General features: G+C 67.2%; 61 protein-coding genes (1 of these 61 only partly in view). 28 read left to right on the top strand and 33 right to left on the bottom strand.

All coding sequences use genetic code 11. The annotated features are described in order from the left end of the window. On the bottom strand, positions 1 to 239 hold the 5' portion of the coding sequence (locus tag ACIA49_RS38795) for a hypothetical protein (protein WP_396383287.1). The gene continues 67 nt to the left of window position 1, outside the view; 239 of the gene's 306 nt are visible here — the first part of the coding sequence; its start codon is at positions 237 to 239; the stop codon falls past the left edge of the window. A 158-nt stretch (positions 240 to 397) separates the two neighbouring features. Here ACIA49_RS38795 and ACIA49_RS38790 point away from each other — a divergent pair, with 158 nt between their 5' ends. From ACIA49_RS38790 to ACIA49_RS38775, 4 genes are all read left to right on the top strand, one after another. Next, entirely contained in the window at positions 398 to 928 is a 531-nt protein-coding gene (locus ACIA49_RS38790; protein WP_396383286.1) for a hypothetical protein, read from the top strand. Positions 929 to 1,050: 122 nt separating this feature from the next. Continuing rightward, entirely contained in the window at positions 1,051 to 2,790 is a 1,740-nt protein-coding gene (locus tag ACIA49_RS38785) for an integrase (protein WP_396383285.1), read from the top strand. 403 nt (positions 2,791 to 3,193) lie between these two features. After that, positions 3,194 to 3,571, top strand: coding sequence for a peptidase inhibitor family I36 protein (locus tag ACIA49_RS38780; RefSeq protein WP_396383284.1), 378 nt, complete (start codon positions 3,194 to 3,196; stop codon positions 3,569 to 3,571). Positions 3,572 to 4,216: 645 nt separating this feature from the next. After that, on the top strand, positions 4,217 to 4,861 hold the full coding sequence (locus ACIA49_RS38775; RefSeq protein WP_396383283.1) for a hypothetical protein: 645 nt from the start codon (positions 4,217 to 4,219) through the stop codon (positions 4,859 to 4,861). Between the two features lie 129 nt (positions 4,862 to 4,990). Here ACIA49_RS38775 and ACIA49_RS38770 read toward each other — a convergent pair whose 3' ends face one another. Next, positions 4,991 to 5,770: a hypothetical protein gene (locus tag ACIA49_RS38770; protein ID WP_396383282.1), complete on the bottom strand. Its 780-nt coding sequence runs from the start codon at positions 5,768 to 5,770 to the stop codon at positions 4,991 to 4,993. Between the two features lie 125 nt (positions 5,771 to 5,895). Between ACIA49_RS38770 and ACIA49_RS38765 the strand changes: the two genes are divergently transcribed. Together ACIA49_RS38765 and ACIA49_RS38760 are read left to right on the top strand one after the other, a co-directional pair. Beyond that, positions 5,896 to 6,399 (top strand): hypothetical protein, encoded by a 504-nt coding sequence (locus tag ACIA49_RS38765; RefSeq protein ID WP_396383281.1) that lies wholly within the window; start codon positions 5,896 to 5,898, stop codon positions 6,397 to 6,399. Beyond that, on the top strand, positions 6,396 to 6,626 hold the full coding sequence (locus ACIA49_RS38760; RefSeq protein ID WP_396383280.1) for a hypothetical protein: 231 nt from the start codon (positions 6,396 to 6,398) through the stop codon (positions 6,624 to 6,626). Before ACIA49_RS38765 ends, ACIA49_RS38760 begins: the two co-directional genes overlap by 4 nt. A 61-nt stretch (positions 6,627 to 6,687) precedes the next feature. Here ACIA49_RS38760 and ACIA49_RS38755 read toward each other — a convergent pair whose 3' ends face one another. Then, entirely contained in the window at positions 6,688 to 7,167 is a 480-nt protein-coding gene (locus ACIA49_RS38755) for a hypothetical protein (RefSeq protein WP_396383279.1), read from the bottom strand. 91 nt (positions 7,168 to 7,258) lie between these two features. On the opposite strand from ACIA49_RS38755, the gene ACIA49_RS38750 reads away from it, so the two are divergent. The 4 genes from ACIA49_RS38750 to ACIA49_RS38735 all read left to right on the top strand — a co-directional run bounded on the left by ACIA49_RS38750 (position 7,259) and on the right by ACIA49_RS38735 (position 9,433). After that, a complete protein-coding gene (locus ACIA49_RS38750) occupies positions 7,259 to 8,026 on the top strand; it encodes a hypothetical protein (protein WP_396383278.1) in 768 nt (255 codons plus the stop codon). Between the two features lie 61 nt (positions 8,027 to 8,087). Further along, complete coding sequence (locus ACIA49_RS38745) at positions 8,088 to 8,516, top strand: hypothetical protein (protein ID WP_396383277.1); 429 nt, start codon at positions 8,088 to 8,090, stop codon at positions 8,514 to 8,516. Then, positions 8,513 to 8,674: a hypothetical protein gene (locus ACIA49_RS38740; RefSeq protein ID WP_396383276.1), complete on the top strand. Its 162-nt coding sequence runs from the start codon at positions 8,513 to 8,515 to the stop codon at positions 8,672 to 8,674. Before ACIA49_RS38745 ends, ACIA49_RS38740 begins: the two co-directional genes overlap by 4 nt. 105 nt (positions 8,675 to 8,779) lie before the next feature. Next, positions 8,780 to 9,433: a DUF4326 domain-containing protein gene (locus ACIA49_RS38735; protein ID WP_396383275.1), complete on the top strand. Its 654-nt coding sequence runs from the start codon at positions 8,780 to 8,782 to the stop codon at positions 9,431 to 9,433. Between the two features lie 3 nt (positions 9,434 to 9,436). Here ACIA49_RS38735 and ACIA49_RS38730 read toward each other — a convergent pair whose 3' ends face one another. Genes ACIA49_RS38730 through ACIA49_RS38720 form a run of 3 tightly spaced genes read right to left on the bottom strand, consistent with a single transcriptional unit; the run spans position 9,437 to position 11,471 of the window. Continuing rightward, positions 9,437 to 9,868, bottom strand: coding sequence for an NUDIX hydrolase (locus ACIA49_RS38730; protein ID WP_396383274.1), 432 nt, complete (start codon positions 9,866 to 9,868; stop codon positions 9,437 to 9,439). After that, positions 9,865 to 10,701, bottom strand: coding sequence for a hypothetical protein (locus tag ACIA49_RS38725; RefSeq protein ID WP_396383273.1), 837 nt, complete (start codon positions 10,699 to 10,701; stop codon positions 9,865 to 9,867). The genes ACIA49_RS38730 and ACIA49_RS38725 overlap by 4 nt, the downstream gene beginning before the upstream one ends. Next, positions 10,698 to 11,471 carry a GntR family transcriptional regulator gene (locus ACIA49_RS38720; protein ID WP_396383272.1) on the bottom strand — a complete coding sequence of 258 codons (774 nt, stop codon included), beginning with the start codon at positions 11,469 to 11,471 and terminating at the stop codon, positions 10,698 to 10,700. Before ACIA49_RS38720 ends, ACIA49_RS38725 begins: the two co-directional genes overlap by 4 nt. 587 nt (positions 11,472 to 12,058) lie before the next feature. Between ACIA49_RS38720 and ACIA49_RS38715 the strand changes: the two genes are divergently transcribed. The 6 genes from ACIA49_RS38715 to ACIA49_RS38690 all read left to right on the top strand — a co-directional run bounded on the left by ACIA49_RS38715 (position 12,059) and on the right by ACIA49_RS38690 (position 16,619). Next, positions 12,059 to 12,877, top strand: a complete 819-nt coding sequence (locus ACIA49_RS38715; protein WP_396383271.1) for a hypothetical protein — start codon at positions 12,059 to 12,061, stop codon at positions 12,875 to 12,877. After that, a complete protein-coding gene (locus tag ACIA49_RS38710; protein WP_396383270.1) occupies positions 12,846 to 14,330 on the top strand; it encodes a B12-binding domain-containing radical SAM protein in 1,485 nt (494 codons plus the stop codon). The genes ACIA49_RS38715 and ACIA49_RS38710 overlap by 32 nt, the downstream gene beginning before the upstream one ends. Further along, a complete protein-coding gene (locus tag ACIA49_RS38705) occupies positions 14,327 to 14,992 on the top strand; it encodes a dTMP kinase (RefSeq protein WP_396383269.1) in 666 nt (221 codons plus the stop codon). Before ACIA49_RS38710 ends, ACIA49_RS38705 begins: the two co-directional genes overlap by 4 nt. Then, positions 14,989 to 15,429, top strand: coding sequence for an NUDIX domain-containing protein (locus tag ACIA49_RS38700; RefSeq protein ID WP_396383268.1), 441 nt, complete (start codon positions 14,989 to 14,991; stop codon positions 15,427 to 15,429). The genes ACIA49_RS38705 and ACIA49_RS38700 overlap by 4 nt, the downstream gene beginning before the upstream one ends. A gap of 75 nt (positions 15,430 to 15,504) precedes the next feature. Next, positions 15,505 to 15,972: a MarR family winged helix-turn-helix transcriptional regulator gene (locus ACIA49_RS38695; protein WP_396383267.1), complete on the top strand. Its 468-nt coding sequence runs from the start codon at positions 15,505 to 15,507 to the stop codon at positions 15,970 to 15,972. Between the two features lie 290 nt (positions 15,973 to 16,262). After that, entirely contained in the window at positions 16,263 to 16,619 is a 357-nt protein-coding gene (locus tag ACIA49_RS38690) for a hypothetical protein (RefSeq protein ID WP_396383266.1), read from the top strand. 161 nt (positions 16,620 to 16,780) lie between these two features. Here ACIA49_RS38690 and fxlM read toward each other — a convergent pair whose 3' ends face one another. The 6 genes from fxlM to ACIA49_RS38660 all read right to left on the bottom strand — a co-directional run bounded on the left by fxlM (position 16,781) and on the right by ACIA49_RS38660 (position 21,987). Then, positions 16,781 to 18,019: a methyltransferase, FxLD system gene (gene fxlM / locus ACIA49_RS38685; protein ID WP_396383265.1), complete on the bottom strand. Its 1,239-nt coding sequence runs from the start codon at positions 18,017 to 18,019 to the stop codon at positions 16,781 to 16,783. 68 nt (positions 18,020 to 18,087) lie between these two features. Next, positions 18,088 to 18,702 carry a hypothetical protein gene (locus tag ACIA49_RS38680; protein ID WP_396383264.1) on the bottom strand — a complete coding sequence of 205 codons (615 nt, stop codon included), beginning with the start codon at positions 18,700 to 18,702 and terminating at the stop codon, positions 18,088 to 18,090. 35 nt (positions 18,703 to 18,737) lie between these two features. Then, positions 18,738 to 19,073, bottom strand: coding sequence for a hypothetical protein (locus ACIA49_RS38675; RefSeq protein WP_396383263.1), 336 nt, complete (start codon positions 19,071 to 19,073; stop codon positions 18,738 to 18,740). Positions 19,074 to 19,131: 58 nt separating this feature from the next. After that, entirely contained in the window at positions 19,132 to 20,466 is a 1,335-nt protein-coding gene (locus tag ACIA49_RS38670) for a hypothetical protein (RefSeq protein WP_396383262.1), read from the bottom strand. 4 nt (positions 20,467 to 20,470) lie between these two features. Next, positions 20,471 to 20,866: a hypothetical protein gene (locus ACIA49_RS38665; RefSeq protein WP_396383261.1), complete on the bottom strand. Its 396-nt coding sequence runs from the start codon at positions 20,864 to 20,866 to the stop codon at positions 20,471 to 20,473. Continuing rightward, entirely contained in the window at positions 20,863 to 21,987 is a 1,125-nt protein-coding gene (locus tag ACIA49_RS38660; protein WP_396383260.1) for a hypothetical protein, read from the bottom strand. Before ACIA49_RS38660 ends, ACIA49_RS38665 begins: the two co-directional genes overlap by 4 nt. A gap of 127 nt (positions 21,988 to 22,114) precedes the next feature. Here ACIA49_RS38660 and ACIA49_RS38655 point away from each other — a divergent pair, with 127 nt between their 5' ends. The 5 genes from ACIA49_RS38655 (at position 22,115) to ACIA49_RS38635 (ending at position 26,331) form a co-directional block, all read left to right on the top strand. After that, a complete protein-coding gene (locus tag ACIA49_RS38655; RefSeq protein ID WP_396383259.1) occupies positions 22,115 to 22,552 on the top strand; it encodes a hypothetical protein in 438 nt (145 codons plus the stop codon). After that, positions 22,543 to 23,709: a tyrosine-type recombinase/integrase gene (locus ACIA49_RS38650; protein ID WP_396383258.1), complete on the top strand. Its 1,167-nt coding sequence runs from the start codon at positions 22,543 to 22,545 to the stop codon at positions 23,707 to 23,709. The genes ACIA49_RS38655 and ACIA49_RS38650 overlap by 10 nt, the downstream gene beginning before the upstream one ends. Positions 23,710 to 23,731: 22 nt before the next feature. Then, a complete protein-coding gene (locus ACIA49_RS38645) occupies positions 23,732 to 23,989 on the top strand; it encodes a hypothetical protein (protein ID WP_396383257.1) in 258 nt (85 codons plus the stop codon). 711 nt (positions 23,990 to 24,700) lie between these two features. Then, positions 24,701 to 25,468 carry an ATP-binding cassette domain-containing protein gene (locus tag ACIA49_RS38640; RefSeq protein ID WP_396383256.1) on the top strand — a complete coding sequence of 256 codons (768 nt, stop codon included), beginning with the start codon at positions 24,701 to 24,703 and terminating at the stop codon, positions 25,466 to 25,468. After that, on the top strand, positions 25,465 to 26,331 hold the full coding sequence (locus ACIA49_RS38635) for a hypothetical protein (RefSeq protein ID WP_396383255.1): 867 nt from the start codon (positions 25,465 to 25,467) through the stop codon (positions 26,329 to 26,331). Before ACIA49_RS38640 ends, ACIA49_RS38635 begins: the two co-directional genes overlap by 4 nt. On the opposite strand, the gene ACIA49_RS38630 is transcribed toward ACIA49_RS38635, so the two are convergent. From ACIA49_RS38630 to ACIA49_RS38595, 8 genes are all read right to left on the bottom strand, one after another. Continuing rightward, positions 26,322 to 27,233: a radical SAM protein gene (locus ACIA49_RS38630; RefSeq protein WP_396383254.1), complete on the bottom strand. Its 912-nt coding sequence runs from the start codon at positions 27,231 to 27,233 to the stop codon at positions 26,322 to 26,324. The two genes, ACIA49_RS38635 and ACIA49_RS38630, sit on opposite strands and share 10 nt — an antisense overlap. Before the next feature lie 113 nt (positions 27,234 to 27,346). Then, positions 27,347 to 28,432, bottom strand: a complete 1,086-nt coding sequence (locus ACIA49_RS38625) for a hypothetical protein (RefSeq protein ID WP_396383253.1) — start codon at positions 28,430 to 28,432, stop codon at positions 27,347 to 27,349. 171 nt (positions 28,433 to 28,603) lie between these two features. Beyond that, positions 28,604 to 29,329, bottom strand: coding sequence for a hypothetical protein (locus ACIA49_RS38620; protein ID WP_396383252.1), 726 nt, complete (start codon positions 29,327 to 29,329; stop codon positions 28,604 to 28,606). Between the two features lie 10 nt (positions 29,330 to 29,339). Beyond that, positions 29,340 to 29,990: a 2'-5' RNA ligase family protein gene (locus ACIA49_RS38615; protein WP_396383251.1), complete on the bottom strand. Its 651-nt coding sequence runs from the start codon at positions 29,988 to 29,990 to the stop codon at positions 29,340 to 29,342. A 64-nt stretch (positions 29,991 to 30,054) separates the two neighbouring features. Then, positions 30,055 to 30,609 carry a hypothetical protein gene (locus tag ACIA49_RS38610; RefSeq protein WP_396383250.1) on the bottom strand — a complete coding sequence of 185 codons (555 nt, stop codon included), beginning with the start codon at positions 30,607 to 30,609 and terminating at the stop codon, positions 30,055 to 30,057. Between the two features lie 486 nt (positions 30,610 to 31,095). Continuing rightward, complete coding sequence (locus tag ACIA49_RS38605; protein ID WP_396383249.1) at positions 31,096 to 32,880, bottom strand: hypothetical protein; 1,785 nt, start codon at positions 32,878 to 32,880, stop codon at positions 31,096 to 31,098. A gap of 220 nt (positions 32,881 to 33,100) precedes the next feature. Beyond that, positions 33,101 to 33,541 (bottom strand): hypothetical protein, encoded by a 441-nt coding sequence (locus ACIA49_RS38600; RefSeq protein WP_396383248.1) that lies wholly within the window; start codon positions 33,539 to 33,541, stop codon positions 33,101 to 33,103. Between the two features lie 100 nt (positions 33,542 to 33,641). Further along, positions 33,642 to 33,938 carry a hypothetical protein gene (locus ACIA49_RS38595; RefSeq protein WP_396383247.1) on the bottom strand — a complete coding sequence of 99 codons (297 nt, stop codon included), beginning with the start codon at positions 33,936 to 33,938 and terminating at the stop codon, positions 33,642 to 33,644. A gap of 680 nt (positions 33,939 to 34,618) precedes the next feature. Between ACIA49_RS38595 and ACIA49_RS38590 the strand changes: the two genes are divergently transcribed. The 4 genes from ACIA49_RS38590 to ACIA49_RS38575 all read left to right on the top strand — a co-directional run bounded on the left by ACIA49_RS38590 (position 34,619) and on the right by ACIA49_RS38575 (position 38,182). Next, complete coding sequence (locus ACIA49_RS38590) at positions 34,619 to 34,876, top strand: hypothetical protein (protein ID WP_396383246.1); 258 nt, start codon at positions 34,619 to 34,621, stop codon at positions 34,874 to 34,876. A 454-nt stretch (positions 34,877 to 35,330) separates the two neighbouring features. Then, positions 35,331 to 36,125, top strand: coding sequence for a hypothetical protein (locus ACIA49_RS38585; protein WP_396383245.1), 795 nt, complete (start codon positions 35,331 to 35,333; stop codon positions 36,123 to 36,125). Between the two features lie 16 nt (positions 36,126 to 36,141). Then, positions 36,142 to 37,338: a hypothetical protein gene (locus tag ACIA49_RS38580; protein ID WP_396383244.1), complete on the top strand. Its 1,197-nt coding sequence runs from the start codon at positions 36,142 to 36,144 to the stop codon at positions 37,336 to 37,338. Positions 37,339 to 37,945: 607 nt separating this feature from the next. After that, a complete protein-coding gene (locus ACIA49_RS38575) occupies positions 37,946 to 38,182 on the top strand; it encodes a hypothetical protein (protein WP_396383243.1) in 237 nt (78 codons plus the stop codon). 65 nt (positions 38,183 to 38,247) lie between these two features. Here ACIA49_RS38575 and ACIA49_RS38570 read toward each other — a convergent pair whose 3' ends face one another. From ACIA49_RS38570 to ACIA49_RS38535, 8 genes are all read right to left on the bottom strand, one after another. After that, complete coding sequence (locus tag ACIA49_RS38570; protein ID WP_396383242.1) at positions 38,248 to 39,465, bottom strand: hypothetical protein; 1,218 nt, start codon at positions 39,463 to 39,465, stop codon at positions 38,248 to 38,250. Positions 39,466 to 39,544: 79 nt separating this feature from the next. After that, positions 39,545 to 39,937 carry a hypothetical protein gene (locus tag ACIA49_RS38565; RefSeq protein WP_396383241.1) on the bottom strand — a complete coding sequence of 131 codons (393 nt, stop codon included), beginning with the start codon at positions 39,935 to 39,937 and terminating at the stop codon, positions 39,545 to 39,547. A 110-nt stretch (positions 39,938 to 40,047) separates the two neighbouring features. Continuing rightward, positions 40,048 to 40,698, bottom strand: coding sequence for a hypothetical protein (locus ACIA49_RS38560; RefSeq protein ID WP_396383240.1), 651 nt, complete (start codon positions 40,696 to 40,698; stop codon positions 40,048 to 40,050). 88 nt (positions 40,699 to 40,786) lie between these two features. Then, positions 40,787 to 41,413 (bottom strand): hypothetical protein, encoded by a 627-nt coding sequence (locus tag ACIA49_RS38555; protein ID WP_396383239.1) that lies wholly within the window; start codon positions 41,411 to 41,413, stop codon positions 40,787 to 40,789. A 51-nt stretch (positions 41,414 to 41,464) separates the two neighbouring features. Further along, positions 41,465 to 41,701: a hypothetical protein gene (locus tag ACIA49_RS38550; protein WP_396383238.1), complete on the bottom strand. Its 237-nt coding sequence runs from the start codon at positions 41,699 to 41,701 to the stop codon at positions 41,465 to 41,467. Between the two features lie 99 nt (positions 41,702 to 41,800). After that, on the bottom strand, positions 41,801 to 42,433 hold the full coding sequence (locus ACIA49_RS38545; protein WP_396383237.1) for a hypothetical protein: 633 nt from the start codon (positions 42,431 to 42,433) through the stop codon (positions 41,801 to 41,803). Beyond that, positions 42,405 to 42,965: a hypothetical protein gene (locus ACIA49_RS38540; protein WP_396383236.1), complete on the bottom strand. Its 561-nt coding sequence runs from the start codon at positions 42,963 to 42,965 to the stop codon at positions 42,405 to 42,407. The genes ACIA49_RS38545 and ACIA49_RS38540 overlap by 29 nt, the downstream gene beginning before the upstream one ends. Before the next feature lie 10 nt (positions 42,966 to 42,975). Next, positions 42,976 to 43,746, bottom strand: coding sequence for a TIGR02391 family protein (locus ACIA49_RS38535; protein ID WP_396383235.1), 771 nt, complete (start codon positions 43,744 to 43,746; stop codon positions 42,976 to 42,978). Between the two features lie 161 nt (positions 43,747 to 43,907). On the opposite strand from ACIA49_RS38535, the gene ACIA49_RS38530 reads away from it, so the two are divergent. The 3 genes from ACIA49_RS38530 to ACIA49_RS38520 all read left to right on the top strand — a co-directional run bounded on the left by ACIA49_RS38530 (position 43,908) and on the right by ACIA49_RS38520 (position 46,774). Beyond that, complete coding sequence (locus ACIA49_RS38530; RefSeq protein WP_396383234.1) at positions 43,908 to 45,173, top strand: hypothetical protein; 1,266 nt, start codon at positions 43,908 to 43,910, stop codon at positions 45,171 to 45,173. A 94-nt stretch (positions 45,174 to 45,267) separates the two neighbouring features. Then, positions 45,268 to 45,642, top strand: a complete 375-nt coding sequence (locus ACIA49_RS38525; protein ID WP_396383233.1) for a hypothetical protein — start codon at positions 45,268 to 45,270, stop codon at positions 45,640 to 45,642. A gap of 220 nt (positions 45,643 to 45,862) precedes the next feature. Continuing rightward, positions 45,863 to 46,774, top strand: coding sequence for a hypothetical protein (locus tag ACIA49_RS38520; protein ID WP_396383232.1), 912 nt, complete (start codon positions 45,863 to 45,865; stop codon positions 46,772 to 46,774). A 30-nt stretch (positions 46,775 to 46,804) separates the two neighbouring features. Here ACIA49_RS38520 and ACIA49_RS38515 read toward each other — a convergent pair whose 3' ends face one another. The 5 genes from ACIA49_RS38515 to ACIA49_RS38495 all read right to left on the bottom strand — a co-directional run bounded on the left by ACIA49_RS38515 (position 46,805) and on the right by ACIA49_RS38495 (position 55,081). Then, positions 46,805 to 47,788 carry a hypothetical protein gene (locus ACIA49_RS38515; protein ID WP_396383231.1) on the bottom strand — a complete coding sequence of 328 codons (984 nt, stop codon included), beginning with the start codon at positions 47,786 to 47,788 and terminating at the stop codon, positions 46,805 to 46,807. Position 47,789: 1 nt separating this feature from the next. Continuing rightward, positions 47,790 to 48,839, bottom strand: a complete 1,050-nt coding sequence (locus tag ACIA49_RS38510) for a hypothetical protein (protein ID WP_396383230.1) — start codon at positions 48,837 to 48,839, stop codon at positions 47,790 to 47,792. A gap of 272 nt (positions 48,840 to 49,111) precedes the next feature. Continuing rightward, entirely contained in the window at positions 49,112 to 53,932 is a 4,821-nt protein-coding gene (locus tag ACIA49_RS38505; protein WP_396383229.1) for a helicase-related protein, read from the bottom strand. A gap of 164 nt (positions 53,933 to 54,096) precedes the next feature. Further along, positions 54,097 to 54,513 (bottom strand): hypothetical protein, encoded by a 417-nt coding sequence (locus ACIA49_RS38500; protein ID WP_396383228.1) that lies wholly within the window; start codon positions 54,511 to 54,513, stop codon positions 54,097 to 54,099. 166 nt (positions 54,514 to 54,679) lie between these two features. Next, on the bottom strand, positions 54,680 to 55,081 hold the full coding sequence (locus tag ACIA49_RS38495) for a hypothetical protein (protein WP_396383227.1): 402 nt from the start codon (positions 55,079 to 55,081) through the stop codon (positions 54,680 to 54,682). Between the last annotated feature and the right edge of the window lie 101 nt (positions 55,082 to 55,182).

The following is a 55,182-nucleotide window of genomic DNA, read 5'->3' as shown; positions in this document are numbered from 1 at the left end:
ATGTCCGGGTCGCCGGCCTGCATATGCAAGGCCCTGTCGGCGAGAAGTTCGAGTTCATCGAGCTGGGCGGCGAGCTCGAGGAGCTGAGGATGCTCGGGGTGGTGGCGGGCCAAGCCCGGCAGGACCGTCCCGGTCCTGAGCCGGGCAAGCTGAGTACAGAGGCCCTTCAGTCCGCGGCGCTGCTCCACGGTCCATGGCGTGCCGGAGACCGGGCTGTCGGGATCCTCACGGCCGGTCATGATCTCTGGTCTACGTCGAGCGCCCACCTGGGAGCAACCTCCCGATCCGCGGCCTGACGCACCTGCTGCACATTTCTCCACCACGCGCAGGAGCCTGCCCAACATGTCGGGGACAATGTCGGGGAACATTCTCCCCGACATCTGATAGTGTCCCGCTCATGCTCACACCTATCGATCTGGGCGGGACCTTCATGTTCGCCGACTCGGGCACCGTCATCCCGGTGACTGAGGCACGCGACAAACTGACCGAGCTGATCGCTACGACGAAGCAGGGGCGCTTTCCGGTGATCGGCCGCTATCGCGAGCCGGGTGCGGTCCTGGTCGCGCCGGATCTTGTCCGGCTGCTGCCGCAGCTGCTCAGCACCATGGCAGGGGAGACTGGCAAGTTCGTTGCTGAGGGCCGACGCAAGGACTCGGACCGGACGGTCTACCAGCTTGGCGACCCGTGGCCGTTCGTGGCTATCGCGCTGTGGATGAACGGGCATCAGGCACTGTTCGCCCAGTTCGCCTCCGACACTCTGGCCACCATCCAGAGCAAGGACGTCGCCAACGGCATCCCACGGATGACGATCGCCGAGTTCCTTGACGCGTTGCCGATGACCTTGGGTGGCGACATGCCAGAGGCCGAACGGCTGGCTGCGATCGAGCTGCTCAGACAGTGCCTGCCGTCAATGAACGCGGCGCGCTGACACCCAGATCAGCTGCCCCGCTGGGGCCGATCTCGGGCATGAAAAAAGGAGAGATGCTGGCCCTCAAAGGGCGGGCATCTCTCCCAAGCTCAAGATCACGATACCACGGGTAGGCTATCGCGATGCAGCCTGCGGATTCCGCCTTCGCACAGCACGTTCTGGCGCGGATGACTGACTATTTTCTCTCCGAGGGGGTTCCCTGGACCCGGCGCTTGTGGGATATCGGGTCGATCCTCGGGCTCGAGGAGTTGGCAGAGGCCTGCGAGTGGCAGTCGCGCAAGGTGCTCTCGTCAACCGCGGTGGCGTGGCAGCGTGCTCAGCTCCAGGGGCTGGTCGGACCGGACAAAGGGATCGGTGATCGTGAGCTGCGGCGAGAGCTCATGGCTCTTCTGCAGAACGGCCTGGTCGCGCCAAGTCCGCAGCACCGGCGTCTGAGGCAACTAATCGACCACGCAAAAGCCGGCTACCTGGACCGTTGGGTGGCCGCGTTGTCGGCGGAACCGAGCGTGAAACCGGAACGGTTGGCACGCACTTTGTCAGCCCACCTGCTCGATCTGGGTTTCAGCGCGCCCTACCTGGCCCAGCACTGGGTCACGGATCTGCGCCGGGCGCACGCGGATACGCACAGCATTGTCGAGAGTGCTGCTGCGCTCGCCGCTCAGCACGAGCAGACCTACGACGTGCTGATCGCGTTTGCTCGTGTACCGAAGGGTGGTGCCGTCGCGAGCCATCCGCAGTGGATGCCCAGCGCCCAGGTTGTCCAGTGGCTGCACGACCACGGACTCCCCGTCGCCGGCGTACGAGCTGCCGGTGGCGTCACTCGCCAGATCTCTGCACGCGACCCGCTGGCCGCCGCGGCCAAAGCCCGCGAGGTACTTGAGCGCATGGTCGCCCGGGCATGGTTCGTACGACGAGGGCGCGGCGACCTCGAGCCACTCGATGTGCTCTGGGTTTCCGGCTATCCCAGCGCAATCGCCAGCGAGACGCCGTCGCGCAGCGCCGATGTGTTGTCGCTGGTCCACAAGGGGCAATTGTTCGATGTCAGCGCCGAACGGACGATCGTTGATGATGCCCTTGAACTTGCGGCGCCGATCAATCGCGGCGGACTGCCAGGTCCCGCTGTCGCGGGCGGATGGGCCGCGGTGGAATCACTGCTAACCCACCCAGGTGATCCCGTGGACGACAACGAGCGCGGCGGGAAGGCTGTTGCGGCGGACAGGCTCGCCGCGATCGTCGCCTGCTCCTGGCCCCGTGCCGAGTTGACCACACTGGTTCATCGCCATACGGGCAAAGACGACCTGGCCGACCTGCGCGACGCCTGCGAGACCAACCACGCACGCTCGGCTGTTCTGCTGGCCGAGCTGCAGACCCATGGCACCACCCGGCTCACCTTCAGAGGCAAACCCACCTGGCGCAGCGACATGGCCGCTGCCGACCGAATGCAGCACATGATCGAAAACCCTCTGCGCGTCCTTGGCGAGGTACAGCTGGCCGCCCAGATTGCCTTCCGGCGGCTGTACCGGGCTCGAAACGTCGTCTTGCACGGCGGATCGACCTCCAGCATCGCGCTCGACGCGACACTGCGCACCGCAGCACCTCTGCTGGGTGCGGGACTGGATCGCATCACGCACCACTATCTGGAAGATCAACTGGCACCGCTCGACACAGCAGCACGCGCTGAAATGGGCCTGCGCCTGGTCGGCGGAGAGACCGGGCTGTCCGCCATCGACTTGCTGCAGAAGCCAGGGTCTCGTGTCAATCACCCGCCCAGTCCCGGGCCAGCGGTCTCGGCCACGGCACTGGCTGAAGATCCGCCGGCAGTACCCGGTATGTCGGCCCCGACCACCGACACGGCAGGCTGATCCCAGCAGCACGCAGTCGACGATCTCATCGGCGGTACGCGGCCCCGGCCACCCGTAACCGGATTTTCCGGTTCCGGGCGGACCGATGGGGACGGCCGAACTTCGCTCACCGCCGACGGAATTCCCGTTCTCGGGGTCCTCCGGGGGCCGGACGGCAGGTGCTGCCGTCCGGCTACTCACTTCCTTGTCGCGAGGGACTGGCAGTCGGATGTTAAAGGTGCAGCTTGTCGCCGCCCCTGTCTGGGGGGATCGCTGCTCGCCGGGGCCACCTCCGCGCTGGCGATAGGTGCCTTTAGCAACCGGATCGATGTCAAAAGCTGCAGAGTAGAACGGATTCGTAGATTGGTGGACTCAGCTTCGGTACGGTCGAAACTCAGCCATCGACTGAACTGGAGTTCCTGAGTTGAAGTTCGCCAGAGCCCTCGCCGTCACAGCCGCCATCGGCTCCGTCGCCGCCATGAGCACGATCCCTGCACACGCCGCAACTGGCTACAACCGCTGCCCTGCCGGCCGCTTCTGCGCCTTCACCGGACCGAACGGCACGGGCGTCATCGCGATCTACACCAAGAGCGATCGGAACCTGGCCGACCGCGTCGGACCGCGCGGGATGAACAACAACATCGAGAGCGCCTGGAACCGCTACAAGTGGGAGTTCGGATTGATGAACGACGCGAACTTCGCCGGCAAGGGCGTGATCTACAAGTCAGGCGCCAAGGGCAACGTCCCCAAGAACCTTGTGAACAAGGCCTCCTCGGTCTGGTTCGTCCGCGCCGACCAATAGCTATTGGCTGCTCCGAAGCCCAAATTGCCCTGAGCAACCAGCACACCTGCTTGGGAGTGCGGCCGCTGCGGCGAAGGCCGAATCAGCGTGAGGAGAGCGAGGTGGAGACGCTCCAGGGCACAAGCTGTCTCGGCGCGGATCGGACACACATTCAGCACCGCAATGGGCCGCGCGGCCCGCCGCCGAGCGGGGACGAGTCCTTATTGGGATGCGGCGCAGCGCGCGCCAGGCCGTTCACCATCCGCGGCCACGAAGCCACATCACCGACGCCCCTCGGTGAGCTCAGCCGCACCACGAAATCGCCGTACTCATGAAGTCGGCTGACCGGTCCCGTCCCTCGACTGGCAACGCCAGGGTGCTGGCAAGCCACGAGTAGCCGGTCGCCGGCGCGCTTCAAGCGCCGCGGGCTCGTGCGACTTCACCGCTTCTGTACCGGCGCCTGCGGCGCCGAGTGGTGGCCCGGGTACCACGCCGACCCTCGACGTCAAGGGTGCTCTGCAAGCTCCGCATCGCCCTCGGCGACGGCCGCACGCGGCCGCCCTTGACCTCGAGCCTCCGTCGGCACAAGACCCCGGCAGTTGCCGGCAGGCACACAACGCCTGCCGACCCCAAAGGCCCACCACAACCCCGACGGAGGTTCTCGTCATGATCAAGCGACGCGCGATCGCCCGCATGGTGCGCCAAGCCCAGCAAGCCGGCGCAACTCACCTGTTCGTTGCCCGTGACCAGCTCGACAGTGACCGGCTCTACGGAATCCGCGTGATGTGCGGCGAGGACCCGCACGAGGTACACGAAAACAGCGACGACTGGCTGCTGGAGTGCTACGTGCTCCAGGACGACTCGATTCCGGTGCACGTCCAACTTGCTGAGCGCCGCGCCTGGCATCTGGAACCCCGATCCCGGGCGGCTACCGCAACGGCAACGGCGGGAGCTGAGTTGGCGGAGCTGCAAGCGGTCGTAGTGGAGTACCGCCAGGCCTGGGCCTTCACCGTCTCCGGCGCCAACCACACACATCGCCGTGACACCTTCGAGGCTGCTCGCGGTCAACTGATCGCGGCCGCACGAGCCGCGTACGACGAAGGCAGCCTGACGCCGTACCAGATCCGCAGCACCACCGGGCTAACCCGCGCTCAAGTTGCCGGCGGTTCGTCGTCCTGGGTATCCCCGCCGGACCGGGGGTCAGGGCCAGTAGTGGATCAGCAAGATGGGCCCCAGGATCATCACGAACACCAGGCCTCCGCCGGTAAACCAGGTGCGCCGCGCGCACGGGCTTCCGCGTGCGACAGGTGACTTCGGGATCTACAGGAGCACATGGTCGCCGAGAAGGAGAACTGCGGCTGCAGGCATCTTGCTCTTCGCTCCGTCTTCCGGCGACGCCATCAATCCGCTGTGGGGGCGGCTCGGACCTTCGGGTGGAACCTAGACGTCCTGCTGCTGGGCGCTGAGGGTCACCCTCGCCATGCCCAGCCGCCGGGAATAGGTCTCCTCGAAATCGGCTGCCACCAGCTTGGCCTGGTCGACGTCGCAGTCCGGGATCAGGGAATCCGCAGGCATCCCGTCCCGGCCGCCATCACGAAACGCAGTGAGCTCTGCTGTGCTCTCCAAGTCACGGCGCGCCTCGGCGGCCGCGGCCCAGGCCGCCAGCGGCTGGCGCGCGTCGTCGGCCGCCTCGACCCATTGATGATGGGCAGCTGCCCAGTGCTTCGCGGTGCGCAAGGCCTCCCAGGCCGTCTCGGCGCGATGGATCGCCCGGGTCGCACGGAGCCGGCAGGCGTACTCGTCGCGGGCGGCCGCCACCACAACCCGGTGATACCGCGAGTACCGCCACGTCTGGATGGCGAAGGTGAGCATCTCGTCGGCCTTGTCACGGGGCGGTTCGGCCGGACGGTAGTCACCAGGAAGCTTGACCTCCGGGAGAAGCAGCATCCATGCTTCCTCCTCGGTTTCGGCCTCATTCGTGAACAACGGAACGATCGGCGCGAACCAGCGCGGCTCCTGCGCGTTCTCGCGGTCATCGCCTGGATCGATCCCGCAGGACTCCAGGTCGGTGTAGACGGTCTGCCTGGTTACCCGCGCGGCCTCGGCCAGCGTCCGTATGTTCGTCTCGCCGGATCGCCACGCGGCCGCGAGTAGTTCAGCTCGTCGGCCCGGTGTCGACCACAGCCGGAGGTCTTCCAGAGCTTGCTCCAAGGTGTCCACAACAAGGAGATTAATGTCTAATCATTAGACATGTCTAGCTGTTGAACATGTCTAATGATTAGACATAGTCTCAGGAGATAGGTGCTGTCACTGGCGGCTGCCGTCCACTCCCGAGGAGGACCCGAATGACATCTCATTGGCCGTACGACGCGCGCGAAGACGACCCACTCGCCGCGCTTCGGATCCCGGTCGTCGGAACTCTCTGCCCGCGGTACGCCTACCTCGTGGCCCTGTGTGTCGACGAGGATCCTGACACCCCGCTCTGGTACGGCGAGCGGCCGACCGCGGTCGAGACCGCACAGCTCAAGGCGTTCGTCGGCTGGCGCCGGCACCAGTACAGCGCGACCTGGATCGCGGCCCACTTCGACCCGCAGCCGTTCGACATCGATTCCGGCGCGTCGTGCTGCACGCTGATCAAGCGGGGTGAGAACGACTGGGCCTACGTCGTCGATAGCTGGCGCATGGCCGTACCAGTTCCCGAGACCTGGGAAGGCAAGGAACAGCCCCTCGATCTTCACGGCTTGCTCGATCGGATCATCGGCTGGGGCGACAGGCCGAATCCCGAATGGGAGCGGTGGAAGGCCGGTCACCCCGGCGCCTTCGAGCTCCCGGCGGCGGGGCGGAGATGACCTGGCTGCTCTGGTTGTCGATCGGTGTGCTGGTAGCTGTGGTGTTGGTGCGGGTCATGCCGTCCGATTCGGCATACAAGGAGATATCTGGGCGGCTGTCCCGCGATACTCCGCTGTCACGCTCGACCATCTTCGGCGGGATTGCTGTTTGGGCTGTCCTTGTCTGGCCGCTGGCGGTCATCGCACTTGTCGCGATCCTTGTGCGAGCTCGCAACGACGCCGGATGATCCGGGACAGATCCCCTGCCGTGAACTGGGCTCGCCGTCGACGGCCCGACCCGGCGCGGGATCAGATGGCGGCGGTTGCTACTTCGCTGTTTGGCGACTGCGCGAGGTCGAGCGACCGGTTCGCGGTCGTGAAGGTCAGGTGACCGAGTTTCTGGAGATGGCGAATGCTGGTGCCCTTGGTCTGGTGGGACCAGCCCATCTCGCGTGCCAGCTCGTACCAGGTGGGACCGACACCGTGAGCAGCGCGGTATTGCGCGACGTACGCCACGGCTGCGTCGGCAGATTTCTCGGCTGCGCGCCTGGCTTCTTCGACCGCCATGGCGTGCTTCGCGCGGCGCCGCTGCGTCTCGGCGTCGACCTGGTCGTCCGTGATCCCGCGGCCAGCAGAGATGACGGTTCGCGCCGCTTGCCAGCGGACGGATCCGGGTGCGCCTAGTGGCTTCACGAGATCGGTAGCGATCTTCGCAACCAGCCGCTCGTCAGGCTCGACATTGTCGGGAAGCAGGGAGCGAAGGAGCTTCCGCGCGGTCTTGGGTTTCACAGCGAGCAATTTAGCGCTGACGACCCGTGACAGGGCGACGCAGCTGTTCGGCGCGCCGCGGGTGTCGGCGCCGTCACCTACCGTGTCTGGCGTGGACATCGCGGAAGGCACTGAGCCTGCTGTCAGCGGCCGCCGGCAGCGCAACACCGACTGGACGCACGATCATCACGCCGAGCTCGTTGCCGGGCTCCGGGCGGGAGTGACGGTGGAACAGCTCGCTGAGGACCTGGACCGCACACCGGGGGCCATCCGGTCGCGGGCGAAGCTTCTCCTGCCGCCTGGGACGCCACGCGCTCGCGGTGAGTACGCCGTTGACGTCCTGCGCGAGTTGCTGATCGACGATCCCGCCTACGACTGGGAAGCCGAACTGGCCCAAGCCCTGGACCGACTTGGCCGCCGTTACTGGAACGCGGCCGACACCCAACGGCTACTCGACGCCTGGGACACCTCGACACCACTGCAGACGATCGCGGCCGAGTTCGACGTCGACGAACCCCAGCTGATCCGGCAGTTGCTCTCGCTGGGACTCGCGAAAAACCGCGCCGAGATCGTCGACCGGCTCGGCTGCGAACCAGGCGGCATCGTCGACCTGTGGCAGCGCATGGCCGCTGACCGGGCGTCCGCCGAGGTGTGGGTCTTGACCATTCACGGGATGCCCAGCGATCCAGTACACGTTTCGCTGCATGCCAGCAAGCCAGCGGCTGAACTGGTGCGTGATCAGCTGCTTGTACCAGCGACGTCTACCGACACCGGAGCAGCAACAGCCTGGTGGTGCATTGCCGGGCGCTCTCCCAGTTTCGCCGGAGGCGAGACGAGCGCCGGAGAAGTCACCATCGGGACCGGCGGATCGCAGCCTTGACCCTGACTGTGCGCAATGCGTACAGTCAGGTGTGCGCATTGCGCACACCTAGGAGAGTGAGATGGCGATTGAGGTACGACACACCGCCGGCGGTGTGGTGCTGGGCTGGACCAAGAAGGATGACCCGCGCGGATGGGTAGCGCGGCTGGTCGACTCCGACGTGTTGGCTGATGCCTTGACGGCGGTCGCGGACGAGCAGCGCGCGGGTGGCCGGGCGGACAGCAGGTCCGAGACACGGCGGCTGGCAGCGAGTACGGCATACCTCGCGCGGCTGCTCGAGCGACGGGAGCAGTACCTGATCGTTCAGTTGCGCGACGAGCACAACCTCAGCTGGGCCGAGATCGCGAGCACCTTGTACGACGATCCCAGCAAGAGATCCAGCGCGCGGCGCAAGTACGAGGTCGGCCACCGGCTCCTGGCTGGCACCGACTTCATCGGCGGACCGCGCAACGGCAGCGCTGGGATTCCTGGTCCACGGGACGACGCATGAGTGAGTGGGTTCCGTTCGAGGGCGATGAACCCGGCCGGCTCATCCACGAGTGGCGGAAGGCCTTCGCCGCCGATGACCAGGAACTGATGGCGGAGCTCAAACAGCAGCTAGTCGCGCTCGCCCAGCCCGATCACGAGGCGCCGGATTCAGCTGTCTGAAGTCAGCCGGTGCCGCAGGTCCTTGCGGCACTCCCGCGTGCCGGTGACCCGGGTCTAGTTGGTGACATTCACCAGTACCAGCAAGCACTTGAGGAGATTTCAGACGTGAAACGGCCAACTCGCATCCAGCAACGGCCCACCCCCGGGTGGGCCACGCCCGAGGGCAGTGTGATGGTGGACCGCAGCAGCCGCTGGGGCAATCCGTTCAGGACCGACGACCTACTCGGCGAAGGGGCAGCCTCGACGCAGGCCGAGGCCCGCACGGTGGCCGTCCATCGCTTCGGCCGCTGGCTGGACGGCGAGGGCCCCGACGAGTATGCCGTCGGCACCCACCGAAGTGTCAGCAGGTCCTGGATGCGGGCACACCTGGAAGAGCTGATCGGCAAGGTGCTGGTGTGTACGTGCCCGATGGACGAGTTTCCGTGCCATGCCGATGAGTTGGCCCGACGCGCGGCCGAGCGCGCCGTTTACGTTGAGCGCGCACAGTTGGTGGCCTACATGGCGGCCGGCCACGAGGCCGTCCTGTCGGTCGATTCGGAAGAGCCTGCGTGTCCGGATGTGATCTATGTGCCGACCCTGGAGGGCCAGCTGAGCTGGCATTTGGAGGCAGTGGACGTGGAGCGGCACTTCGACCACGTGCCGCACGTCAGCCCGGACGATCCGGCCGCCGCGTGGGACCGGCACGACACTCCGGAGAAGTACCGCCGGGTCGCGCGGCTCACCGCTCGTGTCGCCCAGGCCAGGAAGCCTGCGGGGTAGGGCTCAGAGCAGGCGCACGCCGTCGTGGTGCCTGATCCTCGGTGTGGCCGGGTTGTCGAGGGCGTCGAGGGTCCTGATCGAGAATGCTTCGATGGGGATCAGTTCGGCGACATCGTCTCTGGTGACCCAGCGGATGTCTTTGGTTTCGGGACCGGTGGTGGGGGCGCCGGCGATTGCCCGGGCGCGGAAGACGAAGTTGATGACGCCGAGCTTCATGTTTTTGTAGATGCCGGTCAGGTTCAGTAGTTCGACGTCGAGACCGGTCTCTTCGAGTACTTCGCGGCGGGCCCCGGTTTCGATCGTTTCGGCGAGTTCGAGGAAGCCTCCGGGGGCTTCCCACCGTCCGTTGTCGCGGCGCTGGATGACGAGTGCGCGTCCTCGGTCGTCGATGGTGACGGCCGAGACGCCGATACGGTGGAGAGGGATGTTGCTCACGCAGAGGCTCCGGTGAGGTAGGCAACGGTCGCGTCGTCGGATCGTTTGATCCTGGGGTAGCGCTGGGCGGTCGGGTCGTCGGCCTCGATCTTGCGGACCGATTCGAGCAGGGCGTTCGGGCCGGCGCCGTCGAGGAGGTCGAGGAGTCCTTGCCAGTCGGTGAGGTGGTAGGTGTCGACGGCTGCGGAGGCCCCGTCGGTGAGCAAGGCGGCCCGCCAGGTGCTTCCTGCGGGAAGGTCTTCGGTGCCGGCTAAGGCCTGGTGCGCGGCGGCGGGGTCCGCGGCGGCTACCCAGAAGCCGTTGTCGGAGTTGCGGTAGTTGCGCTGGGCATCGACCAACGCAGAGATACGTCCCGGGCGCTGGGGGTCGTCCGCGGTGGTGGTCAGGACCCGTTCGCGGAGGTCCTTGTTGGTGCGGAAGAGCCGGTCGTCACAGACGACTCTGATTCCGGCCGGGGTTTCGACAACGAGGGTCGCGTCGCCAAGGACGAGCCATTCGAGGCTGCTGTCGCGGGCGCGCAGTATGACGACGGTCGATGATGGTGTGCCTGGGTGGCGCGGGTCGCAGGTGTCAGCGTGGGCGTCGGCGGTGGCACCGATCGCCGTACTGAGCACGGCGGCCAGGGTCCGTCCGTTGTCGCGGACGTGTGCGGTGGCCACTTGGGTGGTGAGCTCGCGTGAGTACCAGCGTGGATCGTGGATGCATCCGGTTCCGAGATCGGCGGGCGCGGTGGCACCGTCCGCGACGACGACGAGGTCAGCGACCGCGGCGAAGGCGTCTTCGTTGGGTCGCCGCGGTGATCCTGGACGGGTGGCGATGCGGGTGTCGATCACTCGGTTTCGCTTTCGGGTTCGTCGCTCCACTCGTAGCGCAGCTTCCATTGGTGTCCCGGCAGGATGTGGGAGGTGACTGCGACGGGTCGGTGTTCGTGGTCTGATGCAACGAAGATGATCTCGAAGACTGCTTGGTTCGGCTCCATGTCGAGGAAGGCTGCCTCGGTGGCGCTGGCTCCACGGAAGCCGACTTCTTCGGAGAAGTGAACCGGCCCTCGGCCGACGTCTGCGAGCCGGGAGTAGGTGCCGCCTTGGCCGGTGTTCTCCTCGGTCACGCCGGCCTTCTCGGCGAGCTCGCTGACCAGGTAGGTGTCGGCGATCTGGGTCGGGATGTCGTTGGCGAAGTACTTGCGGCGCCGGACGACGAGTTCGGAGCCGACCTCGACGTCCAGGAGGCCGGCGAGCAGCTCTGATGCGGGCACGCGCTCCACCAGTGCTGTCCAGGTCGGGTCGAGGCCGAGCCTTCGGATCTCTACGTCGTAGGCGCCCCGGCCTTTGTCGCGCGCTCCGTGCCGCCGGGTCGCGATCCGGGTGATGACCGGGATCGGCTGCACGAACACGCCGAGACCGCGCCTCACCCGGACGAGGCCTTCGTTGCGCAGCAGGATGACTGCGCGGTTGATCGTCGGCCGGGAGACGTTGAACTCGCGCGACAGTTCCGGCTCGCTGGGCAAGGGAGAGCCGGGCGCGTGCACGCCTCTGCGGATCCGGTCACGCAGGATGTCGGCGATCTGCGCGGCGCGCGACCGCGGTGCCTCGATCTGGGTCATCTTCGCCCCTTTCGTCCGCGCGTAGGTGCTCATCGTAACGCGGGGCTGTAGGTCATCCGATGTCCTACAACCCTCTTGACGCGCCGGATTATCCGGATGCAGGATGTACTACATCCTTCATGTTGCATCTGCGGTTCTGCGGAGAGGCGGGGAGTGGCCATGGCTCATCGAGCATCTGGCGCTGGTCGCGTCTTCGCGATCTGGCGATGTGGCATTCCTGTGCGACGAGGCCGGATCTCCTCCGCTGCGCGACCTCCTCAGGGTCGTTGCGCCGGCGTCGTCCACCTGGGTGTCCTCGGTTCGGGCTGGCGATCGGCGCCTGGGCGGCCGAACCGAGGACACCTCCCCTATTCGGCAGGCGGCCGTACCGGAGTTTCGATCCTGCGGCCGCCCGCCACGCCAGCCAGCTGTTCTGCGCCAGCGCTGATCGCCGTGAGTGCGGCCGCGAATGTCGCGGCCGCACTCGGCTGCACCCTTTTCGGGCTGCCCGAACTCCTGACGGTTCGCGTATCGCGCGCGGCGTCCGGCTGCGGCTGGGGCGAGCGCGTTGACTATGACGCGCGTTCACCTCAAGAAGGGGCTTCACGATGCCGAACCTGATGCAAGAACACCCCGGCTGGCTGCCCTCGGCGGCTGGATTCACACGGGTCATGCGATCCGGCGCCACGACCTGGTATCTGGCCTGGGATACGGCCAGCGGTGCTCTGGATCTGTCGCCAGCAGCTGCAACGAAGCCGACGTCACCTCGACCGGTAGCCAGCGTCGTCGACCCGAACTCGTTGCCCGAGCTGTTCGGAACGCTGGGCAAGGTGCTGGCATCGGCCGGGCCGGTGATGCGAGTACGGAACTGTGATCTGTGGGATGCGATCGGCACGGCGATCAACCGGCAGGTCGTCACGGTCAGCCAGGCAAGAACCACGCACCAGCGGTTCTGCATCGCATACGGCGAGCAGGTGCTGACTCCGGCCGGGGTGATGTTCTTGTTCCCCACCGCCGAGCGGGTCACCCAACTGTCCGACGACGATTTCGACGGCCTCGGGATGAAGTTCAAGCGGCCGATCTTGCGCGCAGCCGCGGTCGCCTACCTCGAGAACGCCGACAAGTGGGCGCAGTTGGAGCCCGGCGACCTCGTCGACGCGCTGCGCGGCGTGTACCGGATCGGGCCGTGGACTGCTGGTGCAGCGGTCGCGGACTGGTCCAACGACTTCGCGCTCTACCCGTACTACGACATGGCGGTTCGCCACTACGCCCGTACGACGGCACCCGGCCACGACTGGCCCGACACCGATGCCGCGTTCGGCCGCCTGTGGCGAGACGGCGCCGGCGATCACCTGTCCGCACTGACTCTGCTCACCCTTGCCCAGGGAGGCGCACGTGCTACCAGCGAACCTCGACCACCGACCTGATCCAGGACTGATCGCCGGCGGCGACCCGGCCCGTCAGCTCGATCTCCTACTCGTGAACGCACCACTTCGTGACTATTCGCTCCGGCCGCGCGTGAACGACTTCACCCTCCCCGTGCTCGGAATGGCCTACATCGCCACCGCGGCCGCCGGGGCCGGGTTCAACACCGCAGTCCTCGACGCCGAGGCCCACGGCCTCGGGATCGATCAGACCATTGCCCTGGTCAACCAACTGGCCCCACGCTGGGCTGGGTTCAACCTCCTGGCCCCCACCTACGAGATCAGCGCCCGGATCGCCGCCGGACTCGACCCGGCCATCATGCTGATGCTCGGCGGCCACCAGGCCAAGGCCATGCCGACCGAGATCCTCACCGACCCCCGGATGCGCGCTACTGCTGCGCTGGTCATCGGTGAGGGCGAAAGCCGGGTCGTGCAGCTGCTGACCGATCACCGCCTGCGTGCGGAACTGCCGGGTGTCATGTGGCGCGATCCGCTCCTGGGGACGATCAACACCGGCCGCGGCAGCAACACGCACCTCGCGCCGCCGATCGATCAGCTCGCCCACGTCGATCGGCAGTACCTCGCCCAGGACCCTTACCTGGCGGGTGATGGACGGCTTGAGGCGAACATGGTCGGGGCGCGCGGCTGCCCCTACGACTGCTCGTTCTGCGGTGCCGCCGTCTCCGCGAACCCCGACATCACGATCCGGGTCCGTACGCCGGGCAACATCCTCAGGGAGATGTACGACCTGCGCGACCGGTACGGGGTCACCGCGTACCGGTTCGTTGACGACCTGTTCCTCGGCGTACCGCGGGTGATCAAGGCAATGATGGCGCCGTTCGCCGCCGAACGGGTCGGCGATTGGGCGCAGTGGGACGCGACCGGCCGGATCAACGTCCTCGACAAGGTCAACGACGCCGAGCTGGACCGTCTCGCGGCCAATGGGCTCCGCGAGGTCGCGCTCGGAATCGAGTCCGGCAACCCACGAGTGCTGGCCTACATCGACAAGCGCATCGATCCCGGCATGGTGCAGCGCACCGTACGCCGGCTGACCGAGCGCGGCATCCGCGTGAAGGGCTACTTCATCCTCGGGTTCCCCGGCGAGCAGCGTCACGAGATGCTCGACACCGTCGACCTGGTGCACGAGCTATGGGAGATGACCGATCATCTCCCGGGCAGCTTCCGGGCGTCGGTGTTCGAGTTCCGTCCCTACCCCGGTACGCCGGAATGGTCCAGGCTCATGGCCACCGGCCGCTACACCGCCGAGCAGCTGCTCGCCTACGGCGCGGTCGACCTGACCGACGAAGGCCTGGACGAGGCGATGCGCTCGCGTGACGAGTTCAACTTCTCGGTCGGGATCCAGTTCGGTGAAGCACCGGTCGACGAGGTGCGCCGCCACATGGCAAACCTGTCGCGTCAGCAGTACGCGCGCAGCCGCGAAACGGCCACGGCGTGACCGGGGACCACCGCTGGCCCGGGTTCTTCGTCACCCTCGACGGCCCGGGCGGGGTGGGCAAGTCCACCGCTGTCGCGGGCCTGACGGCCGAGCTGGCCGAGTACTGCGTCCCGGTCCAGCAGACGACTGAGCCGTCCAGGGGATCGATCGGTGAGCTCGCGCGGCACGGCACCCACGAATTCAGCGGGCAGGCTCTGGCCTGCCTGGTCGCGGCCGACCGGTACCACCACCTCGACACCGAGCTGCGTCCAGCACTCCGGGCCGGCCGCCTGGTGCTGTGCGATCGGTACGTCGCGACGTCGCTGGTGCTGCAGCGCCGCGACGGCGTCCCGCTGGATTTCATCGACGCCATCAACCGCGATGCCGATGCACCGGACCTGGCCGTCATCCTCACCGCGCCTGCGGCCACGATCCGGGCCCGGCTGCAGGCGCGCGGCGTGAGCTCCGGCCGGTTCGAGGACGACGATCGCATCGACGTCGACCTGGGCTACTACGTCGACGCCGGCAAGATCCTGCGAGGCCGGGGTGTCGACGTACTGACGATCGACGTCGGTCAGCATCGCCCATGCGACACGGTCCGCGTGATCAGTGCGGCGATCCGGGCCAGGTGGGCTAGCCTCGCTGAGCCATCAATCGACTACCAGCAAGGCGCGCCAGCATGAAACCCGAGCGGTTCCGCACCATCATCGACGTCCACCTGCTCCTCATCCGCGACGCCGAGATCCTGCTGGCGCAACGACAAGGAACCGGCTACGCCGACGGGCAGTGGCACATGCCGTCCGGCCACCTCGAGGAAGGCGAAAGCGCCACCGAGTGCGCCGCGCGCGAAGCCCACGAGGAGACCGGCATCAAGGTCGACCCGACATCGCTGCAGCTGGGCCACACGATGCACCGCGGTCACGAGACCGAGCTGCCGCGTCTCGGGCTGTTCTTCGTCGCCACCGCCTGGGAAGGCGAACCCGTCAACGCCGAGCCGCACAAGTGCGGCGGCGTCGAGTGGTTCCCCCTCGACGAGCTGCCTGCCGAGATGGTGCCGTACCCGCGGGCCGGCCTCGACAACTACCTCAGCGGCATCGCGTACGCCGAACTCGGCTGGTAGCCCTCTCCCGGTATGCCGCGAGGGCTGGGGCCGGCTGAGGCCTTCGCCCCTGATGACTCGCCTAGTGTTGGTTCGGTGGGATCGTCCAGCGAGGTGCCGGTGCTGTGGGAGTTGGTTCGAACCGCCCGAATAGCTGAGCGCTGGCTGGCCCAGGCGGTGGGAAGCGCGGAGCTCACGCCGACCCAGTTCGCCGTGGTGGCCTGCCTCGGCGACACGGGCGAACTCAGCAAGACGGAGTTGGCCCGCTCGCTGCGGGTGCGGCACCAGGTGATGGGGCCAATCCTGCGGCGGATGATAGACGCCGGACTAGTCGAGTTGACCGGTCTCGGCGGCCGCGGCCGCCGAAACGTCCTGCGCCTGACCCAGGCCGGCCACGACGCGCTCGGCCATGCACAGACAGCCGTCGTACGAGCAAGTCGGCCGACCAGCCTGGGACTGACCGCGAGGGAGCAGGTGACACTGACCAGGTTGCTGGTTCAGTTGCGCGACGCTCTGGACGATGCCGAGTTGGCACAGCCCACCACTCGCCGCAACCTCCAATAGCTCATCAGCTAGGTCTCCGGCAACGCATTCGCACGTTCCTGCAATTGCGGAATCCCCGAATTGCACGTTCCTGCAGTGGATCGCTGGATCCGGCCCGCTTGTCCGCCGCCAACGTGGAATATTCTGCGTTGCCTAGGGCAACCATATTGCACTTTCCTGCAACGGAAAATTGCAGTTTCCTGCAACACCAAAAGGGCTCACAACCCTGCCTCGCGCGTTTACGTTTGATGCCCAACGCATCATCCGTTCATGAGAGCGAGTAACGAATGTTTCACCGGATCGGGTCCGCTGTGGCGGTTCTCTTCCTGGCAATCTCCGGCCTGACCGCAACCGCTGGACCGAGCCACGCAGCGCAGTGGTACGGCGGACGGTACAACCGAGTCGTGAACTGCTACGGGGCGATCGTTGCCAGCGGCGACCTGATGACCCGCGGCGCCAACTGTCACTGGAACGGCAGCCACTTCACGATCTACACCAAGGAAAAAGGCGACGTCTACAAGTGGACCACACGCCGGTTCAACCAGATCGGCAACTGCTACAAGGCCATCAAAGAAAGCGCCTCCCTGATGTCTGACGAGGCCGCCTGCCATCTGTACTACAAGAGCTACTACTCGATCGATTTGATGTACGGCCCCTACAACGGCTAGACGGCTGACGAACTGCCGTCTGGTCGCAGCGGCCAAGCTCGTGGCCGCTGCGGAGGCCGTCAGGGCGCTTTACGCCGTGCGTTGATCTCTATTCGCAACTTACCCTCGGGGAACGCACCTGAATAGCGATTTGAACAGGGCTTTTGTCCTCGCTTGGACGCTCAGTGCCAGTCGATGAGCAGCTGGCCTGGTGGCGCTTCGACGACGAATCTGTCCTCATAGGGCGCAGTTGTCGAGTGGGCATGGATTCTAAGTTCGAATGAGACCTCGCGACCGCGGTAGTCCCGGTTCCAGGTACGCATCGATTCCCGTACGCGCTGGGCAAGATCGTCCCCTGCCGGGCCGTGGCCGACCACTCCGAACTCCCACAGCTTGTCGCCTTCGGGCGTACGGTGCCTGGACAGCCGGCGGACCAGGTAGGCGAGCGTGCCGTTCTCCACGACCGCCGCGGAACTGGGATATGGGTCGTCGACCAATAGCCGTGCGGCTTCGTCGTTCGAAGTCATCCGGTTGAGGCCACTGGAGAAGGAGCAGGTCAGCCAAAGCTCCATCCATTCCGGTGACTCCTTCCCGCGAAAGAGCACATCGGTCCAGGCGATGCTGCGGGGCTGGTCGATGACGTCGGCCAGCGCCGCGGCGTCGACGGGCTGGGTGCTGTAGGTCTGCAGACGCACTGACCCGTCGGCGGCGATCGGGATGAAGTCTCGGTCGTCGGCGGCGACGCCGTCGCGCAGTGGCATGAAGCTGTTCATCTGGCTCCCGATCGAGACCCAGGTGCCGCTGCGGTTCTCGTAGCTGAAGGAGCGGGACACGCTGCCGCGAATACGTTGCGGGACGACCAGTCGCCCGCCGGGCGCGAGCTGGTCAAGCCAGGCTCGGGGGACGCCGTGGGCGCCGACCGTGGCGACGATGCGGTCGTAGGGCGCGTCTGCGGGGTGCCCTAGGGCGCCGTCGCCCAGGACCACGGAGACGTTGCCGAGACCGGCGGCGGCCAGGTGCGAGCGGGCGCCGGTGACGAGATCGTCGTCGACGTCGACGGTTGTGACGCGCCCGGTCGGCCCGACCAGCTTGCCGAGGAGCCCGGCGTTGTAGCCGGTGCCGGCGCCGAGCTCGAGAACGTTGTGGCCAGGTTCGACTTGCAGTTGTTCCAGCATCATTGCCACGACGGTCGGTTGTGAGGCGCAGCTGATCGCCAGACCGTCGTCAGCGTGCTTGATGTCTACCGTCGTGTTGGCGTACGCCTGTTCGACGGATGCGCCCGGCACGAAGAGATGGCGGGGCAGCATCTCCATCGCTGCCTTGATGGCCGGTGTACGCAGCCAGCCTTCGGCGGCAATCTCGTCAACCAGAGCTCGGCGCAACTGAACATCAGTGGCCTGAGCGGCCCGATCGTCATTCATCGCCCAGACGCTAGCCGTCGCCTCGGACATCTCGGGATCGCCAGCCCGTCGTCAGCAGGCTGAACCCGTTACTGGCCGCCGCGCAGCGCGCTGCGCAGCCACATTGCCGTGGGAGGTGCTGTCTTGTAGACATTGCGCCAGACTCCGCTGACGACGGGGTCGAGGATCTGTGGCATGAAGCGGGGCGGGTCCATCAACCAGATGGTGATGAGGACGTCGGATTCTGGCTCGCCGTGCTGCTCAATTGCGAGTGCGTCTGCTGCCAGCTGGTTGCTCTGTGCCCTTCGCGCTCCGAGCAGCGTCGCAACGCCGACAATAATTGCCGACCAGCCGCCCCAGGCGAGCTGATCGACTCCGGTGGCCGCCGCGATCACCACGAACAGCACCGGTCCCAGAAAGGTGAACAGCGCCCCCGCGCCAGCGAGGGCGCGGCCGCCAGGGAGCCGGGGTTTGCCGAGCTGCAGCCGCGCGAGCTCGTGGGCGAGCATGAATCGCTGTACGTCGGGACGTGCGGCGAGGAACTTGTCGTCGATGTAGATGACCGGTTTCTGTGGCCGGGCTCCTCGCGCGTGCTCCGATACGTGGGCCGCCTTCTCCAGCTTCACAACCGGTGCACCGCGGGCAGCCAGAAGCTCTTTGAGCATCTGTTCAATCGATTCCGGAACGGCCTCTTGATTCGCCATGCTTGATCTTCCCATCCCGACGCCCCGCCAGATGCTTACCTGTTGTGCGGTGCGGCGACGATCCTGCAGAGTTCGGTGATTGCGTCTCGTTCCGACGGCGTGGTGGCCGTGGCGTGGTCATCCTGGAGGGTGCGCGCGATTTGAGCGAGCTCACCGGCTTGGCGTTCAGTGACCTTGACTCGTTCGAGGTATTGCCCGGTGAGCCAGGTGATCTGGTTCAGCACGTTGAGGTCGTAGTCCCCCGGGAGTGCGACGTTTTGCCCTTCTGCGATGAGGCGTCTGGCCGCAGAGGCAACTATGTACGCCGGGCTCATGTGCCAGGTGTCTTCTGAGCAGGAGATGTAGCCCCCGAGGACGTCGCGATAAAACATCGTGCACTTCCTTTCATGGCGTGCCCCACACTACTGATGCCGCAGCTGTCGAGGGGGCTCATGCGGTCGGCCTCGAACGTTCGGGGTGGAGGCGGCGCAGTAGTGCGCCGCCGGCGAGATGCTGGGTGAGGTAATCGGCAAGCGCAGCGGATTCTCGGCCGGGTTCAGGGTCAGTTGTTGGCGGGGCGGCTGCTGTGCGGCGACGTCGCCGGACTGGGGTTGGGCCGGTGGTGGGTCGGGGTCCGCGGCGCTGGACAGGTGTACCCATGGCGGCGGCGTGAAGCTTCTTCGCGGCGGAGTCGAGGGCGGGGATTCCGGTTTCGGCCGGCGGGGCGAGTCGTTGTTCGTCCCCGTCGTCGCTGGATCCGGGTTCGACGAGTCCGTCGACGGGGTCGGTTTGTGCAACAGCGGCACGGTGGGCGGCAATCGCTGTGACGGCGTACGCGTGGGCTGCGTGGGTGGCCAGCGCAGCGAGTTGGTTGCGGTGATCAGCGGCGAGGTCGGCGCGCCGTCTGGCGGTGTCGTGCCACAGTTTCCGTCGACGAGCGGCAAGACGCGCTGCTGGCGCGGGTAGATCCGGATCCGGCGCGGTGAGCTCGGCCATCTCGGTCTGTGCGGCGGTGTGATCGGCGCCGGCTTGGCGCCAGGCACCGCAGAGCTGCCGGTAGTGCTGCTGGTGGCTGGTAAGGATCTCGTCGGCACGGGCTGGCCAGGGCTCTGCGCCGGGGCCGTCCGGGTGCGGTGCCCATATGGCGGGGTGTGCCGCGGTGTGTACGGCGTACTGGTCGCGGTAGAAGTCGCGGCCGCGATCGGTGATCGTGTAGCCGCCGCTCACGTACGCGGCCAGTGGTGGCTGGTGCCTGTCGATCAGGACACGTTCGATGGTCGTGGAGTGGCTCCATTCGAGTCTGCGTCCGGCCTGGTCGGCCGACCACAGCTGCGCGAGGACTTGCCAGGACCGTTCACTCAGCGCGGCTTTCGGTTTCGGCGCTGAACCGCGGACATCGGTGGCGGTGCGGGCGACGGCGCGGCCGTGACGGGTGAGGGCGACGGTCAGCATGGTGCCGAGCGTGGTCGGGTAGCTGCCGCGGGTGATGAGGCCGCGGGACTCCAGGGCGGCCATGGTGGCGCCGTTGCCTTGGTTGTCCCAGCCGCTCTTGGCCAGAGCCGTCTGGAGCGTGGTGAGGCCGAGCAGGTCGCGGGCGGCGGGGTCGTGGGCGAAATCGATGCGGCGCCAGATGGCGGCTGGGGTGTTATCCCAGTCGCGCGCTGCGTCGCGGCGGTGTGACGCTTCGCGGGCCTGGTCTTGTTCGTAGATCGCGGTGAGTGTGCCCTGCTGGCGGTCGTTGAGTTCGTTCCAGGCCGCGAGGGCTTTCGATGGCCGTGCCGCCATGAGATCACTCCTCCGATCGCGGGATCTGGCAGTCGGGGCAGACCCAGCCGTTGCCGTCACGGGCGGGCAGCCACCGGTTGGCTTTCAGCCGGTCAGCGACGTGTGCGGGCAGCTGGTTGTCGCGGACCTGGTCGACGAGGGCGCCGGTGAGAAAGGGGCCAGCAGTGCAGCCGCGGCAGCTGATCGCGTACATCGGCCCGTCGGGTTGGCAGTGGCCACAGCACTTCCGTGATGCGACAGCGCCGGGCTTCGTGGCGGTCGCTGGCCGGGTCTCGAAGATCCAGTCGATCTTGAGCTCGTCGGCTTGGTCCTTGGCTTCGACCCACTTCGCCGGGGTGTGTCCGCAGGAGGGGCAGGGAGGGTAGCCCCGGCGTGCCGGTTGGCGCGCCGGGGCGGTCATTCCGGGTCCGCGTCCTGGTCTGGCCGGGCCGCGGCCGTACCGGTTTCGGGTGCCGCCTGGTGTCGGTCGGCGAGCTGACGGCGCAGGTCGTCGGCGGCCTGTTCGGCGGTACGCAGGGCCGAGGTGACAGCGGCGACGCGTTCGGCGGCCGAGGTCCGTACGTCGGCCAGTTGCTCGTGGTGGTCGGTGCGGAGCTGGTCGAGGTCCGCGCGATGGTCGGCGCGCAGGGTGTCGAGCTCGCTGCGGTGCGTCTGGGCGGTCTCGCGGATCTCGCTGCGGAGCGCGGTCAGTTCGGCCGTGGCGGCTTCAGCGCTCGCGCGTGCGGTGGCCTGGCCGGCTTCGGCCTGCACCTGTTCGATCCGGGCCTGCTGGGCTGCGCGCTGGGCTTGCTCTACCTGTTCGCGCGCGCTCTCCTGGATGGCGCGGATCCGCTCCTCGGCCTCGGCGCGTGCCTGCGCGATCGCCTCGGCTGCTTCGAGCGCTGCAGCGTCGGCGGCCGCGCGGGCCTGCAGCTCCGCCTCGCGTGCCTGGGTAGTCTCGGCGCGGGCGGCCTCGAGCTCGCCGGCCATCTCGTCGACGGTCTCCTCGGCCTCGGCCTTCGCCTGCTCGGCGAGCTCGGCCTGGCGCTCTGCGGTACGGCGGCGCTGTTCTTCTTCGCCGCGCTGCCGCTGGGCCTCGGCGACCTCCGCGCGGCTCTCGGCCTTGATCTGGTCGATCTCGGCCGCCACGGCGTCCGCGTCTCCGTAGGCCTGGGCGGCTTCCATGAAGTCGACCAGCAGTTCTCCGAGGCCTTCAACGGCACCAGGCAACCGCGCGACGCGGTCTTCCAGCGTGGCCCGCGCATCTGAGACCGGCGCAGATCCGCGCTCCGCATCACCGGGCCGCCGGTCCGCCGCGTCGAGCTTGCGCTGTTCGACGGCAGCGTACGCCCGGTTGTGCTTCACCGGGCGCCCACTCCGGGTTGCGCCGATCTGCTGGCAGTAGATCGGCGGCCGCCCCGGCCGGCCGGGTTTCGGCACGGTGCCATCGGCCTGGGCCGGTGGATTCGGGCAGTCCACGCCCGGGAAGGCGCAGTGCCCCCTGGATTCGGCGCCGTACTCACTCACATCCAGGCTCGTCATGGGCTGATGATACCTGGTTTCGTATGTTTTGTAAACGTATTTTGTAGTGTTTTGTTTCGTGTTTTTGTACGAAACAAAACTACGAAAACGTAGCGCATAATCCCTATTAAGTGCTACCCTGTGTGTCATGACCGATGAGCCGCCGACCGGCGATCAGAGCGGGCCGTCAGGCACCCGAGCAGCCACATCGCGGTACCGGCCGGCGCCAACGGAGCGATTCGACGCGAACGGCGTACGGCGGACCGTCGACGACTGGACCGACTCGGACCGGCGCGCCGTCGCGATGACCGTGCGGAACCTTCAGGGGTGGGGCACGCTGCCCGGCAAGGTCCTGCGCTTCGATCCGGCGACCGGCGCCCGTCTGGAGCCGGAGGTCCGCCTGGTCGGCCCGTATGACCGGAACGAGCACGGCCTTCCGGAGGGCTGGGCCGACCTGCTGATCCGGATGGGGTGGCTCGGCCTGGCCTGGCTCGCCGACGGCAGCGCGGTCTGGAAGCCGATCGCGGCAGCCACCGAAACCACCGCAGCCTGGCTGCCCGAGCACCTGCAGGCGCCATGGCGCTGACCCAGCCCGGCGCAGAACCGCCGACCAGCACCGGCACGGATCTCGTGCCGGTGTCCCCGAGGCCGGTCGGCTCCCCCGTCGTACCTCAGGATGACCGGCCACTTCCCGATGCGGCGACCGAGGCCGCGGTACGTCGGACGCTGGGCGTCCGGCGTCCGATCGGCGCGGACCGCGACGCCGAACCGGTCGACCGGCTGGACCTTCTCGCGGAGGCCTTGACGCCGGAGACCACCGCGCTGGCGGTGCTGTGGCTAGGCGGCACACGGCGCGCGAGCAAACAGACCAGGATCGCGTACGCCGACGACCTGCTCCTGTGGGCCGACTGGGCCCGCCGCGAGCTCGGCCGGGAACGCTTCGCCCTCGACCTGCACCGCGCCGAGATCACGATGTGGCTCACCCGCCAGCAAGACGCCGGCACCAGCGAGTCGTCGATCGCCCGCCGGCTGTCATCGCTGTCCAGCCTCTATAAGTACGCGAACGGCTGGGGACTGCAGGTGATCTCCCCTATCTCCGACGACGACCACCGGCCGAAGGTCAAGCGTGGTCGCAAAGCGACCTCGGCGCGCGTGCTGACGGCCGACGACGTCTCCGCGCTGCTCGCGGCCGCGACCGACGTACGCGATGCCCTGGTCGTCGGGCTGCTGTTCACCGGTGCTCTGCGGGTGTCCGAGCTGTGCGCGGCCGATGACAGCGATCGCCAGGACGAGGGCCGCCGTACGTGGCTGGTGATCACCCGCAAGGGCGGCGCGCAGGAGCGGGTTCCGCTCGAGACCACGGTCGCCGAGCTGCTCGACCTGTACGTCGCGATCCGGCCGGCCTGGGCCGGAACCGGACGACCGGCACTGATCACCGATGCCGCCGGGCAACGGCTCGACCGGCACGACGTCACCCGCATGCTGCGCCGGCTCGCCAGGGCCGCGGGCATCCCCCGGCCCGAGAAGGTCACACCGCACTCGCTACGCGCCACGGCCATCACCGACCAGAAGCGCCGCGGCCTCAGCGCCGAAGACATCCAGGAGCTCTCCGGCCATGCCGACGTTCGAACTGTGATGATCTACATCGATGACGACGGACGCAACGAGCGGGTCTCCGCCATCACCGACGACCTCGGCCGCGTCATGCGCGCCGTCCCCCGCCACCTCCGCCGTACAGTCTGACTACCGCGAGAACGAGGACCCTATGACCGACGTCCACAAGATCACGACTCTCGACGCCGTGTGGAAGCCGGGCGACGTCGTCTTCGATGCCAACGGCGCCATCTGGGTTCGCTCAGACCACGTCAAGTGGGTCTGGAGCCACCCCAGCGGCGCGACGCGCGACATTCACGGTCAGGCGTCCGTACCGGACGGCTCGGTCGAGGAGGACGCAGCCGTCCGGCCGCTGCTGCTGCTCGTACGCGATGGTCAGGCAGTGGCCGGGAAGCTCATCGAGGCCTGACGAAAGGAACCCGGAAACGATGGCCTACAGGTGCCTGGTGTCCAACTGCAACGTGTCCATTGGTGGCCCTGATGATCTACTGTGCGCTGATCACGTAGGCGAAGTAGTCAGCTGCCCATGTGGGTGCGGGGTCTACTTCGTACCCTGGTCGAGAGAGCTGTTCGAGCACCTGAATGCAGTGCGTCCGGACCTGCTGTGTCGGGGTATCAGCTATGCCGGCAACCCGTGCAGGTCAGTGGCTGAAGACGGCAAAGAAGGCTTCTGCGGCGGGCACGCCCACTTCATCAACAGGCCGGATCTGGCAGGGAAGCGCTTCGGTCCGAAGCGCACGGGTCCAGTCGCGAGGAAGACTCCGCCGCCGTGGTGCGGGGAATGCGAAAAAAGCACCCGCCTGATCAACGCAGCGAGTGATTCGCCCAGTCGATGCCCTCGCTGCTCGCCGCGTGCAATGAAATAACCTCCCCCCGAGTTCGGATCAGCTCAGGGGGTCGAGCGGTGCGATCGGCAGCCTGACCCGATCTGCGGCGAACTTGCGTCGGTTCTTCGACGTACAGGAGGGTGAACCCGATGACCAGGCCAGACAGCGATGTCACCCACCGCGAGACTGATCGAGGGTGGCCGGGTCGCCCCTGACCGAGTAGGTCGGCGGCCGATCGAGCTACGGCCATCACTGTGTCCCTCATCGATCCCGGCGAAAGGAAGTGCCGACCAGTGTTCGTTCGCCGCGCTTACATTCCTGACCACCTGCAGCCCGACCATGGGCAGCTGTCGCGGTGGCCGTTCACGGTGCCGTGTGTTCAGCAGGTCGTTGATGAGGGCCTGGAGTTTGCTGCGCCGGTGACGTTCTTGATGGGTGACAACGGCTCGGGCAAGTCGACGCTGGTCGAGGCGATCGCTGAAGGTTTCAAACTCGACCCGCACGGCGGCCGCGCTGCAGTGAAGACAGCGCGGCCGGAGCCAGTCACGACCGAGCTCGGCAAGGTCCTGCGCCTGGACACGACCGCGGCCGGGTCGAAGATGCTCGGCGGGCCACGGGTGAAGAAGAAGGGGTTCTTCCTGCGCGCCGAAACGGCGTTCTCGATGACGGAGAACCTCGGTGGCGTCGGCGGCTACTGGGAGGCCGACACGTCCGCGATGAGCCACGGCGAGGGGTTCGTGACGATGATCGAGTCGATGATGAACGCGCCCGGGTTCTACGTGATGGACGAGCCCGAGGCCGCCTTGTCGTTCTCGTCGTGCCTGCACCTGATCTCGGTCCTGCACCGCCTTGGGCGCACTGGCGCGCAGGTCGTCTGCGCGACCCACTCCCCGATCCTGGCCGCGACTCCCGGCGCCGACGTCGTCGAAGTCGGCCCGTGGGGACTGCGCCGCGTCCCCTGGCAGGACCTCGACCTGGTCGAACACTGGTCACGGTTCCTGAAGTCGCCGCAGGCCTACCTGCGCCACATCATCGACGACGACATCCAGGGCATCTCGTGACCGACGACGGGCCGGCCCCGCCGATGAGCGAGGCCGAAGCCGACCGTCGATTTGCCGAGTGGATGCGGCTGAACCTTGACCAGGCCGCGCGGCACTTCGACGTCGACGTGACCGGTGAGGTGACGTTCGGGTGGCGGCTGCGGACCATCGGCGCGCCCGTCACCGGCCCGGCCGGGGACTTCTGGCTGCGAGTGGTGTCGGAGTTTCCCGAGTGGGCCAGCGGTGACACCTGGACCGGCAACACCGACGCCGACCAGCTCACCACGGTCCCGCGTGCACAGGTGATCGGGGTGCTGGAATGGAACGAAGCCGGCTGGCGCACACAGCGCGCCGAGCTGATGGAACTGCTCCCGGGCCGGGCCGTCTCGGCGACCGACGACCTGTCCGGCGACCCCAGCCTGCCGCAGTCGTGGTGGATCGACCTGGCCACCGCATTGGCCGCGTTACGTACGACGCCGACCGACCGGATCGGTGTCGACGTCGACCGGACGCGTGACCGCACCGCCCGGGTCTACGGGGCACCGGTGACGGTGGATTCGTGGTCGACGGTCCACGGTGATCTGCACTGGGCCAACGTGTTCGGGCCGCGACTGGCGATCCTGGACTGGGAGATGTGGGGCCGTGGCCCCACCGGGTACGACGAGGCCACCTTGCTCCTGTTCAGCCTGCGCGTACCGGCCATCGCGCAGCAGGTCCGAGCACGGTTCGCCGACGTGCTCGATTCCCCGGCAGGCCGGGTGGCGCTGCTGGTCGCGGCCGCCCGGCTGAAAGACCGTCTCGACGCCGGCGACTTCCCCGAGCTCGCCGCACCGGTCACGGCCCTGGTCGACGAGCTCGGCGTACCGTTCACCATTCAGCGATAGTGCGGGACACAACCGCCGCGCGGGGTGCACGGGCCGGTCCCATGCGGCCAGCACGACGGATTACACGCCGGGCCGCACGACGGCCCACACTGCGGGTCGCACATGTTCGGCACACACGGCTGCGCCGAACGCTTCTCGAACTCAGCCACCAGCCCCGCCCGGATATCGCGCAGGACCGGTCCGGCGACGATCTCGCCCAGCGAGCTCGTCCGGACGTTGCCGGACGGGAGCCAGCGACTGAAAACACACGGCCAGACCTCACCGGTCGGTGACACCGCGAGGACGTTCGAAGCGCACTGCCCACACAGCTGATCAACGCTGCCCGGCGTGCCTCCTTGGTGGTCGCGTTGGCCGCGGCCGACACCACGCAGCTGGTCCCAGCCGATGTCGGTCACGCCAAGTCCGGTGAGCTCGTCGGTGGCCTGTCGGCTGCGCTGGTCGTCGGCCAGGTCGACGACGCCGACGCGCAACGGCACCGACCGCCGTACCGCTTCGGCGATGTTCGCCTTGGTGCGTGCGTACGAGTTCCCCCTGCCCGTGACGGCGGCATGCTGCCCGGCGTCGTCGGAGTAGTACGAGCACGCCAGCCGGACCCCGGGCAGCGCGAACAACTCCCACAACGCCGGGGTCACATGCACCAGGTTGGAGAACACCTCGACCTCGACACCGACCCTCAGCGCGTGCTCGAGCAGCACGGGCAAGGCGGGGTGCAGGGTCGGTTCGCCGCCGATGAACTGCACCATCGACACCCCCAGCCCGGCCACCTCGTCAATGACCCGGATCCAGTCGCCGGTCTCCATCACCCCATGCGACCCGCCCGGCCCGGACTCGGCATAGCAGTGCACACACTGCAGCTGACACTTCCCGGTGATCTCCAGCCACACGAACGACACCTCGGACATGTTCACCATCCCCTCTCACGGTCGCTACCACGGCCAGTGTCACCGTGACCACCGACAGTGCGCATCGCCCGCATGGCGTCAGCCCCACATGCGGGCGATGCGAACGGGGTTGATCAGTGTCCCTGCCGTTGAGTCCGGTGGTAGAACGGGTCGCCGGACGTCAGCTGCCACCACCCCCGCCAGGTCTCGGCCGACGGCTCACCGGTGGGCTCATTGAAGGAGCAGCCGTCCAGGGCGGCACCATCAGCGATCAGGTGGCCGTCGGCGCCGATGCTGACGACGTGCCGCGTTCCGTCAGCGGCAACCACGACGTACTGGTAGCCGGCCAGGATGTCGCGTGCGATCTCGGGCGCTGCCTCAGTGAATGCCGACCGCAGCACGGACGACTGCACGGTGTACCCGCAGTAGAAGGCCGTGCCGCCGTCGGTCAGCCGGTACGAGATCTCGCGGCCCCTCCCGGTGGGCGGGGTCTGTACGGCAATCCGGCGGACGTCGGCCCCGACGACGGCCCGGTTGGGCTGGTCGGGGTGGCTGCGCTCGTAGTCGTGCCCGGCGTACGCCGGCAGCGGGAAGTAGGCCAGCTCGGATGATCCGGGGACACGCTGGGCCAGGCTTGGGTCGCAGCGCAGGAAGAACGCGAACGCGTCGAGCAGCGTCTCGATCACGAGCTGGCCGCCGATCACGTCTCGGTAGGCATCGTGGGCACTCTGGCTCGTTCCCACCTTCCGGGTCGGCGTCCGCACGCTGGACCGTACGGCGTTCGGCAGCTTGTCGTAGGGCTGCCAGGACGGGACCACCCGGTAGCCAGCGCGGCCGCCGACGACCCGGTCGACGTGCAGGTCGAGAGTTGCCGGGAGGTGGATGTCGGCGTTGCGCGCGAGCAGGAGGCCATGCACGACCTGCCCCTGAGGATCGGTCTTCTGCAGGTCAAGGTATCGCCGGCCGTCGGCCGGTTGCTGGCTGTTCCGGATGACCTCGAGGTCGAGGGTGCGAATAGCGGCGAGGGCGGGCGCGATTTCGAGGGCGATGCGCTCGGAATCGGCTTCCATGCCGTGGTCACGGCAGAGCGTCGTGTCTGTGGAGGCGGCGGCTTCCCACACGTGGTTGATGTACAGCGCCAGGCCGTGCATCTTCTGGCGGCCCTTGGCGTGCCGGTCGGGGTCGGCGACCGGGAAAAGGCCGGCCTGCGTCTGAGCCATGAGTTCCCTGAGGGTGACTCCGCCGTGCGCGGCGAAGATTGCAGTTTACAGGTGGCGCGTCGCTGCGCTGGTCGGTCAGCGCGGCCGATTGCGAGTGGTTTCTCAGCGGCCTTGCTGAGGAGGTGTGCTCGCAGCCGGCACACGAGCAGCACGGCGGGGATTCGGGTGTAGCTACAGGTACGGGAGAGCTTTCATGACGTCGTCGTTGAGCTCCTGCAGGACCGCCGGGCGATCAGGCACGCAGGCTGGTTGCTGGTACAGCCAGGTCGTGATCGCCGCGACGACGTGAATCGTCGCGATCGGCTGGGCACCGGCGCTGCGCTCAATGGGGTCGTCGTCTTCGGTTGCGACGATGCCGGTCATCAGCCCGAGTGTCAGTTCGGTCATGAGGCCGGTCAGCACCTGTTCGGCGTCATCTCGGTGGTGCTCAGGACACATCGCGTCCAGGTAGGGTCTGGCGCCGTCACGGAGATCGTTTGGTGCGGCCTCGAAGTTGGTCGCGGTGCCCCAGCGGATTCCTGCGCTGAAGATGAGGCCAGCCACGTGGCCGGCGTCTGAGGGCATGATCTGCCGCAAGTCTTCGGCGGCCAGCTCGGCCCAGGAACCGAGGGCCGCCTGGACCTCGACCAGACCGCGGGTAACGTCGCGGCGCAACTCGTACTGCTCATCGGTCTCGCCGTCCTCGCGGGGCGCACCGTGGCCGGGGACGCTGAAGCCGCCGTCGTCGGCGTACGACAGGTAGTTCAGCAAGAACATCTGCGCACGAGCGGACCAGCGGATGGCCCGCAGGATGTACGCGCGCGAGTTGGGGTCGGCGATCAGTGGATCGTCTTCGGCCATTCCGGGGACTACTCGGCGTTTGGGGCGCTCGCCTTTGCGCCGGTTCCGCTTTCCCACCTGCAACAACCTAGCGTGTGATCGCTGGACGCAGAGGGAAGGTCGCCAGTGACCGCCAGGTGTAGCGGCCTTCGGCAAGGTCTTGGTCGACGGCGACCAGATGGACGCGGTCGACGGCGAACGTGATCGGGGTGCTGTCGCGGCTGGCGGCGTAGGTGAGCGCGTTTAGCGCGCCGATCAGCGAGTCGGAGTCGCCGTCGGCTACGCCGTACCCGAGACTCGCGTGCGGCTTCTGTTGGGCGCCCTCGGGGGCAATCGCGGCTTCGCCCAGCACGTCGGCGATCGCCACTCGGCACCGGTCGACGAGCACGGTGAACGCCATCGTCGGAGGCAGGCTACGGAATCCGACCGAGTGGACACCGATCACGGGCGGACCCATCGTCAGCGTGAACGCTGGCGTGCCGGACAGATCGACGTCCAGGGTCGCGATGAGCGCCTCCAGGTCTTCCCCTGTGAGATCGGCCAAGTGCCGGTCGATCAGCTGGACCGTCACGTGCAGCCATTGCGGCGGCTGGGTCGAGATCAGGTGTCCGTGTTCACGCATCACGTCGTGGTACTCGGCGGCCAGTTCCCGTAGCGGCTCCGGGGGAATCGCGTAGATGTGCAGCTTCTCGTGCTGGCTGGTCCATCGGGTGGGGTCGGTGTCGAAGAACCGCTTCATCGGCGAGGAGTCCTTTCGGTACGGCGTACGCGCCCCCGCTGGGTGGGCCGGTTCCGTACGGTGGTCAGCTGATGGTGGCGGCCGCGCCGGGTGGTCGGGTGAGCTCGGATCCGACCACGGCCAGCCAGTCCGCGAGGAACTGCTGGTTCATGGTGGTGGTCAGGCAGTCGCGCAGGTAGAAGACCGAGAACCGTACGCCGGGGAAGGTCAGCGCGGCGAGCATCCGCAAGACGGCCTGGTCGGTGTGTGGCAGTCCGCTCACGGCCTCTGCGGTGGCGCCGACGGGGTTGTCGTCGAGGAACTGGGCGTAGCCGTGTTCATCGGTGGCGCCGATACCGAACTCGACGAGGAACTTGTCCTGGCGAGCGTCGAGCTGGACGAACGCGAGAACCAGGCTGTCCAGGTCGATCGAGTCCGGGCGCTGCCCTGGTGCGGCGTACGGCGATGCCGTGCTCGGGAGGTCATCGAGCAGCGCAGCGAGGTGCGGGTTGCGCGCGATCAGCCAGAAGGCGAGTTCTTCGGGGCCTCGACCTCTCGCCGGCGGCGGCATCGCCCTCGCCGCTGCAGCGGCCCTGCTCAGTTCGCGATCGCGCCCGTGCTCGATGTTGTGTCCGCCCACTGCATCTCCAGACCTTCTGTGGCTCTGCAGTGATCCTGCCAGATCTGCCGCGAGCCTTGCGTCCGTCACCGATATCGGCCTGGCTATACAGCGCTCTACGCGGGGTCACGAGTCGCGTGTCTCCGCTTGGATCGCAGCGGCGCGGACCGGCGTGCGGGGAGCTGCCGCGACGCGCGGCGCCGGCTGGCTGCTGCTGGACCGCACCGCTGGTGCGGTGTGCTTCCGCCCTACCGGTCGCACACCACGGCGGCAGTCCAGCAGCAGCCTCGAGCCAACGAGAAGGAGCACTCGTTGCCAGCGGCACCGAACAACCTGGGGAGGTCGCCGAGCGGGGCCGCGGTGCTGGGAGATCCATTTCCCCCAAGGTCATTCACCGTAGCCTGTCCCCTGGATCGAGATCGACCCAATTGCACGAAGTGACATCGAGTCCTCCATGCGCACAGCCGGCCGCCAGCGGCCAGGGTTCCGCTGTGCGGGGCGGCCAGCTCAACGCTGCTGGGGCGGCACAGGGGTCAGTCGGCGGACCCAGTCCGGTGCCTGTTTGTGCAGTGCCTCGTACAGGGGCGTCTGGTCGGCACCGTCGGTCCCCAGCCGCAGGCGGGTCAGCGGTGTCCAGGCCGGCACGGTAAATGCTCGCAGCAGCGCGAGTTGGACACGCAGGCTGCCACCCATGCCGCCGTAGGACGGTTGGGTAGTGAACGACCCCTCGTAGACGCCGGTCAGTTCATGGGCCGCGTTCTGCTCGGGTGAGCCTGATGAGAAGGCATAGACGAACAGCGCCCAGTCCAACGGCAGCACCTTGAACCACAGCCTGACCTCGTCCACCTTCAGGCCAGCGTCGCCGCCGTGGGCGCGGACGGACACCAGGTGGCCGTCGACCGGGTGGGCAAACACGACCTCTACACGGCCCAGACCAACGTCGTCCGGAGCTTCGGCAAGGATGCGGGGAACCTGGATGTCTCCGGTCCAGCCCTGCTTGACGTCGGCAGGGGTGAGCGGCGTCCCGGCGTTGCCGTACAGGTCGGCAACCTCGATGAAGCCCTCGACCGCCAGGAGAGATCTGACGGTGATGAGGCTGGTCGAGCGGGTGAAACCGTCCAGTGCTGCCGAGACGCGTCCGGTGGTGAAGTTCCGGGTCACGAGCTTCAGCCATTGGATCAGCGCATCCCGGCGCTGCCCGGTCACGAGCTGCCGGTCCGCCGGTGCCTGCCGCGACCGCGGCCTCCTGGCGCGCGACACCAGCGCCGACTGCTCGCTCACCTCGTCTTCCTGCAACTGCTGGGACGTTCGTGGGGTAGGTGCGGGGTAGGCAGGGTCGTTCAGGATGCGTCCGGCGATGTAGCGAGGGTCGGTCTCGCCGACGTCCCGAAGCTCCTTGTCCCGTAGCCGCCACAACCTGGCCAGCGCGGCGGACCGGTACTTGTCGGCCGGATCCCGCAGAACCAACTCACGGCCCGGCGCCAGGGGAAGGCTCTCGCTGGCGAAGATCAGCGCCCGGTACTTGTTGTCCAGCTGATCCTGCCCGGCCGGCTCCCGTTCGGGATCCAGGGCCGGAATGGTGATCAAGGCGGCCGGGGCTAGCAGCGCGAGACCTGTTCCCGGTGACCAGGCGGAGTTGTCGATGCGCAGGTGCTCGCTGGCTACCACGTCCCGGACATAGTCGCGCTGCTGACCGGTTCGCAGGTCACGGTAGGCGACCAGCTGGGCGATCGGCGGCCCGCCGATGACGGTGTGCTCGCGGTGGTCCAGACCCCAGACGGGTTCCTGGACGGTCGCTTGGTACGGATCCACGCCGAGCTCGGCCGAGGTCAGACCGGACCGGGAGGCGAAAGGCGCGATCGCAGCCACCACGACACAGTCTCCGGGCAGCAAACCTCCCCGTTCGGCCAGCAGGTCCTGGTCGAGAAAGCCTTTGATGGACCGCATCACCTGGGCCAGCGGCAGTTCCGGGTCACCACAGTCGTAGTCGCCTGTCGGCATCGTTGCGTACAGCCACGTCGCGGCGACTTCGTCATCAGTGGAGGTTTCGAGCTGATCCAGGCGCCTCTTGACCTGCGACGAAGCGGATTCCGGCAGCGAGCCCACGGCATGCCCCATGCGCTGCAGCTGCACACACAGCCACATCAGGCAGGCCCGCTGGTCCTCGCACCAGTACCGCAACCACTCTGCCCGCACGTCGTCCGGGTAGCACGATCGCTCCCCCGCCACCCCATACAGCAGCAACGCCAGCTCCGGTGCCCGTAACACCTCGAACCCCCGCCAGCCCGTCATCCTGCGACACGCCGCCTGCACAGCCCGATCCCAGGTCACCATCGCACCCTAAGCGCCACCGGCCCCTCACCACCCAGAACCACCGACCAGCCGAACGGAAGCGGCGTCGACCGGCACACGTCGACCGACGTACCGACCTTGCCGAGCGGCTGAGCTTGGGGTCAGGGCAGCAGCCGCTCGGCGGCCATCGGTCAGAGGCCGGAATCGTCGAGCAAAGGGTTCACCGCCGCCGGTTCCACAAGCCGAAGTTGATCGCAGCGATCACCTGCCGCTCCAAGGATGCCGCGCTGGCCTTGTCGGGTGTGCTGGTGAAGCGCACTTCCAAGTCTGCGCGAGTTAGCGCTGCCTGAGCCCACTGCGTGGCCCTCATCGGGCCAGATGAACACGTCCGTTCGGTCATCTGGCGCAGCCACTCCTCGTCGGCCAGCGCCCGGTCCAGTGCGGCTTCGCCAAGACCGCTCACTGCTGCTTTGCCACTCAGATAAACCCGCAGCCGCCCGCGGAGACCTTGGCCTCGACGCGGACCGGCCATGCCCACATAGACGAGCCGCGCGGTACTGCGCTCACGGGCGACGTAGACACCGGGTGTGCGGGGTGCAACAGCTATCGCCTGCTCGAGCGCCAACCAGGGCGACCAATCGCCTTCGGGGAGACCATCCATGCCCAGATTGTGTCGGGATCGGACCGCCTGTGCGGTTCCGCCCGGCCGACGCCCCGTTGCCTGCCGGTTGTCATGCGCGGGCACCAACCTGCGGCTTGCTTCAGACGGCCGACCGGGCCTCGCGGTACGGACGGTAGATGGTCCGTGCGTTGATCCGGGAGATGAAGCGATTCGTCATCAGCATGAGGCCGTGCTGGGTGCCATCTGCCGCAACGGTGATCCGGGTGAACATGTCCCAGGAGTTCTCGGCCCACGCCTCGCAGAAAACGTACTCGATCTCGTTGCCGGGATAGTCGGCCCGAAGCTGGGCCAAGACCAGCTCGTGCGCCTCGACGAGGCTCGTGCCGTTCGTGTCACCGTTCTCGTCGGCAACCTCTGTGACGACGGCGATCAACATGCCCGGCATGCTGCACCACACACGCAGGTGCCGCGTATCGAAACCCGGTCTGTCCGTGAACTTCCAACGTGGGTTGTCCGTGATGAGCTCCACTCACCGCACGCTAGCACCGGCCGACCGTGAGTTACATCAGCTGCCGTCGGGGCCTGCAGCACCCGCGAAGCCTCGATCAGCGTCGCATTACGAATTCAGATCACAATGGCTACCCGGCCGGTGCCGAGCCCACCGCTCTGCTGAACCAATTACGACCTGACGACCGCGTTGGGGGTAACGGTCCGCCGCAGCTCCATCGGCCGATGCATCCTCAGGCCGGCCGGTGCCCCGGTACGTGACATGCCGTCTGTGCTCGACCTCACACACTGGTCATCCTGTATTGCGCCCCGCGGCTCGCGGCAGAGAGTTGAAACCATCTCGGCCAAGTCTCCTCGCCTTTACGAAGGGTCGCTTCGGATCAGGTTCGTTGCGGCCTCGGCGGTCCAGGTGTGCAGTTGGTCCGGGACGCCTCCTGGCGAGATGGACGGAAGAGATCGGAGAGCGCGACACCGATCTGCCGATTCGGGGCCTAGAAGTCGTCAGGGGGATCAGGAACGAGGTTCTTGGTCCTCCCGGCAGAGCGAACGGGTCCTTCGTTAGGGCGAAGGACCCGTTCTGAAACACCCACTTGAAGGGCGGGGTTTTGAATGAAGAGTACGTCGTACTACCTGGTGCTGGCCTGGGCCGACGCGACCCAAACTGCAGCGCCGGCGTTGAGCGCGTCGGTGGTTGTCGCGCTGGCGATGGCGCTGCCGGTGACGATCCTCGTGCTCGTGGTCGGGGCGCTGGCCTGGCGCTCGGTGGGGCTATCCCCGGCCGGGCAGGAGCACACGCTGAAGTTGATGGACCGGATGGCGAAGATCGCCAGGGCGATCCGGCGGCCGCGCGGCGGCCCTCGGAGCTGACGTACCGGTCGACCGGCCGCCGCAGGTCTGATCTCCCCTCGGCGGCCGCGGTCGACAAGCCGGTGGATGCGGTCCGGGCTGCCTGGGCGCCACAGCCGCCCCGGCAAGCGGTGTCCATTTTGGGGACTTAACCGGATCAGACCATCCAGGGCTCTGGTCTGCATCCGCCCCACGACGGAGAATTTTCAAAATTCTCCACGATCTGGAGTCGCATCCGCGCGAAACCCACCTAGAACACCCGGTGTGGGCCTTGCCGCCGGGCCTTCTAGTCAGTGGGTGCGCCCTCCCCTGCGGTTCATCCTCCACCTTCCACTTTTCACGGAGCAGCACCACCATGAGCTCAAGCCTGCTTGAGCCCGGAGACTTTCCGGACGGAAACTCACCGGGTGATCATGCGGGCCCTTCGGGGTATGCCCGGGGGCCCTCACCGAACGACCTGCAGCGTCTGAAAGACGTGCAGCTGCGAGCCCTGCTGCTCGACCCGCCCAGCCCCGAAGCGGGCGAAGCACTCTGGGAGAGGTACGAGCACAGAGCACTGGACGAGGTCTATCCGGTGCTGATGAGGATGGTCATCGACAACACGATCTACTCCGCGGCCCGCTACTGGGGCAAGGAGCAGACGTTCGCCGGCCCGACACCACCACCCGGCTGGACCGGCGCCGATCGCAAGAAGGTCGTCACAGCGACGATCGACGACGCGATCGTCTACTTCAAGCACAAGGCTCTGCAGGAGTGGCGTCCCGACGGGGGCACCTCGCTGAAGACCTGGTTCACCAACTGCTGCCTGATGCACTTCGTCGCGGCGTTCAACCGCTGGTACACCGAAACTCGTCTGGCGAGCTCGATCACCAGACAGGGCGAGAGCCGCGAACAGATCGACAGCAACCCGGTCTACGTGACGTCGTACGACGCCGCCGGCCGGGAGTACATGCGCACGGAGCTCGTCCATCCCGGGCCTGGACCCGAGGAACTGGCGTGCCTACGTGATGAGGCCGAACGCGCGATGGCCGCAGCACCGCTCAAGGACAACCAGGCCTACCGCACCTACCTCCAGCTCGAGGTCGATGGATACACGCCTCGCGAGAGGCGTGAAATCACCGGTCTCGCTCCGCACATCGTGCGGACCCGCAAAAGCCAGCACCGCCGGGCCTTACAAGGCCCCGCGGATGCCCATGGAGATCCGCCACAAGCGGATGCCGACCTCTCCGGGGAGCTGCCCGACTCGAGCGAACGCAGCGACCTGACCTAGATGGAGTAGCTCAATCATGACCTACACGAAAATGAACACCGCAGCCTGCGGTGAGATGCCCCGGCCGGCCCACGGGCCGGCCGGGGGCGGGGCCGGAACAATCTCCGACCTGCTTCAGGACTTCGACGACCTGCTCGATGGGTCCTCGTTCAACACGCCCGGCAATCCGGGCGCCCCCGCAGATGCCCACGCCCTGCTCGACCAGATGCGCCAGCAGCGCAACCTGGGAACGGTGGCTTCCGAGGGAGACATCGACGATGCCCTCGTCCACCTCGTCGACCGCGCCTCGCGGAACGACGGCACGGCGCCGCCGTATTGGCGTTGCGGCGAGCTGACGGCCGTGCACCTGCGGCGGCCTACCTGGGTCTACCCACTCCCCCACGACACGGCGTACGCAATCGATCGGGGCGGCCCAGATGTCATTCTGCTGCGCCACCTTTCGGCCGGAGCCTCGCAGAAGGTCGTCTCCTTCGTCGAGTACAGCGATCCCTGGTCGGCCAGGGCAGTCGTAGACGACCTCCTCGAAACCAACGTCTTTGCCACCGTCAGACCCGACGTGGCCCGGTTGCTCATCACCCTCATCCTCGACCGCCAGACGAACTCCGAGGCGATCATGAAGGCCTGCGAGCAGGCCATCGCAGCCTCATGCCTGTTCACCGACAACAACCTGACCCTACTCATCAGCGAGGAAGAAGGTGACATCCATGCCAGATTTAACGAACACCACATCATGCCATTCCCCGCAAAGACCGCTACAAGCGCGCCACGTGGTCCGACAACTTCGGCACTGGAAGTGAAGAGAGCCGCATATCTCGAACTGTTTCGGCCCCGGCCTCACGAGCCGCAACTCAGATCGGACCGATCTCATCAGCAGCCGCCAGTTGACAAGCAGACCCGTGGTGAAACGAGCCGTGACCGCGGGACGTCGCACGAGATCCCTCCCGCACTGGGAGGATCGGCTCAGAGGAAGACCCACTACTGGCGCCGGGCGGCCCGGGCCGGGACCCGCCGTCGGGTCACATCGTTCAGCGCCTCTGTTGCGCAGTTCTTCATCCTGCTGTTTCAGCGATGGTTGCTTTCGACTTCGTCCCCACAACAGCCAGGACGACTCGCCGGCCGAGTCAACATCTCAGTCAGCCCAGCCCGACTCATCGCGGCAATCACTGCCACACTCGCAGCAGCTCTAGCCCTCATCAATGTCGCGACAAGATAAACGAGTTACTTGAGCGGATCTCCTACTGAACTCCTCTCAGCGGAATGTCGGAAATGTGACAAATAGACGGGATTGCCGTATAATAGAATCAAGTTCAACAATCATTCCCAACATGAAAGGAGAACTAAATCAAATAAAGGAGGTGGGATAGCATGGACGGAATCGTCATTGCCCTCCACCTGGTTGCGATTGTAATTTCACTGCTACACCTTGTGGTAGCTCTTCGTGATAGCAAGAACGCACCAAAGCGCGACTGACCTAGGGCGGCGCCACAGTCAGCGCGCAGTCGTTACGCCGGGCAGGCAGGCCCCTTGAGCAAAGCCTGCCTGCTCGGTGCTTCGACACTTGAAGCTGCGCACTACAGCAAGGGCCCCGAGTCGGACGCTCGACGAACCGCCGACTGGCCGCCCGGGGCGGGGCCCCGTGGGGCGGAGATGGCCGGCGCCGCTCGGATTGCGAATCGCAATCACAATGAAGCCCGACGGGCACGAAGCGGTCCCGGCCACCTCGCTCGATGCTGCCAGGGCCGAGTACGCCGCGCGGGTTGTGTGCGATGGCGCCTGGTCGCCGTGTAGGAATTGGGGACCGACCAGACAGGAGATCAGCGGTGCCCAATCAGACGGTCTACGTCCTGACCATCAACGAGGCGGACGATTCGGGAACGACGTTCAGCACGACCGCCTACACCAATGAGGCGGCAGCAGAGCAGGACGCGGCAACTTGGCGGCAGATCGACCAGAACCAGGGCAAGGACACGACGTACCGGGTGGTGCCACTCGAGCTTGCCGACCGTGCACGGTGGAAGGCTGCTGCGGACGGCAAGTCCGGGGTGCCGATCAACTAGCTCAGAACAGGCGCAATCCGCCGGCGTCCCTCGGCCAGTCCGGTCGAGGGACGCCCGGCGCAGTTCTACTGGTCGCGGCGGCGCTGCCACCAGCGCTTCTCCGGGCGGGTTCGCTCGCCGCCGGGGTCGGGCTGCGGGGTTGCTACCGGCCCGGTGGTAGTGGGGTCGGCCTGTCGCGGGGGCCGGTAGCGGCGGGTTTCGGGGTGAACGATCGGGATTCCTCGCTGGGTCATGGCGGGGACGGTGTAGCCGCTGGAGTGCCAGCGGCGGACCGGGCCGCCGGCGAGGTTCTCCAGCTCGTCGTGGGTGAGGAAGTTCCAGTTCGGGGATCCGTAGGGCTTGGCGAACCCGACGGCCTGGATGAGCCCGGCCTCGGCGCTCGGCCCGCCGACGCTCCCGGGCGGGAACATCTGGACCCACTGGACAGTGTCGTGCGCGGCACCGTCGAGCAGGAGTTCGCCGACCACGGCCGCCACTTCCTCGACACAGTTCATGATCGACTGGGAATGGTGGTCGCCCATCTGGCCCATCACCACGACCGGGAGTTGCCCGTCGGGCCGGAAGACCCGGATGTGGAAGCGGCAGTCGTTGGAGTAGCCCGGCATCCGCCACTCCAGCACCGTCTCGGTGTCCAGGGTCGGACCGTCGTTCTTGTCGGCACCCGGGACGGCGCTGGTGGTGTGCTGCAGCCGCGCGACCTGGCTGGACAGATCCTGAAGCTTGGCGGCCACGTCGCCGAGCAGGCCGGCGATCGCCTCAGCCGCTTCCCGGTGGGCGTCGACGACCGCGGACTGGTTCGGTACATCGCTGGCGCCGGGCGCGGGCAGCGCGACGACGCGGCCTTTGCTGAGGCTTTCTGTGACCGGGCCTGTGGTGTAGGTGACGAGTTCGGCGAGTAGTTCGCTGACGCGGGAGGTCTCGTGCAGCGCGGCGGCCGCATCGGCCGGCCAGCCGCGATCGACGCCGCTGCCGTAGATCTCGGCGGTACTGGTCAACTGGTCCAGCCGGGCTGCGGCGTGGCGGAGCGCTTCGCCGGTGTCAGCTTCGGCGCCAAGCAGGCCCCTGGTGGCCGGAGCGGAGTTGGTTCGGGCCGCGGTGTCGGCTCGAAGCACGTAGTGGAGTTCGTTGCTGACCAGTTCCTGCAGCGGAAGCTCGAGTAGGGGCTCCTCGCCGTAGGGGTCGCGGATCACCAGGTCGGTGATGTTGATGCCGGCGCTACCCGGGTCGAAGCTGTCTGCCCAACCCTGGGCGGCGGAGCTGACGTCGCGCATGTAGTCGTTCACGAGAACCGACCCTAGGCCCTACCCGACGTGACCGCCTGGAACTCACAAGCGGCGGTTGCACCGTGGTGGCGTGCCTGCGTTACTGATTGGCGGCGACCCGCGCCCAGTCGATGCCGGGCTTCTCAGTGAGCGGCCCTTCGCTGTCGAGCAGCTGCTGCCAGTCACGGACCCCGCCAACGTCCAACAGGACGTCGGTCTGCTTGCGATTGCCGAGCGCACGCAGCCGGTAGGTGCCGCGGCCGGGCAGGAACTCCCACAGATCGCCGTCCAAATCGACCACGTGCTCGGGCGGGGGGTCGGGTAGCTCGTCGCCAGGTGCCCAGGTCCGGCGTTGATGACCGATGACGCTGTCGCGTTCACGACGGACGGCGGCAATGAGATGCCTGGCGGTCTGTTCTGCTGCGGCTTGTTCCTGGCCGGCGTGCACCTGGACGAGCTTGGTCAGGTCGGCCCAGAGCTGAGCGTCGTCCATCGATCAGTCTCCTCGTACGGCTTTGGTGATCACAGCAGAATCATGGACGGTCCCAGACCCACCGGGTTCATCAGCCAGCAGCCAGCTGACGAGTTGGGTGAGGGTATAGATCAGGACCTGGTGACCAAGGTCGACCAGTGCTGGGCGTACAGGTCAGCCACTGCGGTGGCGTAGTCCTGTAGCCGGTAGGTCAGGGTCGCAGCGTGATCGGCCGCCACATCGAGTTGGTCCTCGCCGCCGGCACTGCGGTCCAGCTGTCCGATGCGATCATCGGTCTGCTCGGTACGGCGCAAGGCCGTCAGGGCGGTCCGGACGCCGTCCCAGCGGTGATCGCCGTCGGCGACAGCGCTGGGCAGCGATGGCAGCACCAGCGGGGCATCCAGGCCGGCTGGCGGTCTCTCTGCAGGGGCGTAGCTCTGATGGCCTGTGAAGGTGTCGCGAGGGTCGGCCAGGTCACCGGCCAGCGAGATCGTGAACTGCGCGAGACTCCACACCAGCTGCCGTCGCGGCCCTTCGACGTCGCGGATGATCTCGTCCATCGTCAGTAACGCGGTGCCCGAGCTGAGGGTCTGCTGGTGACTGGTCAGCAGACCGGCCGCGTCCTCATAGACAGCGAGCTCGTCCAGGTACTGCTCGAGCAGGTCGGCCACCAGCCAGGCCGAGCCCTCGACGTCGGCTTGGCGGATCTGGTCGCGCGCGGCCCTGATCGCTGTATGGACCTGGCGGTGATCGAGGAGAGCGCCTTCGATCGGTGCAGTCACAGGGGTAGTGTCCTCTCCTGGTGGGGGGCGTGTGGTCGCGCCGGTTATCCCGGTGACCGCACCGACTGGCGCGGCGGGCTGATTTGGCTCAGGAGGCCGACGACGGCGGACCGTCGATCATCTCGTGCAGGAGACGATCGAACGGCGTGCTGACGACCTCGATCTTCACCAGGTGGTTGCCGTAGGAGTTGTTCAGCCACCGCAGCTGAATCAGGTCCGGGAGCGGAGTCATGGGGTGCCTGCTCAGCCAGGCGTAGAGAACCGCGGGGTAGGGCGCCGTCTCACGAAAAGATGATCCGCTGACCTGGCCGACATGCCCCATCCGGATCTCGTCGCCGTTGTTCGTGAACGCCAGGCCATGCCGGTCTCCGATCCACATTGCCACGATCGGCGGGTACTGAGGCTTCCTCTGATCCCGCTCCCGATCCCAAGCGACACCGGGCAGGCTGGCCACGTCGTAGCCGGGGACGGCACTCAGCCAATCGAGGTCTTCGCTGGTCGGTTCAAGATCCTCGGTGGGACGGACCGCGAGGCGGTACCGGTGGTAATCGATGCGGTCGGAGAAGTACACCTCGTCCTGCCACTGCGCGGACGTCTGCAGCGGCGTGCGGATGGACACGACGTCGGCCGTAACCGTTTCCGGATCGGCCAGATCCCGGCCCAGCCTGACCGAGAAGCGAGGAGGCATCCAGCGCGGCCACTCAGGATGAGTCATGCCCAGCAGCCTAACCAAGCCACCCGCCGTACAGCACCGGTTGTTTCCGGCTCAGCCACGGTCCGGCCGGCGGCCCTCGTACAGGCGAACGATCTGTACGTCGAGATGGTCGTCGTACGACCCCTTGCCCTGGGTCCCGTCCGCGGTGTCACGGTCGTCGACAACACCGAGCCGGATCGCGGCAAAGCTGGTCCAGCTGAAAGTCCCGGCAACGCGGTCCTGGTCGACGGCCAGCAGGCGAACCTGGTCGGCAGCGAACGGGACGGGCTTCGGCCGGTAGTGGGTCACCGGCCGGGTCAGAGGATCTGAGTCACCGTCCCGCCGGCAGATCGTCGAGACGCTAGTCGTGGCAGAACATGTCCGCGGCCCGGCGGATCTTCTCAGCTCTTACTGGTCGCCCCAGGCCTCGTCGGGCAGTGCCTCAGTCAGAGTCTGCTCAAGCTGGGTGACTGCGGCGGTCACTGCGAGCTGGGTCGGGCCGTCGACCGCGGCCAGCTGCAGACGGGCTGACGTCCAGCTGACGCCGCCCTCACTGGCGGGCGCGAGTTCGATGCTGGTCTCGGTGCCGTTCGGGAGGATGACAGCGAGCTCGGCCTTGTAGATCAGCGCGGTGGTGACACAGTCGTTGACGCGGCGCCGGTCCTCGTCGCCGGCGAGGTCTTCGCGTGGGCGCAGTTCCGCGATCCGCCGGTGCGCAGCGGTGGTGAAGCTCTGCATCCGGGCCACGGCGTCGATCAGCCGCTGGGCTTGGTCGCTGTCGTCATCGACGGCCAGGGCCTCGGTCAGCCACTCCAGTGCGACTGCGGCATGGAAGACCGCTTCCGTTTCGGGCGCCCAGTCCTGCCCCTGGGTGGCGGGCCGGATGGCTTGGCTGAGCGCGGCCATGAGGCGGCGTATCTCTGGCTGGGCCGCGACGAGCGCAGTCCTCGACGCCGTCACGTCCACCGGCTGTCCCGCGTCCTTTCCACCTGCACCCGCGGCCTGGTGGTGCCTACCATTCGGCGCGGGTGCGTCGTTCATCGCTGAGTCCTTCACGTTTCGGATCTGGCGTCGGTGTTTCTGGTGAGGCGGTTTGCGCTGCGCAGTCGCGCAGATACCGCCGCACGGCAGCCATGGCCTCTTTGGCTAGTTCAGTGCTGCTCGCGCGCCACGGACTATGAAAAGCGCCCGTGAGCAGAGTGAACGGCTGCGGCGCCTCTTCGTGCGCCGCGGGGAGCGAGAACCAATCGACCATCGCTTGCCGTGGATCAGTACGACCCGGCCCGGCCTTCCGGTTGTACAGATATCTCCGGACAGCCGCGACGGTGATCTCGGCCAGGTCCTCGCTGCGCGGCGTCCGGGCAACCAGCTCGTCGCCTTCGCCGACCTCGAAGGCCGCCTTCAGCTCTTCGGCCAGGTCGTCGATTGTCCCGGCCGAAAAGTCAAACCAGTCGCTCAGTACGGCACCTGGCTCGGTCGGTTCGACGGGCGCGAACGGATCGTCGACCGGGACGGCGTCCTGAACGGACTCGGTGCTGGATCCGGGCTCGGGATCGCTTCGGGGAGTAGCCACCTTCGCAAAGCTATCCAACAGCTTCGCCGGTTGGCGATTGGAAGGCCGATTCGGGTTCGGGCAATGTAATCACCAGTTCGGTCTCATCGGCCCAGCGCGCGATGACAGACAACACAGCCAGCTGCTCCAAGGCGTACTGTTCGGTCCACTCGTCGGCGGTATGAGCCGCGATGTTCCGGATGCCGGCAAAGGCTCCCTGAGCAATCAGGTGGAGACCGTCCTGGCGCGATTTCCAGGTATCGGTCGCCGCGCCCTCCTTGACGAAGTGCAGCCGAGGCTGTGTCGGGGTGGGAATGCCCGGAGCAAAGACGCTCTGAACGAGAGCCCGGTCGCTCAGAGCACTCCCGGTCCTCTGTGCAATGTGCGCGGACAACGACGTAGTGGCGGCGCCCACCGCGACTCGATATCTGCCAGTTGTCCAGATGGCTTCGGCGGCCGCCCAGATCGACGGATGGAAGTGGTCAGCACCAACCGCTGGAGCATCCGGAGCCAGGTTCGTCTTCACCAGCGCGGCGTCCAATGCAACTCCGAGCGCCGCTTCTGCGACCGCCCGGTACTCCCCTGCCTGGGCTTTGAGGTCGACCGACACAGTGCCCGGCACCGCCACGTCGAGAGCCCTGACGATTTTCAGAAACGTCGGCAGCTCGCCGCGGTACTTCGCTTCCAACTCGTCGCCGATCGGCGTCAGCTGCCATCGATTGCTCGCATCGGGCAAAACGCTGACGGTGCGGCACGTCGCGTGGAAAGCCCGGATGCGCTCAACCATCCATTCGTAGTTCACGCTGGCCAGGATCACTCAGCCCGGTCCCACCGGTCCAGATGAACTACGAGCGCTACCGCGTCCGGCGACATCACCACACCGGCAGGTGCGATCATCGCCTAGAATTGTGAATTCGAATCGCAATGGCCGGAGGCGACGTGGCACAGGGGAAGGGCCCGGCAATGCGCAAGCTCGCCCTGCTGGTGGCGAAACGGGCCGCGATCCGCGTCGAGGCGGATTACTCCACGGAAGGCCGCAGCACGAAGTGGTACCTGCAGTGGGACAACGGCCCCAGCAAGGCTCTCATGCTCCGGCATGCCAAGGCCGCGGCGAAGGCGGTGGACGGTCTGGATGTGGCCGAGGTCGGTTTCCGGCGTTACTGCAGTGAGCGCCACGTGGTTGCGGCATGGCTGCTTCGGTCCCCCGACCTCGACACCGGGCACGCCCGCATTCTGTGGGCCAGCGAAACCTACGTGGACAAGATCAGCTTCCCCGACGATCTCGCCGACGATGATCCCCTGTGGGAGCTGGTGGACTACGCCTTCGACCTCTGTGGTGGTCCCAGCACGTCCGCCGACACAGTCCTCACTCACGTGGCACGGATCAAGCTGCGCGGGCTCCGCATGGAGCACTGGCTCGACCAGATCGACTCAGCCGATCCCGCCACTGCTAGCCAGCACCTCGGGCCGCTCCTGTCGGCTGCCGGGCTGTCGGAGCGCACACGGGAGAATCTGCGGTCCGTGACCGCAGACATCATGCACGACCTGTCCGGCAACGGCCCTCGCCAAGCCGACCCCCGCGTGCGGGTACTGGCCGCGGAGGCCGCGCGCGCCGCCCTGACCCAGCCACTGGACGACGAGCAACGCCGCCTCGCCATCGAGTCTGTCGCGGCCGGTACCGCGCTCTACAAGCTGAGCCGCTGGATCGGGAAGTCTGACTCCACGCTGTTGAAGCGCTGGAACACCGCCGAATTCAACGAAGATCTCGCACCGGTCGCCTGGGTCCGGCAACACCACACCAAGTGGGCGCAGGCCTTCCTTGCTGCCATCGCCGAGCTCGAGGCCAACCACGACCTGGTCCGCCACAACCGCGACATCCGGCAGATGGTGAACATGGCGAAGGCGGTCCTCGGCCGCGAAGACGCCAACTGGCAAAGCTTTCTCGGGTCTCCCGAGACAGCACGGACACTGATTGCCGCCGCCGAACTGGACCTTGCCGAGCAACAACGTGACCGGAAGAAGTACCGGCTCGTCGACGAGACTGATGACAGCGGGCTGCAGATGGGCCCGGCGCTGCAGCGGCTCGCCGAGCTCCTCGCCGAGTACGACGCAGCGCGGCCGCCACAGCGCAGGGGCGGCGCGCATCCGCGCCAGAGTCCGCAACCCCGCGGCGACGAGCAAGGTCAAGACAACGACTGCCCCCAGAGCTGCGCGACAGACGAGCGCTGAGGAGCAGCATGGCGCTCGCCAGCACAATCAGCGGAGCAGCCCAGTGCCGGAATCACCTGATACCGGCACTGGGTCACTCCGTGGCCCGGTCCACATGCGCAACGGATACCTGCCGTCCGGCGCGACCAAGGTGCGCGCGTGCTGCTCGTGCGGCTACACGACCACCCCGCACACCAGCGAAGAGCAGGCCCGGCATGCGCTCCTTCGAGACCATCCCCTCACGCGCCCCGTGTGCGTTCTGTGCGGCACACTCCGGCTCGAGACCGATGGGGACACCGGCCGGCTGCTGAACCTGGAGATCCTCAACGACCGCGGCCCGGACAACCAGATCCTGGTCTGCACGACCGACCTTCAGGCCTGCCACGACGCCGCGGCACAGCGCCAGCTCCACCTGGACCGGACCGCCTTCGAGGCATTCGACCTCGACTACACGCCCCCGCGGCTGCGATCGATCCCGGACCAGTCGTAGCCGAACCAACATCGTCGTCAGCACCGCATCCGATCGCCTCGGCCAGGTAGACTAGGTAGTGGCACGGCTACGCGTGCCCGCTCCGAGTTGTACTGGCCCACGTCCGGCGCAACGGCGAAGACAAGGTTCCCACCCGAATCGCGTAGCAGCGTTTCGCCAGGTCGACTCATGTACCCACGGCGGGACCGGACGTGGGACGTCCCGCGAGACGGAGCACATGATGACCCAGAACAAGCGCCGCAAGGCCGCGATCCGCGCCCGACAGGCCGAAACCGGCAGCCCCTATCTGGTGGCCCGCCGCCAGCTCTCCGAACGACCAGCTGTCGAGGTCGAGGTTCTTCCTCCGCTGACCGCGTGGACGAAGCCGCATGACTGCAGCTGGTGGGCCAAGACGGCAGCCGAGCACGGGCCGCTGATGGCGGTGAAGATCAGCAGCGGCGCCCGCTGGTGGGAGCTGGACGACGTCGCCCGGGAGGTCGCCGGAGCGCTGCAGGACCGTCCCACCGAGGAGCGTGGTCTCTGGATCGCCTATGACCGGTACGCCGTCACCAAGCGAGAACACCTGCCGGGCATCGCAGCCGCTCTGGCCGCAGTCGATGCGCTGCCGCGGCTGATCGTTCGGGCGGCCCCTGACGCTGCTCACTGTGAGCACGCCAGCTGCCGCCGGCGGCGTGGAGAACCGCCGCTCCCCCGCGCGACCACGTCCCGCACGCCAGCGCGGCCGACCACGGTGCTCGGCCCAGTTCGCAGCCTCGCCCAAGTGATGGAACAGCATCCGTCGCTGGGCTACTACGGGTTCGGTTCGTCCCGGCACGCGGACCAGACACCGGCCGAACGCCGAGCCGCGCTCGCCAGCGACCGAACGCAGCTGGCCGGGCACGACAGCTCGGTCCAGGAGATCGCCGGCTGGCTGCGCGACAACGTCCCACCGATCAAAACTCCGACGGCCCGCAGCTACGACATGAAGCACATCGTCGAGAACATGATCGGCCGGTACGTGTCCAACGGCGAACTGATCGCGGCAGCCCTGAGCGCCGGCTACACCTACCGTCACATCGACGGCCCGAACGCCACCCTGGGGATGGCAACCCGGGCCGTCGACGAGCTGCGCAAGGCCTCCCGCGCTCGGTGAAACGCCTGTAGCCCAACGCGGCCGGCGGCCCTACCCGGAGGGCTCGATGCCTTCCGGGTAGCCAGCGGTCCTCTCTACATCGCCTAGGTCGGCGCTGGCTACGATCCGGGTCAGATGCAGCCAGAGCCGGTCTGCGGTGCCGGGATGCCGTGCCGGGATGGGCCCGCCTTTGGCCGTGAGCTGTGCCCGCCACGCCGTCGACCACGTCTCGATCGTGACCAGCCGCGGCCGCTGGGTGTGGTGCTCGGTAGCGGGCCAGTCGTACGGCACAGCCCGTGAGAGGGTCGCAATGTCGTTGTGGGCCCAGCAGATCAAGGGCTTCCCGCCGAGCACAGCGATGACCTTGTCCGTGATCTCGGCGGCCGGTGTCGCGTCGGGATCGCGCAGGCGGGCACGAGGGCTGGTGACCAGCGACACCGTGACGTCCAGCAGCTTGCGGCCGTCGGCGGCGGCCACGGCGCTGATCCGGGCAGACAGCGGCGGCCGAGGGCGCCCCGACGAGGTCAGCTGTCCTTTCTCTGTCGTGTGCAGGACCACCGCCCCGGGCCAGGTCATGGCTTCAGCGAGACGGTCGGCGGCGAACCGCTGTGCCTGTCGCGCTTTGTTCTGCTGGCGTTGCAACCGCTGAATGTGCGAGCACACCTGGCAGAGCGGGTTGCTGCTGTCGAGCGTGCGCTCCGGCCGGCAACCACACACTGCGCACTGGTACGAGCGAGTGGTCGACCGGGCGGCGGCCGCCTGCAGCTGCGCCGCGCTCGCACCTGTAGGCAGGCACGCTTCCGGCCGGTACAGGTCGACCAGTAGCCGATCGGGTCGGCCACGGAAGTCTTCCGACCAGACCCTGCCGGCGGGGGTCTCGGTAGGCCGCCGCGGAAATTCGAGGTCGGCCAGCTGGGCCTTGGTGAGCAGGCCGTCGGGCACCTGCCACCAGCCTTCGTATTCGGCGACGTGCGGCGCGTCAGCGCTGACCTGTTGCAGCGCTGCGCTGCGGGCTGTGTTCGCGGTGGACGTCATGTCAGTGCACCTGCTCGTCGGCGACGACGCTGATCTGGCCCATGACGAACGAGCCCTCGAGGAGTTCGTCGACGTGCGCGGCGTCCAGCAGCGCACATCGGCATCCTCCCGGGTCCTCGGGTTCGAGGTGCTCCTTCGCGAGCTCATCAGCAGCGACGCCGACGTCGATACCGGGCTCGTCCCAGTGGCTGGTGCACGGGCCTGCGACGACCGTCACCTCCTGGTCGTGGCGTGCCTGCTCGACCCAGGCATCCGGCAGTTCCAGGGCGCGCAGCAGCAGCCCGCGGACACTGCCGTCGTCGGCGGTCGCGGTTCGCAACGCGATCCACTGTGGCTGGTGGAGGGCTTCGATGCGCAGGGACCACTCGTCGGCGCGGGTGTCGATGAAGCTGCCCGGATGGCCGAACCCGTGCTGGCGCAGGAACAGTTCGAACTCGGTCAGCCACGGCGCCGTGCCTTGGCCCAGATCGTCGATGACCCGCGCGGTCAGCAGCAGCACTGCCCGGCCGTCGTGTTCGGGGTCGCCGCTATAGATGACGGGGCGGGCATCCAGGTCGAGTTCGGCTACCTGGTCGGGCTGGGCGCTGGACGGCAGGCCGATGAGCTGCGGGCCGGCAGGGATGGTGAGCGGCGACGGTGTGGCCCAGCGAATGCCCGACGCCTTGCAAGCGGCGTGGTATTTGCGGGTCGTCAGGTGCCCGGTGACTGGTGATAGGTCCGGGTCGAAGGCGGCGATCGTCAGCACGATGCTGGAGTCGACGCTGCGCGCGTCGCCGGGCTGCCCGCACCAGTCACAGTCGTAGGTCGGCTGCACCTCGTCATCGAGCCAGGCGTACAGGTCCGGGTACTGCACGCCTATCCAGCCTTCACCGGCGAACCAGGCCCGTACGTCATCGGTGAGGACCCACCGAAGGCGTGGCTGCCGATCGGTGTCGTCCTTGGCCACCTGGCGCAGGGCTGCGGTGTAGGAGATGCCGCTGGCGGCCGCCAGCGCCCGGGCGGCGTTCTTACGGGCGGTGTGTCGCCCCGGACTCGTGTCGTCAGAAACCATGACAGCCATCGCTTCCTCGGCAGGTCCCACGCTCCCGCCGTGGTCTCGTCACGGCAGACATGATCGATCAAGGGACTGCGTGACCCGGAGGATCTTGGCCCGTGCTCCCGGATGCGCGTGGGGCATGGCCGGTAGGGCGAGAGCCGTCACAGCAACGGCCTACCGGCACCGTAGCGGACCCGGCCGACAGTTCTTGGTTGGACCAAGTTGCGAACCCAAATCTGGCGCGAAGGGATGCCTGCACCGGACCGCGTCGTACGGGCGGCGCGGCGTCAGTGAGTCAGGCCGTGTGTGGGTGGGCGGTGCGCTGGTTCCTGCTCGGGCGCCGGCTGGTGAGGCTGAGCTTGGTCGTGAACGTGCTGGCGGGCTCTGGCTGCGAGGCTGTCGGGCTGCTGTTCGACAGCGGTAGCTTCAGCGGCCGGTGTCACCGGTTTGGCGGCTTCGCTCAACTGGTCGTTGATGCTTTTACGAGTGGCGTAGGCCGCGTCGAGCTCGGCACGGTACTTGAAGGGCTGGCCGACCTGGTCGCGTGCCCGGGAGATCTCGGTGGTCAGCTCGTCGATGTACTCGTGCTGGCCGGAGAGTTTGCGGTCGAGGGTCCGGACGGCGTTTTCGAGCCGGACGACCAGACCGGGTGACGGGTTCTGGCTCTCGTTCAGGCTGATGGACACGTTGTCGATCAGCCCGCCGGTGAAGCGGACCACGGCATGGGGCACTTCTTCGCGGTAGAAGCGCTCGGCGGTCAGTTCGAATCCGCCGAGTTCGCCGATGCGGGTGGTGGTGTTCGTCCCGGGCCGGCGGTTCATGACGCCAGCGAGCTGGTTGGCGAAGGCCGCGGCGGCGTCCGCGCGTTCGTTGTAGCGGATCCCGGCGACCTCCATGCGGAACTTGTCGCCGCGGGTGTCGACGCGTAGCGCGATGGCCGTTTCCAGGTCGCCGATGGTGTTGTGGCTGGCGGCGATCTGGCGGGTGTGGTCGTTGATGCGGTGTTCGAGCATCGACTGGGTGCGGCCGTGGGCTCGTTCCAGGCGGGCGAGCCGGCCGACCTCGGCCTCGGCGGCCGCCTTTTCCATGAGCAGCGGGTTGCCGCTGGACAGAGCCGTGATCTCTGTCGCGGACAGCGCCATCTCGCCGACGTCTTCGATCTCGTCGAGGTCGTCGCGCGCGGACAGGAACTGGCCGATGAACCCGGCCTTGCGCTCGATCGTCTGCCAGGAGTAGGCGTCGAAGGTTCCTTCGGTGACGTAGCGCAGGACTTCGATCTCGTCGTTCTGGTTGCCTTGCCGGACGCCGCGGCCATCGCGTTGGGTGATGTCGGCCGGGCGCCATGGGCAGTCGACGTGGTGCAGGGCGATGGCCCGGGTCTGGACGTTTGTGCCGACGCCCATTTTGCTGGTGCTGCCGATGAGGACCTGGACGCGGCCGGTGCGGGCGGCCTCGAACAGCGTGGCCTTCTGCCGGTCGTTCTTGGCCGAGTGGATGAACTCGATCTGTTCTCCCGGGACGCCGCGTGCGACGAGCTGATCGAGAAGTTCTGAGTAGACGTTCCAGGTGTCGCGGGGTGTGCCGAGGTCGCAGAACACCATCTGCAGGGCACCCGGTACGGCGTGCGGTTCGCCGCTGCGGGTTTCGTAGATGCGGTCGCGGTTCGCCATCCAGCGTCGTGCCACTTCGTCGGCCACTCGTGCGACCTTCGGAGGTTTCGACAGATCGGTCAGCGGAAGCCGGCCGGTGTAGTCGTCGCGGTTGATGAGACGCATGTCGAGCGCAGCGGCGCGGCCGTCGCTGGAGACCTTGAGCATGTTGTCTTGGTCGGGGTCGACGAGCTTGTTCTGGATGTTTTCGGCGCGCCGCCCGAGGTCTCGCACGTAGTCGAGGACCTCGTCGCTGGGCTCGACGACGACGACCTGCGGGAGTCGTTTGCCGTCGGGCCGCTCGACCAGGGCCGGGACGTCGAGGTCCAGGTCGTCGGCGAGTTTGACGTCGCCGGCGGTGTGCCACATGCGTTGGAGCGCGCGGAGGTTCCGGAACTTGGCGAACCGGGTCTTGAGGCGCCACGAGGTGGCATCCGGTGCGAGCTCGACCTTCGTGACCAGCTTGCCGAACGTGCCTGCCCAGGTGTCGAAGTCCGTGATGCCGGCGTCGGTCAGGAGGTCGGGTCGCACGAGGCGCTGCATCACGTAGGCCTCGCTGATGCTGTTCGCGATCGGCGTGGCGGTGGCACCGGTGAAGGCGCGGCCGTTGTACCGGGCCCTGAGGTACTCGACCTTCATATGCAGGTCGCTGGCCCGGTTGGAGCCGGGGGTGATGGCGGCGTCTTGGATGCTGCTCGGGGTCAGCAGGTTCTTGTAGTCGTGGAGTTCGTCGACGCACAGGTAGTCGATCCCGGTCTCTTCGAAGCTGACACCAGGGTCTTTGACCTGGTCCATCTTCTTCTTGACCCGCTCTTCAGCATTGAGGATCGACTTCTCGGCCTGCTTGACGGTGCGGTTGTCGCCACCGCCTGCCCTCATGTCCGCCACGGCTTTGCGCAGGGGCGTGATCTCGTTGTCGAGGTAGGTCTCCAGGGTTGCCCGGGACACGGGAAGGTTCTCGAAGGCGGTCCGGGTGAGGATGACGGCATCCCAGTTGCCGGTGGCGACCCTGGCCACGAACTGGCGCCGTTTGGCCGCGACCAGGTCTTCGGTGCCCGCAGCGAGAATCCTGGCCTGCGGGTACAGCTGCAGGAACTCGCGGCTGAACTGCTCGAGCATGTGGTTGGGCACCACGATCGCCGGTTTGCGGACCAGTCCGAGGCGTCGCAGCTCGGTGACGCCCATGACCATCTCGGCGGTCTTGCCGGCGCCGACTTCGTGAAACAGTCCCACGGTGGGCTCGGCGATCATGCGGGCAACGGCGGCCAACTGGTGTGGCCTCGGCTCGAACGTCTCGACCAGGCCGGGGAGGCTGAGACGGTCGGTGTCGTAAGAGCGCAGCACGAGCGAGTTGAAGGTGTCGTTGTAGACGCGGTGGAGCCGGCTGGCCCGCTCGGGGTCTTCCCAGACCCATTCGCTGAACCGTTCGTTGAGCTGGTTGGCCTTCTCCTGCGCGGCCTCGGTCTCGACCGGGTTGAACACCTCGCGCTCGTCGATGACGTCGACGACGCGGATCTGCGACTGCCGCAGTACGTGCTGGGCAAGCTTCCCGGCGGGGTAGCGGGTCGTGCCCCACTCGGTGGTGGCGTTGACGCCGTACTGCCCGCCGTCGATCTTCCACTGCGAGCCGATGACATGCTCGACGGTCACACGTCGGTCGTCGAGGATCTCGCGCAGGAACGCTTGAACGTCGTCGGCGCCGATCCATGCGGCACCGAGCTGGGCGTGGATCCGCGAAGGCGGCAGGTCTTCGGGCAGGACCTCGCGCAGGGCGGTGACGTTCTCGCTGTACTGCTCGTCCTCTTCGGCAGCTGCGATCGCCGTTGCGAGCTTCTGACGCACGTTGCCCGACAGGTACTCCGCCGCGGGGACAAGGCGCTGCAGCTCAGGGTCTTCGAACACCAGCCCCCGCACAGACTCCCGGGCAGCGGCCTCGTCGACACCGAGCAACTTCGCCAGGGTGTCGAGGCGCGGCTCACCATGGGTGTCGAGACTGATCGCGACCGCATCGGCCGGGGTGTCGGCGCCCAGCACCGGTCGGCGGGGCGCGATGACCCGTTGGGTGAGGATGTCGGCCTTGGTTGCGGTCTGGGTCGCTGGCTCGAACTCTTCCAGCGCGAACACCGTGGCGGAGAAAGGGTCTCGGCCGAACAGCCGCATCACCGGCGGCCTGGTCCAGGTGACCCGGTCGTTGCCTTTCTTGTCGACCCACGGGCGTCCCTTGGACCTGTTCAACGGGCCATGGGCAGCCTGGTAGGCGTCGTAGAGCCGGTTGAGGTCGGCGCGAAGCTGCCCGATCTCGGCGGTGTCGTCGAGGTTGGCCGCCTCGGCACGCAGCAGCCCGATCACGGTGTCGCGCAGCTGCAGCAGCTGCCCAAGCTCGGCCGCCTGCGTGCTGGGGACAGGCAAGGGCACCGCGGCGCCGTCGATGCCATGTTCGGTGAACTCGGTGTCGCTGATCTTGGTGATGTGCCCGACGAACAGGCCGTCGGTGCCACCGATCTGCGCGGCCGCCTGGACGACAGCATGCTCCTCGGCATCCGCGGTCCAGCGCAGATCCTTGGCGACGCCGTCGAAGACGACCTCGTGCAGCGCGCCGGACAGCTGCATCGCGGTGTCGCCGTCGCCGCGGACGACGAGTTCTTCGCCGTACATTCCACGGCCAACGGCGAACTGACCAAGGACGCGGTTGGGCCGTTCGAGGAAGTACTTGTTGACACGGTGGGTGCTGCCGTCGAGCTCGAGGTTCGCGGCAGTGTCGAGCCAGCGCTGGCTGTCCGCGTCGGGGGCTCGGCCGGGTTCGCGGCGACGCAAGACGATGAGGTCGGTGACGACGTCGGTACCGGCGGTGCGGCGGTGGGCGCCGGCCGGGAGACGCACGGCGCCGATCATGTCGCCGAGTTCGGCGAGTTCGCGCCGTGCGGCGGGGTTCTGGCTGTCGAGGGTGTAGCGGCTGGTGAGGACCGCGACGATGCCGCCGGGCTTGGTGAGCGCCAGTGACTTGATGATGAAGTGGTTGTGCATCGAGTGCGCGCCGCTGGGGTTGTGCACTCGGTCGGTCAGCCGGACGTCGGCGAAGGGCACGTTGCCGACGACGGCGTCGAACCGGCCGCTGATGCGGGTGTCGGCGAACGACTCGGCGCGGATGTCGCTGCCGGGGTAAAGCTTCGCAGCGATCCGCGCGGTGATCGGGTCGAGCTCGACCCCGGTCATCTTCGCGTTCGCTGGGGCGAGGCCGATGAAGGTCCCGCTGCCGGAACCGGGCTCGAGGACCTGGCCGCCGGTGAAACCAAGGGTGGTGAGCGCGGACCAGATCGCCTCGACGTACGCCGGGTCGGTGTAGTGGGCGTTGATGGTGGTCCGGGCCGCAGCGTTCCACTCGGTGTCGGACAGCAGCCCGCGCAACTCGGAGCGCTCGGCGGAGAACTCGGCATTGGAGTCGTCGAAGATCTGGGGCACTGCGCCCCAGCTGGACCAGGCCGCGAGCGTCTGTAGCTCGTCAGAGTTTGCCGGTGTGCCGCGGTCGTCGAGCGTGGTCAGCAGCCGGATCGCGGCCAGATTGGCAGCAGCGCGGGCCTTTGGGCTGGACGGAACACTGGGGGCGGCCGGGTCGGGCCGCCACCTCAGCGGTTCGGGGTCTGCCGATCCTGCGTCGGGTCCTGCTCCTGGTCGTCCGGCTCGGTCAGGACCGATCCGGTCAGGTCGTGGATGTCCTGGATCGTCTGATGCAGGTCCCCGTAGTAGTTCGCCGTCTCCTCGGGCAGGTCCTCGGTCTCGTTCTCCGGCACCTGGGAGTACACCATCTCGGCCATCACCCGCTCGGCCGCCAACTTCTTGGCTGCCTCTAGCCGCCCGACCTTCGCCAGGAAGCCCTCCCCCTTGGGGTCGAGGCCGGCCAGCTCCGGCGTCAGGTCCGTGATCTGGTCCTGGATCTGCTGGCCGAGGTCCTGAAAGTAGTCCTCCGGGTCCTCGATCTGGCTGTACCGGGTCGGCAAAAAGTCCCGGAAGTACTTCTGGGCCGTCGCTCCGTACCGGTTCATCGCTGAGCTCCTCGACTGCTGGCTCGTCGTCGCCCCAAAGGAAATCCATCGAGAGCTGGTTGGGGTCAGGGGCGCGACGTCGGCGACTACCTCCGCGCGCCATGTCCATCTCCCCAGTCGTTCGTGGCCGTTGGCAACTACCCTAACCGGCCGGGAGCCGACTGACTTATAACCGCAGCGTCTTTGCATGAACCTGCAATTCCCTTCGCATCTCGATCCGGTGGGTGCCGCCGGTCCGTTCTTCCGTACTTGTGTTCAGGCACCAGTCGCACCACAGCCTCTGCCTGGCACGGATCTTCACATCGTCCACGGGACCCAGCACCGCATTTTCTGGGGCGGACGGGTGGATCCTGGCGTGTTCGGCATCAGCCTCAGCTTCGCCGCAGCTGGTGCAGCGCGCCATGAAGCAGCACACCTCCAGCTGGACGACCTCGGCCCCGGCGGACACGTCGGGGTACCGGGCTGCCCACTGCGCGGCGGCCGCAGACGTTCCGAAATGCCGCTCTTCGAGGTCTGAGTTGCCGGTGCGCAGGATCCAGCACGGCTCGGACTGCACGAGTTCGGTCATCGATCCCCCGTTCTTGGGATGGTCACAGTTGCGGTCCACGCGGCCCGGCCTCGGGCCCGAGGCCGCTGTCCGGCGGCGCCCAGTCCTGGCCGCGGGCCGCG

The organism is Kribbella sp. NPDC051587, from assembly GCF_044453945.1.
Taxonomy (GTDB): Bacteria; Actinomycetota; Actinomycetes; order Propionibacteriales; family Kribbellaceae; genus Kribbella.
Note: the sequence above shows the minus strand (reverse complement) of the source record. Positions and strands in the feature narration are given on the sequence as shown.

Bases quoted from the DNA above. Each gene is read 5' to 3' on its own strand.
- ACIA49_RS38790 (WP_396383286.1), top strand. From the start codon at position 398: ATGCTCACACCTATCGATCTGGGCGGGACCTTCATGTTCGCCGACTCG.
- ACIA49_RS38785 (WP_396383285.1), top strand. From the start codon at position 1,051: ATGCAGCCTGCGGATTCCGCCTTCGCACAGCACGTTCTGGCGCGGATG.
- ACIA49_RS38775 (WP_396383283.1), top strand. From the start codon at position 4,217: ATGATCAAGCGACGCGCGATCGCCCGCATGGTGCGCCAAGCCCAGCAA.
- ACIA49_RS38765 (WP_396383281.1), top strand. From the start codon at position 5,896: ATGACATCTCATTGGCCGTACGACGCGCGCGAAGACGACCCACTCGCC.
- ACIA49_RS38760 (WP_396383280.1), top strand. From the start codon at position 6,396: ATGACCTGGCTGCTCTGGTTGTCGATCGGTGTGCTGGTAGCTGTGGTG.
- ACIA49_RS38745 (WP_396383277.1), top strand. From the start codon at position 8,088: ATGGCGATTGAGGTACGACACACCGCCGGCGGTGTGGTGCTGGGCTGG.
- ACIA49_RS38740 (WP_396383276.1), top strand. From the start codon at position 8,513: ATGAGTGAGTGGGTTCCGTTCGAGGGCGATGAACCCGGCCGGCTCATC.
- ACIA49_RS38720 (WP_396383272.1), bottom strand. From the start codon at position 11,471: ATGACCCAGATCGAGGCACCGCGGTCGCGCGCCGCGCAGATCGCCGAC.
- ACIA49_RS38715 (WP_396383271.1), top strand. From the start codon at position 12,059: ATGCCGAACCTGATGCAAGAACACCCCGGCTGGCTGCCCTCGGCGGCT.
- ACIA49_RS38700 (WP_396383268.1), top strand. From the start codon at position 14,989: ATGAAACCCGAGCGGTTCCGCACCATCATCGACGTCCACCTGCTCCTC.
- fxlM (WP_396383265.1), bottom strand. From the start codon at position 18,019: ATGAATGACGATCGGGCCGCTCAGGCCACTGATGTTCAGTTGCGCCGA.
- ACIA49_RS38680 (WP_396383264.1), bottom strand. From the start codon at position 18,702: ATGGCGAATCAAGAGGCCGTTCCGGAATCGATTGAACAGATGCTCAAA.
- ACIA49_RS38675 (WP_396383263.1), bottom strand. From the start codon at position 19,073: ATGTTTTATCGCGACGTCCTCGGGGGCTACATCTCCTGCTCAGAAGAC.
- ACIA49_RS38670 (WP_396383262.1), bottom strand. From the start codon at position 20,466: ATGGCGGCACGGCCATCGAAAGCCCTCGCGGCCTGGAACGAACTCAAC.
- ACIA49_RS38665 (WP_396383261.1), bottom strand. From the start codon at position 20,866: ATGACCGCCCCGGCGCGCCAACCGGCACGCCGGGGCTACCCTCCCTGC.
- ACIA49_RS38660 (WP_396383260.1), bottom strand. From the start codon at position 21,987: ATGACGAGCCTGGATGTGAGTGAGTACGGCGCCGAATCCAGGGGGCAC.
- ACIA49_RS38655 (WP_396383259.1), top strand. From the start codon at position 22,115: ATGACCGATGAGCCGCCGACCGGCGATCAGAGCGGGCCGTCAGGCACC.
- ACIA49_RS38650 (WP_396383258.1), top strand. From the start codon at position 22,543: ATGGCGCTGACCCAGCCCGGCGCAGAACCGCCGACCAGCACCGGCACG.
- ACIA49_RS38645 (WP_396383257.1), top strand. From the start codon at position 23,732: ATGACCGACGTCCACAAGATCACGACTCTCGACGCCGTGTGGAAGCCG.
- ACIA49_RS38630 (WP_396383254.1), bottom strand. From the start codon at position 27,233: ATGTCCGAGGTGTCGTTCGTGTGGCTGGAGATCACCGGGAAGTGTCAG.
- ACIA49_RS38625 (WP_396383253.1), bottom strand. From the start codon at position 28,432: ATGGCTCAGACGCAGGCCGGCCTTTTCCCGGTCGCCGACCCCGACCGG.
- ACIA49_RS38615 (WP_396383251.1), bottom strand. From the start codon at position 29,990: ATGAAGCGGTTCTTCGACACCGACCCCACCCGATGGACCAGCCAGCAC.
- ACIA49_RS38605 (WP_396383249.1), bottom strand. From the start codon at position 32,880: ATGACGGGCTGGCGGGGGTTCGAGGTGTTACGGGCACCGGAGCTGGCG.
- ACIA49_RS38600 (WP_396383248.1), bottom strand. From the start codon at position 33,541: ATGGATGGTCTCCCCGAAGGCGATTGGTCGCCCTGGTTGGCGCTCGAG.
- ACIA49_RS38595 (WP_396383247.1), bottom strand. From the start codon at position 33,938: ATGTTGATCGCCGTCGTCACAGAGGTTGCCGACGAGAACGGTGACACG.
- ACIA49_RS38590 (WP_396383246.1), top strand. From the start codon at position 34,619: ATGAAGAGTACGTCGTACTACCTGGTGCTGGCCTGGGCCGACGCGACC.
- ACIA49_RS38580 (WP_396383244.1), top strand. From the start codon at position 36,142: ATGACCTACACGAAAATGAACACCGCAGCCTGCGGTGAGATGCCCCGG.
- ACIA49_RS38565 (WP_396383241.1), bottom strand. From the start codon at position 39,937: ATGGACGACGCTCAGCTCTGGGCCGACCTGACCAAGCTCGTCCAGGTG.
- ACIA49_RS38555 (WP_396383239.1), bottom strand. From the start codon at position 41,413: ATGACTCATCCTGAGTGGCCGCGCTGGATGCCTCCTCGCTTCTCGGTC.
- ACIA49_RS38545 (WP_396383237.1), bottom strand. From the start codon at position 42,433: ATGAACGACGCACCCGCGCCGAATGGTAGGCACCACCAGGCCGCGGGT.
- ACIA49_RS38530 (WP_396383234.1), top strand. From the start codon at position 43,908: ATGCGCAAGCTCGCCCTGCTGGTGGCGAAACGGGCCGCGATCCGCGTC.
- ACIA49_RS38525 (WP_396383233.1), top strand. From the start codon at position 45,268: ATGCGCAACGGATACCTGCCGTCCGGCGCGACCAAGGTGCGCGCGTGC.
- ACIA49_RS38520 (WP_396383232.1), top strand. From the start codon at position 45,863: ATGACCCAGAACAAGCGCCGCAAGGCCGCGATCCGCGCCCGACAGGCC.
- ACIA49_RS38515 (WP_396383231.1), bottom strand. From the start codon at position 47,788: ATGACGTCCACCGCGAACACAGCCCGCAGCGCAGCGCTGCAACAGGTC.
- ACIA49_RS38510 (WP_396383230.1), bottom strand. From the start codon at position 48,839: ATGGTTTCTGACGACACGAGTCCGGGGCGACACACCGCCCGTAAGAAC.
- ACIA49_RS38500 (WP_396383228.1), bottom strand. From the start codon at position 54,513: ATGAACCGGTACGGAGCGACGGCCCAGAAGTACTTCCGGGACTTTTTG.
- ACIA49_RS38495 (WP_396383227.1), bottom strand. From the start codon at position 55,081: ATGACCGAACTCGTGCAGTCCGAGCCGTGCTGGATCCTGCGCACCGGC.